Here is a 57,671-nt window from a genome sequence, read left to right on the forward strand (position 1 = left end):
GATCGAGAACATGTTCGGCAGGCTCAAGGACTGGAGGCGGGTCGCAACCCGCTATGACCGATGCCCCAAAGTATTCCTTTCCGCCATCGCGCTCGCAGCAACCGTCATCTACTGCCTGTAGAACTCAATGAGTCCTGAGTCTGAGGAACGCCGCGCAACGCCAGGAACCAGACGAATCCAAGTGTTGCGCGAAGCAAGGGTAGGACGTGTTACGGCTTGGCTTGCTTGTTGGTGCACAGACCCAGAAGCGCATAGATCGGGCAGAATTTCATGAAGGCCGTCACTACAAACACAGCCCCAAGCCAACCCCAGGGGCCGATGGTACCGGTCAGCGCCAGAAGGATCAGCACGCCACCGAGGACCAGGCGCAGAATCCGGTCGACAGAACCAACATTAGACGTGAATTGCATGGTCGAATCTCCTTGATTGTCTGGTCCAAGATTCACTTTTTATTAGCTCGTGTTATGTGACGAGGTCACACAACCCCCGTTCTGGCATGGTGGTGCAGGGCTGGGCGGTCCTGAAGATGAATCACACCTCGCTCAAGCCTGATCCACCCCCGATGTTCAAAATCCTTGAGGATACGGGACATGACTTCGCGCGCACTGCCCAGTTCGGCTGCAATGCGCTGGTGCGTGGTGCGAATATCGCCCGAATGCGCGCCCTGATCCAAAAGCCACTGCGCCAGTTTCAGGTCCATCCGGTTAAGTAGAAGATCATCGATAACCTCGGACAACTCAACAATGCGTTGTGAAAACGCCATGAAGACCGCACCCCGAAATTCGGCATCTGTGGCCAGCAACATGTTGAACTTGTCCCGACCGATGGCCAGCGCCGTCACCGGCCCCTCGGCATAACCGAACCCTGAATAGGGGATGTCCGACAACATGCACGAGGTTGTCATAACGCAACTGTCGTACGGGCCAACCCGATAAAGAACAACGGTGCGCCCCGACGGGCTGGTTTGTTCCACCCGAACGATGCCCGACCGTACGATCAAAAACACCTCACCGTAAGCGCCCGGTGCAAAAAGTTGGGATCCGTCTGGTACAGTCAGACTACTTCCTGCGGACTTGAGCCGGTCGAGAATTGCCTGGCTCCAGTTCTGTTGGGTCACTGCTTTACCTCCGTATCACGCTCTTGTCCGGATTTTTCGCCCTGGGACCCATGCGGGAAAACCCAATAAGTCTGTGACAAACCTTTCTGCACGAGATCAACGTCGAAAATTCTGTCAATTCAAGCCTTGAATGCCAACACCCATCGCCACCAAACACAGTACCGAGCACCGATTTTCAATGGTCGCGCGGTGTTGTCTCTTGAAACCCCGCGCTCGGCCTTGATTTCTTCCAGGTCTCGAAAGGAGATAATGCGCTGAATGCAAAAGAAAATAGCAATCAGAATCACGTCCTTCGGGTACTGTGCGCCTTTGAAAGAATATCATCAGCAAGCTATGAACGGGTTTCTACCATTAACCGGGCACGCCAAAGCCGCATGACCGTCAAAGACCAAAAGTCAGCACTTGAGCCCCTTATTTCTGCCCACCTACAGCTCAGACCTCAATCCCATCGAATTGGTCTTCTCCATGCTCCAGAACTTACTTGCAACGCATTGACGCCAGTGTACTTGAAGCATTGCGCGAGACGCTCGGCGTCATCTTTAACCCATTCAACTCGCACGAATGCAGGATCCTCCTCAAGGCTAACGAACAGGTCTCTGATTAAGCACAAAACGCTTTAGTCCGACCCTGCGACAACAACTTCGATATCATTTTTGTTGAGCATGTCCTGGATGTTTGCAGGAGGAAGGCGATCGGTAAAAAAAACATCAATTCCAGCCATGTTGTGCAGAGATATCGGAGCCCGCTTGTTGAATTTTCCGCTGTCGGCGACGACGATGCGCACCTGCGCATTTTCTGCCGCCGCACGTGCGATATTGGCTTCTTCAAGATCATGAAGCATGAAACCCAAGTCGCCATTCACGGCTCCAACCGAGAACACTGCCAGCTGTACGTTGAAACGCTTTACAAGATCCAATGCCTCTGCACCGAAAGCACCCCCATCATGGGCGCGCAGTTCTCCACCCGCCAGAAACACCCGGTTGTTGTTGTGCTTTGACAATGTGTAAGCGACGAAAACCGAATTTGTGACAACAAACAGGTCTTTGTGTTTCCGCAGTGCAAGCGCGACGTAAGCGGTTGTCGAACCAATATCCAGAAATAAGGAATCCCCGTCGCTTATAGTGTTTGCGACTGCCCGGGCTATTGCTTCTTTCGCATGCGCTTGCGTTCCCAAGCGGTTTTCAAAAGGTGGTTCTATTGCGTCTTCGCTAAGGTGTACGCCGCCATGAACCTTCCGCACGATCTTGCGCTCTTCCAGCGCCTTGACGTTGCGCCGGATCGTTTCATTGGAAACATTCAGTTTTTGAGCCAAGAGGCTGACTCTGCACGACCCGCCCGCATGTTGCAGTTCGCGAAGGATTTCTTCCTCGCGCTGATTTGTGGTTTTTCGTGGCTTTAGCATGCGACCTCCTGAAAGGGGGGATACGGCAGTCATCCCAATAAAACAATATTGCGCCCAATTCAGTTCTGATCGGGGCTTTTTGTGTGAATTATAACCATTATTCGTGGCGAAGTGTGGTTTTTATTGACGTACTCGTCAGATTGGCGCAGCATGGAAGTGTAATAAAAGAAAAACACTCAAAAAGCCACATTCAGGGAGCGCAACATGATCAGGAAATTCAATGCACTACACGCAATGGCATTAGTCGCTGGCGTAACTGCTTCGGCTTCTTGGGCCGCCGAATCGACGGACCCAATCAAACTGACGTTGCATGATTGGTCAGGACAGCTGATCAACACCAAGATAATGGGATCAATTCTGCAAGAGGCAGGGTACAACGTTGAATATGTTCAGGCGGACTATATCGCTCAGTTTGCGGGCCTGAAGACAGGTGATCTACATCTGGCAATGGAAATCTGGGAAACCACCGGGCGTGAAGCACTGGACGAAGCCACCGCCTCTGGCAATGTGGTGAACGTTGGTGAAACCGGTCTGATGGCGATCGAAGAATGGTGGTACCCGACTTATATGAAAGAGCGCTGCCCCGGCCTGCCAAACTGGGAAGCTCTGAAAGACTGTGCAGGGGAATTCGCCACCGCTGAAACCTCGCCAAATGGGCGCTATGTCGGCGGGCCCGTGACCTGGGGCGGTTTCGACGAAGAACGTGTCGAAGCGTTAGAATTGGAGTTTGAAGTTGTCCACGCAGGCACGGATGCTGCGCTTTTTGCTGAGCTGGAATCCGCATATCAGCGCGAAGATCCAATCATGCTGTGGGTCTATGTTCCGCACTGGGCCCCGGCCAAATATGACGGCGAATTCGTGGAGTTTCCGCCATTTTCGGCCGAATGCTACAGCGACCCGTCAGTCGGTGTGAACCCGGATTTGGCCTATGACTGCGGAAAACCGCGCGGTCCGATCTGGAAGGCTGCTTGGTCTGGCCTGCAAGAGAAGTGGCCGGGCGCGTATGACATCATCGAAGCCTACAACATCAATAACGACGAGATGAGCGCTATGGTCGGCAAAGCCGATCTGGACGGTGTTGAAATTGATGCAGTTGTCGCGGATTGGATGGAGACGAACAAAGACCGTTGGTCCGGTTGGATCTCTAAATAATCTGCTTGACCGAAGCGGTTACCCCGCTCTCCTCTGCCGCTTCGGTCTTTTTCCGTCTTAGTACCGGACACTACAGATGACCCCCACAACAAAACTGTCCTGCCGAAACGTTTGGAAGCTATACGGTCCAAACGCCGAGACCCTTCTGGCGCAAAACCCGAACCCATCGGCAGATGACATTCGAAATGCGGGTGTGATCGGAGCAGTACGCAACGCCAATATTGAGATCGTTGAAGGAGAAATCTTCATCATCATGGGCCTGTCCGGTTCAGGCAAATCAACCCTGGTTCGTTGTCTGTCCAAGTTGATCGAACCCACAAGCGGTGAGGTTCTGTTCGACGACGCCGATCTGCTGCGCGCCAGCGAGAAAGAAATGATTGAAATCCGTCGGCACAAGATGGGCATGGTGTTTCAGCATTTTGCCCTGCTGCCGCACCTGACCGTGTTGCAGAATGTGATGTTTCCCCTGACCATTCAGGCTACGCCCAAACACGAGGCCGAAGCAAAAGCGAGAGACGTGGTGGAACTGGTCGGCCTGAAGGGGCGCGAAGACTACTATCCACGAGAGCTCTCAGGTGGTCAGCAACAGCGTGTGGGCATTGCCCGATCATTGGTGACAGAGCCCGATCTGTGGTTTCTGGACGAACCTTTTTCGGCCCTCGATCCGCTGATCCGTCGCGAAATGCAGGACGAGTTTCTGCGACTACAGGAACGGTTGCATAAAACAATTGTCTTTATCACGCACGACTTTGAAGAAGCTGTTCGCTTGGCCGACCGCATCGCAATTATGAAGGACGGTGAAGTCATCCAGATTGCCACCCCGGAGGAACTGGTGATGAATCCTGCGACCGACTATGTAGCTGAATTCACGCGCCATATTCCGCGCTCCAAGGTTTTGACGGTTGGTGGTGTAATGACCGTCGGCGCTGCGGGTGAAGGTGAGCCCATTGTGCAATCCACCCGCGTCTCGGCCGTGGCGGAACGGATCATCACCGCAGATGCACCAATTCCCGTGACAGACGGCAAAGGTCTGGTTATTGGCGCCATTGATCGCAAGGCTGTGGCCCATGTGCTTTTCGGTGAAGGGGACGCGGTATGAGCCGCCTGTCCCGCAGCCAGCTTGTCATTCTGCTGCTTGTCGGACTCACAATCCTGCTGGGGTATTTCGGCAGTAACCTGGGAAAAGCGCTGGATGCGCGCTGGATCACCAAATTTCCGTCGGCCTGGGTCGTCCCATTCAAAACTTATATCTCATCTGCAATGTCCTGGCTGATCGAAGATGCTGCAATCGGCCCAGTTTCGTTCACCGACGTTACCCGCGCTGCTGCTTGGTTGATAGAACAGCCCTATGACCTTGTTTTGTCTCTGCTGGCCGAAGGTTTTGTCACCGGGCAAGGCAATGATGCGCAAGTCATTCTACCTGCGATCAGCTGGATTGTAGTGATCACCGCCGTAGTAGCTTTGGGACAGTATTGCCGGGACTGGGGGCTCGCGGCGTTGGTCGGCGGCTGCTTTACCTATCTGGCCGTCTTTGGCCAATGGGACAGCGCGATGGTTACGCTTGCCTCGGTCCTGATTGCGGTGCCCATTGGCGCGGGCGGTGGGCTGTTGTTGGGGATATTGGCCTATCGCCACCTGACTTTCGATCGCATCATCTCGCCCATTCTGGACTTGATGCAGACAATCCCGATCTTTGCCTATCTGGTACCAATTCTGTTCATGTTCGGCTTTGGACCGATTTCGGCGCTGGTCGCCACGATCATCTATGCGACGCCGCCTATGGTGCGGATCACCACGCTTGCCTTGAGAGCCGTCGACCCCGAGATTTTGGACTTCGGGCGCATGGCGGGCACGACGCAAAAGCAGTTGATGTGGCGCGTTTTGGTTCCTTCCGCCAGCCACAGTCTGATGGTGGGTGTCAATCAGGTGATCATGCTGACGCTGAACATGGTCATCATTGCCTCGATGATCGGGGCCGGAGGATTGGGGTTCGACGTCCTTGCCGCGCTGCGCAGACTGGATATCGGCGCTGGGTTCGAGGCCGGTATTGCCATTGTGGTTCTGGCCATTGCGGTTGATCGCCTAAGTCAGGCTTTCGCCGAGCGTATGGGGCAGGTCCATCACGAGCTCCCCGGCTCGTGGCTCACCCGCCATCGCCGGACAATTCTGGTATTGATCCTGCTGATTTTGACCTGGGTTCTGGGGCAGTTCTCACCCCTGTTGCTGGAATATCCTGAAAGTCAGACGATCACCACTGGCGAGTTCTGGGATGACACGGTCAAATACCTGAACATCAACTATTTCGACACGTTCGAGGCGATTAAGATCTTCTTCCTGACGTGGTTCATGATCCCGATCAAAACGGTCTTGCTGGGAATTCCATGGCCTTGGGCCATTGCCATGCTGACCTTGCTGGGTTGGCATGCAGGGGGCTGGCGGCTGGCACTGCTGTGCGGAGGACTGGCGTCTCTGATCCTCATTTCAGGACTGTGGGCCAAGGCAATGGTGACAGTTTATCTCTGCGGAGCCTCTGTGTTTCTTGCGACTCTGATCGGGGTTCCGCTGGGTGTTGTGGCCGCACTTAACAAACGCGCCGGGACAGTGATCAACCTGTTTATTGATACGCTGCAGACATTACCCAGCTTTGTCTATCTGATCCCGGTAGTGATGCTGTTCCGTGTCGGCGATTTCACTGCTCTGATTGCCATAGTCCTTTACGCACTGGCCCCGGCCGTGCGTTACGCGGCCCACGGCGTGCGATCGGTCAGTGAGGAATTGATCGAGGCTGGATTGGTTTCTGGCTGCACAGGCACGCAACTCCTGCGCCATATTCGCTTGCCCATGGCCCTGCCCGAAATCCTTTTGGGTATTAACCAGACCATCATGCTGGCGCTGTCCATGCTGGTTATCACGGCCCTCGTTGGCACCCGGGATCTGGGGCAAGAGGTCTACATTGCCCTGACAAAGGCTGACACTGGCCGGGGTCTGGTAGCAGGTCTGTCCATCGCATTCATTGCCATCATCGCTGATAGGCTGATCAACGCAAGCGCTCGTCAGGCACGCATCCGCTTTGGAATGGAGAGCTGATATGACCCAATCCGATCTGATGACCCGCATTCGCAAGCTACCGATCTGGCAGGGCGAGATCAAAGCCACCCCTTTGACGGGTGGGATCACAAATGTGAACTACAAGGTTACTGACAGCAGTGGATCCTACGTGGTGCGTGTCGGTGACGACATCCCTTTGCACCAGGTGATGCGCTTTAACGAACTGGCCGCCAGTAAGGCCGCCCATGCTGCAGGTCTGTCACCCGCTGTAGTATTTTCGTCCAACGAACTAACAGTGCTGGAATTCGTCGAAAGCCGCACTCTGACCGAAGAAGACGTACGCGACCCCAGTATGCTGCCTCGGGTGCTGGAACTCGTGAAAGCCTGCCACCTTGAGGTGCCCAAGCACCTGCGCGGCCCGTCGCTGGTATTCTGGGTCTTTCACGTCATCCGCGACTATGCCGCCACTCTCACCGAGCGTGGAAGTTCGCACACGGACCTGATCCCGGAACTTTTTCGAATTGGAAATGACCTGGAAGCCGAGGCCGGGCCGTTCGACATCGTGTTTGGCCATAACGACCTGCTTTGCGGCAACTTTCTGGACGATGGCACCCGCCTGTGGCTGATCGATTTCGACTACGCGGGACTCAACTCGCCATTATTTGACTTGGGGGGGCTGGCCTCGAACAACTCTCTTTCCAATGAACAAGAGGACTGGGTTCTGGAAACCTATTTCCAGGCACCCGTCACCAACCAATTACGTCATCGCTATACGGCGATGAAATGCGCCTCGCTGCTTCGTGAAACCATGTGGAGCATGGTGTCCGAGATCACCTCGGAAATCGACTTCGATTACGCAGCCTACACAAGCGAAAATCTCGCACGGTTTCGCACGGCCCTGACCGACTACAAAAACACCTGAGGACAGATATGACCGACCTTCCAAATACAGCCAAAGCCGTCATCATCGGCGGCGGCATCATCGGCTGCTCGACCGCCTATCACCTTGCTAAGCAGGGTTGGACCGACACGGTGCTGCTGGAACGCAAAAAGCTGACTTCAGGCACCACATTCCATGCTGCGGGCCTGGTGGGGCAGCTGCGTTCGAACGCCAATATCACTCAGCTGCTGGGATATTCAGTCGATCTGTACAACAAGATTGAAGAAGAAACCGGTCTGGGAACGGGTTGGAAAATGAATGGTGGTTTGCGTCTCGCCTGCAACGAGGAACGCTGGACCGAGGTCAAACGGCAGGCCACCACAGCCCATTCCTTTGGCCTGAATATGCAGCTGCTGACTCCGAAGGAAGCTCAGGATCTTTGGCCGCTGATGGATATCGGTGACGTCATCGGCGCGGCGTTCCTGCCCACCGATGGGCAAGCAAACCCCTCGGACATTACCCAGGCGCTGGCCAAGGGAGCGCGCATGGCAGGCGCGAAGATATTCGAGGATACCAAGGCCACCGATCTTGAAATCGAGAACGGCAAGATCCGCGCCGTAATCACTGAACATGGCCGTATCGAATGTGAAAAGGTGATCGTGTGTGCCGGTCAGTGGACGCGCGACTTTGCCGCCAAGTTCGGCGTTAATGTGCCGCTGGTGCCAATGGAACACCAATACATGGTCACAGAACCATTTGGTGTACCCGGCGATCTGCCCACCCTGCGGGATCCCGATCGGCTGACCTATTACAAGGAAGAAGTCGGTGGGCTCGTCATGGGCGGATATGAACCAAACCCGATCCCGTGGGCGGTGAATGGCATACCTAAAGATTTCCACTACACCTTGCTCGACAGTAACTTCGACCATTTCGAACAGATCATGGAGCTGTCGCTGGGCCGGGTGCCAGCGTTGGAGACCGCGGGGATCAAGACCCTGACCAATGGTCCCGAAAGCTTCACTCCGGATGGCAACTTCATTGTAGGTGAAGCACCAGAGCTGAAGAATTTCTTTGTTGGTGCTGGTTTCAACGCCTTTGGCATTGCCTCTGGCGGTGGCGCCGGAATGGTGCTGGCAGAATGGGCCGCCAAGGGCGAGCCGCCCTTTGACCTGTGGTCCGCCGACATTCGCCGTTTTGGCCGCCCGCATTTCGACACCGATTGGGTTCGCACCCGAACAGTCGAAGCATATGGCAAACACTACACTATGGCTTGGCCTCATGAAGAACACGAGTCCGGCCGCCCCTGCCGCAAGTCACCGCTGTACGATACGCTTATGGATCAGGGCGCTTGTTTTGGTGAAAAACTGGGTTGGGAGCGTCCAAACTGGTTTGCCGACGCATCGCTGAGTGAAACGCCCAAGGACGAATACAGCTTTGGTCGCCAGAACTGGTTCGCTGCCGTTGGTCGTGAACACAAAGCGGCCCGAGAAGCGGCAGTGCTGTTCGATCAAACATCATTTGCCAAATTCGCGCTGAAAGGCCCGGACGCCTTGGCGGCGATGAACTGGATTTGTGCCAATGATGTGGACAAACCGGTGGGAGCGCTGGTCTATACCCAGATGCTCAATGACAAGGGCGGAATTGAATGCGACCTGACCGTGGGCCGTGTAGCGCATGATGAATTCTACATTGTCACTGGTACGGGCTATGCCACCCACGATTTTGACTGGATCAGCCGAAATATTCCGGACGGGCTGAACTGCCAGCTGTTCGATATCACCTCCTCAAACGCAGTATTGTCGCTGATGGGGCCGAGGGCACGAGATATTCTGGCGGCAGTTACCCGCGACGATGTGTCGAATGACGGGTTCAGGTTTGGCACGATCCGGACAATCGGCATCGCCGGTTGCCCTGTCAGGGCACTGCGGGTGACATATGTGGGCGAGCTTGGCTGGGAACTGCACTTGCCTGTTGAATACGCGCAAACAGTCTATTCTGCGCTGATGCAAGCAGGGCAGCCACAAGGACTGGTAAATGCAGGCTACCGCGCAATTGAATCTCTTCGGTTAGAAAAGGGTTACCGGGCCTGGGGGTCTGATATCGGGCCTGATCACACGCCGTTTGAAAGCGGTCTGGGATGGGCTGTGAAGCTGCGCAAAAACATAAATTTCAAGGGCCGCGCGGCAAGCGAAAAGCAGAAGGCCGAGGGTGTCAAAAAGATGCTGGCCTGCTTCACTGTCGACTCCGATGTGGTGCTGTTGGGCCGCGAAACAATATACCGGGATGGAGAACGTGTGGGTTGGCTGACGTCGGGAGGCTATGGTTACACGACCGGCAAATCCATCGGTTACGGCTATGTCCGAAATCAGGGCGGCGTCGATGCGGAATTTGTTACGTCAGGCACGTATGAGTTGGAGGTTGCGACCCAACGTGTCCCCTGCCACGTGACACTTCAACCGCTTTACGATCCCAAAATGGACCGCATCAAATCGTAACACATACTCCTGTTATCTGGACGAGGTTGAGGCAAATCTGCCCAACCTCATTGCATCAGAAAACGTACTCATATTCCAGACAACCGAGAGTGTTCGCAGCCTCTCTCACTGCGGTGCAGTATTCTCCGAACCGGTTGGTGATCGAAATCGCAACTAAGAATCTTCCACGTTTTGACTGCCGTCAAAAGCGTAAGTCACTCGTTAAAAAGAGCTGAAAGTTCACTCGCCCCTTTTTGCAGGATGCCCAAGAATGACATCAGACTGTTGATGTCATGACGTTGTGTGGGCGCGTGAACCGAAAGCGTGCCCAACAATCGACCTTGCCCATCCTGAACGGGTACCGCTAAGGCAGTCATACCAGTCATGAATTCTTCGTCATCGGTGGAGTACCTTTTCTCAGAAATACGTTTGATCTCCGCTCGCAATGCCTTGGGGTCAGTTATCGAACGTTCGGTTTTTGGTTGCAGATGTCCTGCGGAAAGAAACCCATCCAGCTTTTTTTGCCGCAGTGTGGACAAGTACATCTTGCCGCTGGCCGTGCAATGGAAGGGCACCTGAGTCCCGACCGGAAGTTGAATTCGCAAGGGCCATTTGGTTTCCACCCGATCAAGGTAGATCATACCCTCGCGGTCTGGAATGGCGAGATTACATGTCTCGCCAACAGTTTCTGCCACACTGCGCAAGATTGCCAGTCGCGCAGTGCGCAAATGCTCAGACGACATCGTGTTGACCGAAAGCAGTCGCAGCCGGTGCCCCGGGCCATATGATCTGCCATCGAGGTCTCGCTGCAGAAACCCTTCGGCTTCTGCGGTTTGCAGCAGGCGGTGAATTGTTGGCTTGGCAAGACCCAACGCCTCTATCAGATCCGAAGGTTTGACGGAAACGCCACGCCGCGCCACCTCCTCGAGGATCAGAAGGAGGCGCAGGTTGGTCGGTATTTGAGTTTCTTTGTCTTGTGTTTCCGTCTCGGCCATCCTGCAACAGTCTAGCTATTTGGCAGCAGTATCAAGGCCAGATCGGGCACAAGCGACACTAATAACCAAACCGTTAGAAGCGCCACCAGATAGGGCACCGTGTACCGAAGCAACCGGAAATAGGGTACACCTGTTACTCCCGAGGCCACATAGAGGTTCAGCCCATAAGGTGGCGTGATGAACCCAATGGACGCCCCTACAAGGAAGATCACCGAGAAATGGATTGGATCAATTCCAACCGAAGCCGCGATTGGCGCAAGAATCGGGGCAAGAATTATAGTTACAGGCAGGCTTTCCAAAACCATTCCAGAGAAGAAAACGATCACCATCGATGTGAACAACACTGCGTAGTACCCGCCCATCGAGGTTACGAAATCTCCAATGGTTTGCTGCGCGCCAAGCAGTGACAGGATCTGCTGCATCACCACCGAAATTGCAATCAGCGGTGCAAGTATTCCGGTGATCTGGGCCGAGCGGATAACGATCGACGGGATCTCGGGGATGGTGAACCCTTCGACTACAAACATCTCGGCAAATGTTTTTTCTGTCGGCAAAACCTCATTCCGAGCCCCCATTAGGCGATTTATCGGATAGCTGAGCAAACCCGCGATCACGCAAAATCCTACAGTCACACCAGCTGCTTCGGTGGGGGAAAACTTGCCCGTGTAGATACCCCAAAGGACCAGACCGATGGCAAAGAAACCGAGCCACGCACCAAATGCTGTTTTAAGAACGCGATTCAGTTGCAGGGGTATCAGATGACCCCAGCCATTGATGCGGCAAATGATCCAACAGGCAAACTGCATTCCAATCACCATGAGCGCACCGGGTAGAATACCCGCCACAAACAACTCGGAAATAGGAAGGTTCATCAAGAAGCCATAGACGATGAAGATAATGGACGGCGGGATAATGATCCCTACAGTACCCCCTGCCGCAGCGGTCGCCGCACTGAAGCGCTCGTCATAACCACCTTTGACCATCTCGGGGTGAAGCATCGACCCGATGGTCGCTGTCGTTGCCGAGTTTGAACCAGAGATTGCGGCGAATAGCCCACAAGCGCCCAGAGACGCCATGGCCAATCCTCCGCGTATCCATCCCAAACAGGCATAGGCGAAATCGCTGAGCCTTCGAGCGATGCCGGACTTGTTGATCAGGTCTCCGGTCAGGATAAACAACGGCATTGCCAACAGTGCAAAACCCTTGTTGAAAACATTCAGCAATTCGGCGCCCATGTTGTCCAGCGTCAAACCAAGGACGAACGAACAACCGATTACCCAATATCCGATGACCAAGAATACCGGCACGCCCAGCATGAATAAAAAAGTGACCCCAAGAGAGATCAGTGTAACCAAAGTTCCATCTGCCATTAGTCCGCTCCGATCACGGCCTGCTTGATCAGCGGCTCACCCGTTTTCCAGTTGTGCAGATCATCGGCAAGGTTCTGAAACACGCGTCCAACCATCAGAATGAACGACAACGGCGCGGCCAGAAGGAACCACCACTGCATGATATTGTCAGTACCCAATACGATCTGGAAATTGGACGCCGAAAGCGAGACCAGTCGCGTCGTCGTCACGATGACAATCACCGCAAAAATGAACCAGAGCACGGCATCGAGGATCAGACAGGCTAGTTGCCCGCCTCGGGGCATGGCAGCACGGAATTCACTGAAACTCAGATGCGTGCGCAGGCGGACATTGTAGGTTGCGCCAAACCACGCCATCACCATGAACAGCAGAGGGGGGATTGTGGTGGACCACGGTTCTTGGTCGTTGAAAACGAACCGATCAATCACGCCCCAGAAAATGATCAAGGCAATCGCAAGATAGGAATACACCATCACTGAGCGTTCCAGATGGCGTTCAACAAAGGGCGCAGCCCGATAAGTCAGCATGATCAAGAACCCGCCAATTGCCGAGACTGCCGCGCCCAACCCCCAAGTGGCGTCGGATTCGAGTGCAGATTGAATCTCGAACGAATCCTGGCTGAGAAAGGCGCTGAATATCGCGCCGATGTCCGCCCAAAACGACATGTACCCCGTCCTCCCAGTTGGTGTGTAATAGAACCGGCCCTCGTGGGGTCGGTTCGTCTTTTTTTCAGGCTTCGCCTTTCCACCAACGGCGTGGTTCGACGTTTTCCGGCAGGGTGTCAGCCGGTATCTCGCGCGCGATGTCATAGATTTCCTGATAGGTATCGATGCCACCAGCCCATTTGTTCAGACGCTCGCGCCACTGCGCCCAAGGCTCGGGGTTGTAGTTTGGGGCGCACATCTCTTCGGCCAGTTTGATCTGATCATCTGGCAGGAAAGCCGGGCGTACTCCATTTTCGGCGAAGATAGTATTTGGCAGCTGCGGTTCCGAGAAACCGACAGTGTTCAGCAAAGCCGCTTCATTGGCACCTTGTATCAAAGCCTGGGTAAAATAGGAGGACTCCATCACAGCATCCTGTAGCTCACCGCCTAGACTGTCGAACACCTTGGCCGACATTGAGGTATGCTCAGTACCACAAAAGAATTTCAGGTTGACTGACTGCGACACTACGGGCGCCATGTTGGCATATGCGACGGCCGATGCCCACGTTTCAGCCCCGTCGATTAGACCGGTTTTCAACGCATCCAGAGTTTCTTCCCATGCAACCGGTACCGGGTTCAGGTTCAGCAGCTGCATCGCAATGCGTCCCAGCTGTGTACCCGTCACACGGTTTTTTGTACCGAACAGCTGTTCCAGTTTGGTAACGGTCGGCTTATCGGCAAATGTCGAACCCATTTGCAGGCCGCGCAATTCGCAGTGGGTAAACAGGAACTTCAGCCCATGACGTTTTTCAAGCGGGTCGCGCAGGATTCGCTGGCTCGCCGGGCTGTAGAAAAAGTGATACTGCGCTGCCCGGCTGGGGAACATGTAAGCATAGTCCAGAACGTTGAGATATGGCGCGCCACCTGCCGAGTTCTGAGTCGAGGCCGCGTAGATATCGACAATGCCCTGCTGGGTCTTTTCAACACAGCTCAGCTGCCCGCAGATCTGGTTGTCACCAATGAACTCAATCCGAATCTCACCGTCCGTGCGCTCTTCCAGATCCCGCGCAAACTCGATTGCGCCGGCGCGCTCGATCAGCAGATTACGTGTATTGAAGCCAGAAGCGCCAAACTTAAGCGTGTGCTTTGGCTCTTTTGAGAAGCGCTTTTCATAAGTTGATTCGGCCGCCTGCGCCAAACTAGCCAGGCTCATCGCGCCACCAAACCCACCTGCCGCCAGCAGTGTCGAACTCATGCCATAACGCCCGGCCACGCGAAAAAAATCGCGCCGGGAAATGCCACTTAGTTTCTTACCGATCTCCATTGCTTACCTCCCTGATCACAATTATTGAGACGTTTTGTATCAAAAAAGACTAGTATACTTCTCGCATCTTGCATAGAGTTTTTTTCAGTCGCGTCGGGAGGAGATAGTTATGGAAGTCGATTATGCGGTGGTCGGGGCAGGATCTTCGGGCTGTGTCATTGCCAACCGCTTGAGCGCTGATCCCAATACGACCGTCGCATTGCTGGAAGCTGGCGGTCGCGACACTAACCCGTGGATTCACATTCCGGTGGGCTATTTCAAAACAATGCATAACCCGTCGGTTGACTGGTGCTATCGCACTGAACCTGATCCGGGGCTCAATGGGCGATCCATTGACTGGCCACGAGGCAAGGTGCTAGGCGGCTCATCCTCGCTGAACGGACTGCTTTATGTCCGCGGCCAGAAAGAGGATTACGACCGCTGGCGGCAAATGGGCAATGAGGGTTGGGGGTGGGACGATGTCTTGCCCCTGTTCAAACGTTGCGAAAATCAAGAACGCGGTGAAGATGAATTTCACGGCATTGGCGGGCCTTTATCTGTATCGAACATGCGCATTCAACGCCCCATCTGCGACGCCTGGGTAGCCGCAGCACAGGCCGAAGGCTACCCGTTCAACCCCGACTATAATGGCGCAGAACAAGAAGGCGTGGGATATTTCCAATTGACCACCCAAAACGGCCGTCGCTGCAGCGCGGCTGTGGCTTATCTTAAACCCATTCGAAACCGTCAGAATCTGAACATCATTACCAACGCATTGGTGACACGCGTGGTTTTGGACGGGAAAAAGGCGACCGGGCTGGTTTACCGGGACAGGTCGGGGGTCGAGCAAATTCTGACGGTTCGGCGCGAAATTATTCTGTCTGGTGGCGCGATCAATTCACCCCAGATCCTGATGTTGTCAGGGATCGGAGACCCGGACCACCTCAAAGAAAACGGAATCGAACCGCTTCACGCCCTGTCCGGCGTCGGTAAGGGATTGCAGGATCACCTGCAGGCAAGATTGGTATTCAAATGCAATGAACCAACACTGAATGATGAAGTCCGCAGCCTTTTCAACCAAGCACGCATTGCATTGAAATATGCTCTGTTCCGTTCCGGGCCTATGACCATGGCAGCCAGCCTTGCCACCGGCTTTATGAGAACGCGCCCGGATGTTGAGACACCCGACATACAGTTTCATGTCCAACCCTGGTCCGCAGATAGCCCGGGCGAGGGCGTACATCCGTTCTCGGCCTTTACAATGTCGGTCTGCCAGTTGCGACCGGAAAGCAGGGGGGAATTACGCTTGAACGGCCCTGATCCCTCAAGACATATCAAGATCATCCCGAACTACCTGTCCACAGAAACAGACTGCAGGACTATCGTCGACGGCGTGAATATCGCGCGGCGCATTGCCAAGCGGAACCCTTTGGCCTCAAAAATATCGGAAGAGTTTCGACCGACGGCAGACCTGAAACCTGACGATTTTGAAGGAACACTTGATTGGGCCAGATCTAATTCCACATCAATCTATCACCCAACCGGCACTTGCGCGATGGGCAGCAATGACATGTCAGTTGTCGATGCAAAACTAAATGTACATGGAATTATGAATTTACGGGTAGCTGATTGTTCCATTATGCCGGAAATCGTCAGTGGCAACACAAATGCGCCCGCGATTATGATAGGTGAAAAGGCAAGTAACTTGATAATTACAGACACCTGACAGGCCTTCGATCTTGCGTGCATACCATGCAGAAAGCAACACTCATGTAACTGACGGGTCAATGCGTCAGTCGCGCAAGCAATACCTGTTCTTTGACTATTTAAGCACGCCCTAGATTGCGCCTGCTGTCAGCCTGATCAGCCCCACTTGTGTGGTCCAATTTGATTGTTAGTGCATGATTGGCCTTTGGTCCATTTGAACGATGGTTTCCGGGGCCGGTGGTTTATTTCCCAGAGCACTGTGCGGGCGTTTAGTATTGTAGTGTTTCCTCCATTCTTCGATCAATATCTGCGCTTCTTTTAGATTGTAGAAGACTTCTCCATTCAGAAACTCATCTCTGAACCGCGCATTGAAACTTTCACAGTAACCGTTCTCCCATGGGCTGCCTGGCTCAATGTATGCGGTCTTTGCTCCAACTGCATTGATCCAGTCTTGCACTGCCACGGCAATGAACTCAGGGCCATTGTCGGAGCGAATGTAGCTTGGCACACCGCGCATGATGAACAGGTCACTCAGCACGTCGATGACATCACCGGAGTTCAGCTTTCGGTCCACTCGGATCGCCAAGCACTCCCGGCTGTACTCATCGATGACGTTGAGCGTGCGGAACGCCTTTCCGTCATCCGTTCGACAATGCACGAAGTCTTAACTCCAAACGTGGTTTCGATGCTCCGGCCGCAGCCGAACACACGACCCATCATTTAACCAGAGCCGTCCCTTCTTTGGTTGTTTCATTGGCACTTTCAGCCCCTCCCGACGCCAAAGCCTTTCGACGCGCTTGTCATTCACCTGCCAGCCCGCATCTCTCAGCAAAGCCGCGATCCGGCGATAACCGTAGCGGCCATACTGGCGGGCCAATTCTATCATGTCCGCCACCAGGTGCTTCTCGTCAGCTCGACCTCTCGGCAGCTTTCGCTGTGTGGATCGGTGCTGTTTCAGGACACGACACGCCCGGCGTTCTGAGACACGCAGTTTGTGGCGCACATGGTTGATGCAGGCACGGCGACGGGCGGGCTCAGTAGTTTCCCTTGGCCGCCTCCGTCAGGATCAGTTTGTCCAGGCTCAGATCCGAGACGGCCCTTCGAAGACGCTCATTCTCTTTTTGAAGGCGCTTGAGTTCCTTCAACTGATCCGTACCCATTCCGCCGTACTTCTTCTTCCAGCGATAATAGGTCTGTTCAACAACACCAATCTGCCGGATTGCATCCAGACGGGACATGCCTTGCCCCATCAATATCTCAACCTGTCGCAACTTCGAGACAATCTCTTCCGGCTTCGGTCGCTTGTTCGCCATGTGGTTCCTCCGTTTTCTTAACCATAACGGCGGACCACTTCAGAGGGGGAGGATCACTCTCACTGAATGTTTGCCAATTGGGTGGAATTTTGGTTGCTCAGCTCGCTGTTTGTGGCTCACTGGGCGCACTTGCAAATCCACTATGTAATCTCAGATTTCCTCAAAACCAGAAAAGTCATCATCCCCAACGGTGGCAGAGTTCTTTGCTCTCCGACGGTCAGCACGCCCTCTTGCAACACTGTGTCGATTTCGAAATCCGAATGCCAGCCGATTGTGTTGGCCAGCGGTGCAAGAACCCGTTCCAGCGAGGAAAGCAGCCCCCGCTTTCGTTGGAAGTGGTTGGTAATTACCACTCTACCGCCTGGTTTGCAGACCCTCGCAATTTCCGACATGACCCTTTCCGGTTCCGGAACCACCGACAGCACATGCATCGCTGCAATCGTATCGAAATGGTTGTCTGGAAAGTCGAGCGTACGGGCATCCATTTGCCGCAGCTCGACGACATGGCTCAGCGAAAGATCTCTTACCTTGTTGCGCGCCTTTTGCAGCATGTCTTCGCTAAAATCGATCCCTGTCACCTGCATCTCGGGCTTGTAGTGTTCCAGTGACAGACCGGTGCCCACACCGACCTCCAGTACTTTGCCCGGAAATCTATTGATATAGTCAACCGCTTGCTGCCGCCCGCCACTGGTGACGGCCCCAAAAGTCTTGTCATAGACGGGCGCCCATCGAGCGTACGAAGTTTGAACGGCTTTGATGTCCATTTTGAGTCCTTAACGATTAGAATGTACTTCCTTGTCGAACCACGCCCAGGCAACCATTCCCACATACGCGAAACAAAGTAAGATCAGCGTGACCCACGGAAATGTCAGCATCGCCGCGCCAACAACAGCGACCCCAATTAGAAAGAACTTTGCGTTCTCGCGTGAGATCCGAGTCGTCTTGAAAGACCAGGTCTGTATCCGGCTGATAAGCAGAAGACCGATGACCACCATGTAAAGACAAATCAATATGCCGGGCAGCAAAGGGGCGTCTGCAAAGGCAAAGGACAGATACATTGGTAACATGACCAGCACCGCCCCCGCAGGGGCCGGGACACCCTCAAAAAATGCACTGTTCTGATCACAGGTTTCGGATTTGCTACCCACATTGAAACGGGCAAGACGCATGACGCAGCATGACGCAAAAAACAGGACAGCAAGCCAAGCCGCGCTTCGAATATCCTGCAGGGCCCAAAAATAGAGAACGAGCGGTGGGGCTACTCCAAAATTCAGAAAATCCGCGAGTGAATCAAGTTCTGCTCCGATTTTGCTGTCACTGCTGAGCAGGCGTGCGATACGGCCATCCAATCCATCCAGCACACAGGCGGCAATGATGAGCTGCACCGCAAGCACGTAGTTGCCCTGTACGCCAAATCTGATCGCGGACATGCCCGCACATATAGCTGTAATGGTTAGCGCGTTGGGCAACAAATTGATTAGCGCAAATCCGGTCTCGTCCTGTTCAGAAGGTTCTGCCACTGTTCCAGCTACCTACGTTTCTTCAGATGAATTTAGTTTGGCGAGAATGGTCTCTCCAGCAATCATCGTCTGCCCAACACGCACTTGTGGGTCCACGCCTTCAGGAAGATAAACATCCAGCCGAGACCCGAAGCGGATCAAACCAAATCGTTCTCCGGTTTGCATCGCATCACCAGATTTCGTAAAGCAAACGATCCGTCTGGCCACAAGGCCGGCAATCTGGACGACAGCCAGATCCTGACCGTTCGTCATGCGAATTCGCAGACTGTTGCGCTCGTTATCGGCACTGGCCTTGTCCAAGGATGCATTGAAGAACTTTCCGGGGCGGTAGGCAACTGTAGTAATCTCACCTTCAATGGGAATCCGGTTCACGTGACAGTTGAAGACACTCATGAACACGCTGACACGGGTGAGAGGTGCGTGCGGCATCCCAAGTTCAGGTGGCGGTACGGCCGCTTCGATCAGCGAAACCACACCGTCCGCCGGGCTGACGATCAGCCCGTCTTCTAACGGAGGCACGCGTTCCGGGTCGCGAAAGAAATAGTAGCACCAGATCGTGAGGCCAACGCCAATCCAACCAAGAATATCGGATAACAGAAACAGTCCGACTGTTATTGCAGCAAAGATTGCGACAAACCGAACACCTTCTGGATGCATCGGCTTGATGAACGTATCGCGCATGCGCATCGCAAATCTTCCCTTAGGTCAATTGACGACACTTAAATAGGCGGAATGGTGGGGAACGCAAGCGGGAACAATTCTGGCAGCGTCAATCTGTTACCCTGCCCCCCTTGGAAGCTGCGTTTTGCGCCAAGGTCTGCACTATTTGATAACAGGCCGCATGTTTGCGGCCTGTCTTTCAGTTATACCGATCTCCGAGGGTATTTTCAGATCGGTTCCGCTTCTCCGGCAGGTTGGAATGTTCAGCCGTTCTCACCGAATCCTTTTGGTACTGGCAGATCAGGCAAGGCAGCAGCACGTTTCTGCAAGGCCCGTCCGATAACCACGCGGCTGATTTCCGTCGTCCCGTCCACGATCCGCAGCATTTGTGCAAGACGGGACAAACGATCCAAACCATAAGGCTGCAACAGCCCCATGCCGCCCAACACTTGCGTGCAGGTGTTCGCAGCCTTCACTGCAGCATCCGGCACAAACCGTTTGGCATGAGCGGCCATCAGGGGGCCCTCAGACGTGCCAAGTGCCTCTGCTGCCTTTCGGTAGAGAAGCTTGGAGGCTTCAAGATCGGTCGCAACCTCGCCCAGCATCCACTGGATTCCGTCCAGATCGAGGTTCTTGCCACCAAACATCTTGCGGTTCTTGGAATAAGACAGCGCCGTATCCAAGGCAGCTTGCATCAATCCGCAGCATCCTGACGCAATCGAAACGCGGGCGATATCGATCGCCATGAGTGAACCTTGCAGACCTTGGCCAATGGGCAGAATGATGTTGTCTTCGCTAACCACGACTTTGTCCATGTACATCTCGGCCAGAGGCAGGAAGTTGTAGGACGGGGTGTCGTACAACGGACCAAAGCTGAGGCCCGGAGTGTCAGCGGGAATGGCGATCATCGCCATATCCTTGTGGCCGGGTGCGTCACTGGTTTTGACCACGGTGAAATAGATATCAGCCTCGGTCGCCAGGCTGACCCATGCCTTCGCGCCGCTGATCGTCCAAGTGCCGTCACCATTGATGGTGGCGCGGCTGTACATGTTCATCGGGTCAGAGCCGGATTGCGGTTCGGTCAGCGCAAAGTTCGCCAGTTTGCGGCCCGACGTCAGATCCCGCGCCCATTTTTCCTTGAAGGCATCGGTGCCATAGCCGCAGCCCGCGAAGGTACAGATGTTATGCATCGACAAGGCAAAGGCATAGGCACCATCGCCCAGTCCCAGTTGTTCGTAGACCTGAATGCCTTCTGAAAGTGGCAAGCCCTGGCCGCCAAATTCTTCAGGGGCGTATAGCCCCGTCAGGCCAGCGGCCCCGGCCTTGTCCGAAGCATCGCGCGGCCATGTCTTCGTGGCGTTCCAGGCGTCGACATTGGGCAGGATGACCTGCTCGGCGTGGTCGCGTGCGGCTTGCAGTATGGTGGCGAGTTTGTCTGACATTGGTCGGTCCTTTTGTGAACGGCTCTTCTCACATGACGCCACACTCCAGCTCCTGCTGAGCAGGTAGCGGGTCATGCTTCATGAGGGAAATCCGGTGCGGTCGCGTTGTATTGCGAAAGAATTAGCCGGAAAAAAATTTTGATCTATCTCGCGTGGTGACAGGGTATTGTCCAAAAGTGACAAAAAACGCGCCTCAGATGCTCGCCTTGCGGTACGAACTGGGGGTGCTGCCGGTCCAGCGTTGAAATGCCCGGTGAAAATTGGCAGCCGAAGAAAAACCGACATCATGTGCGATGGCCTCAACGCTTTTGCGCCCCGCCTGCAGATCACGAATCGCGATGTCCCGGCGCAGGGCATCCTTTATGGCCTGAAACGACGTCCCATCCGCATGCAACCTGCGGATCAGGGTGCGCGGGGTCATGTGCATGGCGGATGCTGTCTGGGTCAGGGTGGCAGCCTCCCATCCCGTTTGGCCCAGATATGTGCGTACCCGCAGCGATTGGGTGTGCTCCCGCGAAGAGGTGAAGATCCAGTCTCGCGGCGCGTTTTGCAAAAACCGATCAAGATCAGAGGCACTGCGCGCCTGCACGGGACCCAGTGCATTCGGATCGAACGAGATCGCGGTGGCGGGTTGTACGAACCGGATCGGTGCCGGAAAGATGATCGCGTAATCCTGATCAAAGTTCGGGCGGTCAAACGCGAAATCGACGCGCCTGACCGGAACCTCGTGCCCTGCCAGCCAGGACATGAGCCCGTGGGCAAGTTTGAGGATCAGCATATGCCCAAACCGCTGTACGTATGCCGTGCCTTGTGGTTTCAGGGTTAGCACCAATGCGCCTTCGACATCATCCAGACCGAACTGATAGTCATCCAGCAGCAGGTTCCAGAAGGTCGAAAACCGGTAGAGTGCTGATGCAAGAGACGTTGCCTCTCTGACAGTCGTCAAAAGATGTTGCAGGGCCCTTGGCCGGACGGGTCTGCTCCAAAGCCCCATCATCTCATCACCGGTCTCAACTGCGGCAAGTTGATAGAGACACACGATCTGATCCAGCGTCACGCGACCATTCGGCGAGCGCGTATCCGCGTTCAGACCGGACCGGCTAAGCAGCGACGCCATCTGCGCCTCTGGGCAAAGGACACGCAGCGCCGCCAGCCAATCATCGACAAACTGGCTGGAAACCGTGGAAAGGATCGTTGGAGTGACATCGGTCATAACAGTTTTGTCACGTTAACTCGCAATGCAACAGCAACCCATCAATTTCCCGCGAATTCGGATTGGAACGAATGTACAGCCATACCCCATGCGCAACGCCTGATACGTAAAGCTGGCTGGTGTCAAAGGACGCATTAGAGTTTCAGTGGGAAGCTAACACGACCTTTGCCTGACCAATGACATCTTTGAATTTTGAGGCAGGCGCCTGATCGGTTATCAATAAATCGCGTCCCAATAGTTCCGGTAGACGTAAGGCTGGATTGGCGCCCGACGCGTGAAACTTTGTTGAATCAACAGCCATGAAACAGCGTTCGCTAATCGTCTTCATCGCAACAGCCATATCCACTTCGCACTGTTCAAAAACCATAAATCCCCTCTTTGGATTGACGAGTGATGCCGACAGGATGGAAAAATCGACGGACATTTTGCCGATAACGTCAAATGCAGCGCGGTCAAATGCAGCCCCATCGTGATTTCGTAACTGGGTTCCTGCCATAAAAACTCGGTTTCCGTTTTCCATGGCCAACGTGGCTGCGATGAAGGCAGAGTTCGTCACAACCGTAAGGTTCTTCCGAGCCCGCAACACCTGAGCCACGAAACCCGATGTCGAACCGGTATCGATGGCGATAGAAGCATCGTCGGGAATCAGATCCAGGACTGCATTTGCGATCGCAACTTTCGCGGCACGGTTTGTTGCCATGCGCGCGAAGAACGGCGGGTCCAGAACCTTTTGGATACTCACCAAAGCGCCGTGTGCTTTTTCAATTTTGCCTTCGTCAACCAGTGGCTTCACGATTCGGCGAATGGTCTGATCTGACACGTTCAGACACTGCGCCAATTCCATGACCGAGATCCGCCCATGGAGATTGACCGCGTTGAGGATATCTTTTTCGTACTTGGACATACAGGTTCGGGAATGTTGGATTTTAGGACGATAATAGGCCGAGATCGCTTTCACAACCAACAAAAATCAATAACGTTAGAACATTTTTGTTGATATTTGTTGAATTTTACACTGATCTGGCTCCGACACCTTGCACAGGAGCAAACAATGACGACCCACTCGGCAAAGCATCTCATTATTGGTGCTGGCATCATCGGCTGTTCGATTGCTTATCATCTTGCTCAGTCTGGCGAAAAAGATGTTGTGCTGCTGGAAAAGGCGTCTTTGACAGAGGGGGCCACTTGGCACGCCGCCGGTCTGGTCGGGCAATTGCGGTCTTCGCGTAATACCACCCGCATGTTGAAGCGTTCGGTTGTGCTCTACGACCGGCTGGCCTCGGAAACCGGCATGGATTTCGATTGGAAGAAGGTTGGCAGTCTACGACTGGCTGCAACTAAAGAACGATTACTGGAAGCGAAACGCCTGGCCACAATGGCGCGCAGTTTCGATCTGGAAATGGAGATTATCTCTCCGGCAGAAGCAAAAGAGCTGTTTCCATACATTGACGCTGAAGGGCTGGAAGGGGCCGCCTTTATTCCTACAGATGGGCATGTTGATCCAGCCGGTCTGTGTCAGGCCATTGCCGCTGGAGCACGCCTTCACGGTGCGCAGATCCGTCAGGGCGTGAAGGTCGAGGATTTTGAAATAACCAATGGGCGCATCAGCCGAGTGATGACAACCGATGGCGATTACGAGGCGCAAACCGTGGTGCTGGCATCGGGCATGTGGAGCCGTGAGCTTGCAGCTAAACTGGGCGTTGTGGTGCCTGCCTGCGCGGTCGAGCACCAGTATGTCGTGACTGAACCATTGCCGGATCAGGACCTCGTCAAAACCTTGCCGACCCTGCGCGACCCCGAAAGACTGGTCTATTACAAGCCCGATGCCGGGGGGCGGTTGGTGATCGGCGGATATGAAGACGACACGTTGCCATTTGGTGAACGGGGCATTCCGGGTGAGTTTGTCCGCCAATTGCTGCCGGACAATCTCGATCGGTTTGCCCCGCTTGCGGAGCTTGCCGGGGCAGTAACACCGATTGTCAACGAGGTGGGTATCCGGCAGGTGATTAACGGCCCGATTCCTTATTCAGCTGACGGCGATTTTGTCATGGGCTGGGCCCCGGAACTGAAGAACCTGATGCTGTCAACCGGGTTCCTGTATGGGATTGCCGCTGGTGGCGGTGCTGGTGAAATGATTGCTGAATGGATCCTTGAAGGTCGGCCAAGCCTTGATCTCTGGCCGCTGGACGTGCGCAGATTCAGCCCGCATCACGCGACCCGGGCCTTTATGTATCCGCGCGCCGTCGAGCATTACGCGCATCACTACAAAATGCGATATCCTGGTCAGGAGGCCGAAACAGCCCGCAACTTGCGCCTATCGCCGCTGCACGCCCGGCTGAAAGAACACGGTGCTGTTTACGGGTCGAAAAACGGCTGGGAACGACCCTTATGGTTTGCCCCTGCGGACGTCGCACCCGTGGATCAGCTCGATTTCCTCAATCCCGGCTGGCACGAATATGCAGGCCGCGAGCACCGCGCCACTCGTGAAAACGTGGTGCTGATTGATCAATCTAGTTTCTCAAAGTTCGATTTGATCGGCCCCGGGGCTTTGGACGCAATCCAACGTCTGGCGGTCTCCAACATGGATAAACCGATTGGAAGCGTGATCTACACGCAGCTTTGCAACGAAAATGGTGGCATCGAAGCAGATATTACGGTGACCCGCCTAGGGCGGGACCGTTTCTATGTTGTGACAGGTTCCGGGTTTGGTGTGCACGACGCCGACTGGATCAAGCGCCATCTGCCTGACGACGGATCGGTGCATCTGATCGAGATGACCTCGGCGCGGGCAGTGATCAATATTTGTGGCCCGAAAGCGCGTGAGGTGCTAGCTGCCGTCAGCGAAGAGGATGTTTCGAACGCGACCTTCCCCTTTGCAACCGCACGGGAAATCACCATCGGGGCCGCAAGACTCCTTGCTGCCCGGATCGGATATGTGGGCGAACTAGGCTGGGAGCTTCATATCCCCACAGAGTTTGCCCTACATGTCTACGACTTGCTTTGGCAGGCCGGCCAGCCCCACGGTATCTGTGACATCGGTTACCGGGCAATCGAGTCTCTGCGCCTAGAGAAGGGTTATCTCTATTGGAGCGCCGATATCACGCCGGACTATTCCCCGATCGAGGCGGGATTAGGCCAGCGCGTTCATTTGAGATCCAAAGATGAGTTCATTGGCCGTGCGGTTTTGGAGGAGCAGAAAGCCAACGGCGCGTCTCAGAAATTGTGCACCTTTGTGACCGACGAAAAATTGCCCATGACCGGAGGCGAAACCATCCTCCACAATGGCGAAACCGTCTCACGGGCCAGCAGCGGCGGATATGGGCACTTCACCGGACAAACAATCATCTACGGGTATCTGCCCAAGAAGATGTGGGAGCAGACGGAGTTTGAACTAGAACTCTTCGGAGATCGCTGCCCGATCCGCCGCGTTGACGGGCCGGTTTATGATCCGGAAAATGAAAAATTGAAAGCCTGATCGGAGGGGGCGTGATGGACACTGACAATATCGAGCGCGTGTTGAAAGAACTCCGCAATTTGGACGGATTCGAGGCTATCTCGGCGCAGAGCAGCGACGTGCAGCGTCTGGGTGGCTTGACCAATCTGGTTTACCGCGTGAAATCTGGCGAGCGGGCTGTGATCGTGCGGATCCCCGGCGATGGCACCGAAGATTATATCGACCGCGCGGTTGAAATCCATAACGCCAGGGTCGCAGCCGATGCCGGCATTGGCCCCGCGGTACTGTGGGCAGATGCCGAAACCGGGGTAATGATCAGCGAATGCATTGAAAACACCGTCACCATGACACCCGAGCATTTTGCGACACGTGAGGGCGCCGCGGGGCGCGCTGGTCTTGCCCTGCGGCAATTGCATGATGCCCCGCGTCCGTTCAAGTTTCGTTTCGAATTGTTTTCGATGATCGATGAGTATCTGAAAATCCTTGCAACCAAAGATATCAATCTCCCCGATGGCTATACAGAAATTGTCGCCGAGGCCGCTCCGATCAAGCAACTTTTGCAGGACAGACCTGGCAATCTGGTGCCCAGCCATTGCGATCCGCTTTGCGAAAATTTTCTTGATGATGGCAACCGAATGTGGATCGTCGACTTTGAGTATTCCGGCATGAACGATGCCCTTTGGGACCTTGGCGACCTGTCGGTTGAAGCAGGGCTGACCGAGACGCAGGAGATCGAAATGCTGACTGTGTATTTCGGCGCAACTCCAACAGCGGCGCAGATCGGGCGGATGGTGATCTACAAAGCTATGTGTGATCTCTTGTGGACCCTCTGGGGTCTTATCCAACACGCCGACGGCAATCCGGCTGAGGACTTCTGGGCATATGCAACGGGTCGGTTCGACAGATGCAAAGCGCTGATGTTTTCACCGGAATTCCCCAAACATGCCCAAGCAATTGCAAACGAATAGCGGACAAAAAATCTCCAACCCACATTCTTGTTGAAAGCCGGTCAATCTAGTTTGACAACATAGTGAAATGACGCGCGCTCATAGCTGCAAAGCCCGCTTTGTAAAGCTCGCGTTCATTTGACTGGTGTGAAGCATATTTAGTTTTGGGCTCGCTGCCGACCTCGGAGCAGATAAAGTTTCTGTCTGAGCGCGACCATCACATGAATTCGGCGAGGGTGGCCTTTACCCGACATTGCGCAAGGTATCGAAATGCCCCCGCATTGTCCCGTATTGCTCTGCTACCCAATTGTGGAGTGCCCGGAGCTAGGTTTTTCAGCAGTTTCACGATGACGGCCTAGTGACGTCCTTGGGATAATGTTTGGCAATCGGGACGTTATTTCCGATCGTGCTGTCGGGGTTGTCCTCGTTATGGTGTCCACGTCAATCTTCCCGCTTTTCACGGGCATCCGCAAGGCTCACGAACCGGTACGTGTTCAGACGATCCCCTGCCCGTCCTTCAGTTGCTTCCGCACGATCACGTCGATTCTTGTGTCTTGAAAAGAAAAAATCCCAGTCTGCTTCAGCGCCTCGCGTATCGAAGTTCTCTCGGGCAGTCTTTTCCAGATTGTGGCCGATGCATAGGGCGCCATGCGCGGTCTTGTGGCGACGCCCATCGTCATGCCGTTCAGGTACCTGACTTGTTGCCGGTGCGCAGGAAAGAGGATCGTTTCAGACAAAAACCCATCCTCGCTGTTTGCGCTTTCCAGAAGGTAAATCCGATTGCCTCGATAGGCCGCAAGTCCGGAATAGCGTGTCTTCTGAACGATGCTTTCGTCGTCACTTAACGCACGTTCGAATGTGTGAGAGACGATGTAGCCATCTACCTCGCGTAACCAGATCAGTGTGCGCATGATCTTGTCTTCCCAGGTAGGCGTCACGAAATGCCCATGGTAGAAGCCGAGATAACGACGGAGTGGCCCAGCCTGTTTCTCAAAGATGCCGGATAGGAGCTGCGCAGGGCCTTTTCTGATTGGGTTCTGCATGCGGCTGCGTATTGCCCCAAAGGCAGCCGGGTCGGCCTCCAAGTCTTCTTCGCTGATTTTGAAATGCTGTGCGATGCGTCTCAGGTTGTGGGCGGAAGGCATACCGCCGCCGTTCAAATAACGATTGAATTGCTGCCTGTTCAGACCGATGTCCCGGCAGACCTGGGCGATGCTGCCGTAGTCCGCGCACAGAGACCGCAAGTTTAGTGAGAAATTTTCCGACATTCTGCAGGAACCTTCGCAACTGTTCGCCAATATGCTTACACTCGCGTACAAAAGTGTAAAGTCGCTTACTTGGCAGAATGCCAAAACGTCGCCACGCTGAGCCTGCAATTTACAGGTGGTAGGGAACGTGCTGGACGGTATCAACATAATCGAGAACGAGTGGATCGCTCTGCCGGACGGACGAAGACTGGCCGCCCGGATCTGGCTTCCAGATGTCAGAGAACCCGCGCCGGCAATTCTTGAATACCTCCCCTATCGCAAACGTGACGGCACGGCGCCGCGCGACGAAACAACACATCGGGTGTTTGCGGCAGGCGGCTACGCCTGCGTGCGCGTCGACATCGCCGGTACCGGCGACAGCGAAGGCTGCTTTGACGATGAATACTCCGAGCAGGAATTGTCTGATGGCGAAGCTGTTCTGGCTTGGATCGCCAAGCAAGAGTGGTGCGATGGAAACGTCGGCATGATCGGGATCAGTTGGGGTGGTTTCAACGGGTTGCAGCTGGCCTATCGCCGTCCGCCGGAACTGAAGGCCGTGGTAAGCATTGCCTCAACCACCGACCGATATGCGGATGACATCCATTTCATGGACGGCTGTTTACTAAGCGACAACGCCAACTGGGCGGCACAGATGTTCGCCTACCTTTCCCGCCCTGCGGACCCTGAATTGCGTCAAGACTGGCGCGAGGATTGGATCAAAAGGCTGGAAAACTTGCCAGACCTGGCGGCGGACTGGTTGGCACATCCGACCCGTGATGCGTTCTGGAAACACGGGTCGGTCTGCGAAGACTGGTCGCGAATTGACGTGCCGGTCCTGGCGATCACCGGCTGGGCGGATGCCTACGTCAATACACCGCTGACTTTGGTGGAAAACCTGCAAGCACCCACCAAGGCGTTGATCGGCCCTTGGGAGCACCGCTACCCGCATATCTCGAAAATAGAAGCCGCGGATGCACATTCGGAGATCATCGGTTGGTTCGACCGTTGGCTGAAGGGCGAGTTGAATGGGGCTGAAACACTGCCCGATTTCAGGACCTTCGTGCAGGAACACGACGATCCCTCCCACAAGATCAAGCCCCGCAAAGGACGGTGGATTGCCGAAGACAATTGGCCGTCACGAAACGTTCAGGATCGCTCCTATAGTCTGGGCGACGGCGTGCTTGTCACCGATCCCGGTTCCGGAACAATTGTCTTCTCAAGCGCAGCAGATGTCGGGGCCGCCAGCGGGTATTTCTGCCCGGGCATGCGCATAGACAACGAGTTGCCCGGGGACCAGCAAGAGGACGACGCGCGATCCATTTGTTTCGACCTTCAGCTTCAGGCCCCACTCGAAATCGTCGGGCGCCCGCGTTTGAAACTGGCGGTCCGCGTTGATCAGCCGGTCGCGCAGGTTGTAGCACGGCTGTGCGATGTCGCGCCGAATGGCGCGTCGCAACGCATCACTTATCGCCCTTTCAATCTGACGCATCACGATAGCCACGAAACCCCGAAAGCTTTGGTGCCGGGAGAGCTTTACGACGTGGAATTCGAATTGAATGCCTGTGCGCATCGGCTGGCACCGGGACATCGTCTGCGACTGGCGCTTTCGACCTCATATTGGCCAATCGTCTGGCCCGCGCCCAAACCGTTCGAGATCACGCTTGAAATCGAAGGCTGCCAATTGGTTATCCCCGAGCGCTGTGTCGAGTTTGAACCCGAGCCCGCCAATCCCGGGTCTCCTGACAGCTTTCCCATGCTCAATGCGGATGTGCTGCGTGAACCGTCAAGTACAGTGCAGCGAGGCACAAACAATAAGGGCCACACAACACTCGACACGTTTGATGACTTCGGCATGATGCGCGATCCCTATCACGGTCTTGTCAGCGGCAGTGATGTCACAATGCACTATGCCATTCATCCTGAAGATCCTGCTTCCGCAACGTTCAGCTCGAAATGGAACTTTCGCTTCCAACGCGATGACTGGGAAGTATGGATAGAAACCCGTTCGCGCATGTCCTGCGACGAAAGCAATTTCTACCTTCACCGCGAACTACGGGCCACCGAAGGGCCCGATGACACCGAAGTCCTGACGAAGGAGTGGTCGCGCACCGTTCCTCGTGGGCTTCTTTGACCACCCAAAGGGAGACTACGCATGAGAATTGAATGGATGAAGGCACCCACAGGGCGCCGCAATTTTCTGAAAGGGGCGACCGCGCTCGGCGCTACGGCTGCACTGCCGATGGGTTGGGCTGGTCGTGCCTTTGCCCAGGATAACGGCGTCTTGCGCGTTCGGTCCTATGGCGACGCACCGAACATGGACCCGGCGCACAGTGTCGGCGTGGTGGAGGAAGAAATCCATGCCTCGATCTACAACAAGCTGATCCAGTACAAGCCAGGCTCTGAATGGGGGTGGCAACTGGATGCGGCCTCGATGATCGAACAGGCCGACCCGACCCACGTCAAGTTTGCCCTGCGCGACGACATCGGGTTCACGAATGGTCATGGTGCGATGACTGCAGAGGACGTGAAGTTCAGCTTTGAGCGGATTGTGGCAGATGCAACCGAAAGCCCGAACAAGCCGGATATGGGACCGCTCAGCCATGTCGAAGTGACTGGCGAACGTGAAGGCACAATCGTTCTGAAGGAGCCTTTTGCTCCGCTTTGGTCGATCGCTTTGCCATATATCACAGGCAACATCGTCTCTAAGGCCGCTGTAGAGGCCACAGGCGGTCGCATCGGGTCCGATCCGGTGGCGGAAAGTGGTCCTTATTTGCGCGCAAGCTGGAGTCCGAAGGAAAAGACGGTTCTGCAACGCAACCCCGACTGGAAAGGAGATGCCCCGGCCTGGGATACGATCGAGATCTATCCGATCGACGATGAGAATACGGCCGAGATCGCTTTTGAGGCTGGTGAACTGGATCTCACCCGCGTGTCTCTGGGGTCGGTTGCAAGGTATCGCGAAGGCGTTCCAAATGGCGGCACCCTCGTCGAGAATCCGTCTCTGTACTACGTCTGGCTAGGGATGAACCTCGATCATCCCAAATTACAAAATCCAAAGCTGCGTCAAGCGATCCAGCACGCCATCGACGTGCCTACCATTCTGGAGGCCTCCTACTTCGGGGCGGCAGAACCTTCGACCGGCATCATCGCGCCAGGCCTTGCGGGGAACCGCGCCAACGGCATGGTCGCGCCACAGGCCAACATCGAAAAGGCCATGGCATTGTTGGCAGAATCCGGTGAGACAAATGTCACCCTGTCGCTCGATATTCTGAACAAGACGACCTACACCACCATGGCACAGGTCATTCAGGCAATGTTGGCTCAGATAGGCATCACGCTGGAAATCAACGTGCTCGAATCCGGTGCCTTCTGGGCCAGCGGTGACAACGAGGACCTACAACTTGTGCTCAACCGCTTCTCGATGGCACCAGATCCTTCCTATGCAACGGCATGGTTCACCACCGAACAGGCAGGCATCTGGAACTGGGAACGCTTCCGCAGCGAGGAGTTTGACCAGCTTCATGCAGCGGCTTCGGCCGAAACCGATTCAACCAAACGCGCTGAAATGTACCAGCGCGCGCAGGACTTGATGGAAGAAAGTGGCGCCTATCGCTTCATCACGCACGAAGCGACGCCAATTGTGCATTCCTCGCGCGTTGTGCCGGCACTGCGCCCCGATGGTCTGTCTCTCCTGAGGTACTTCGGCAAGGCGTGATCTCCCTGCGCCTGTTTGCGCGGCCGCCTTCGGGTGGTCGCGCGCAACCCCCATCATGGGAAAGGATAGCACCATGCTGAGCTTTGCCTTGAGGCGGTTCGCACTTGCTGCGCTGATTCTGCTCGTTGCGGTGACGCTGATGTTCCTGATGATCCGGGCCGTTCCCGGTGATCCGGTACAGATCATGCTTGGTCCGCGAGCGACCCCGGAACTGCAGGCGCGGCTCACTGCCGAACTGGCGTTGGATCAGCCGATCTGGCGACAACTCGTTATCTTCTATGGCAATATGCTGCAGGGTGACCTCGGTACAGACGTATTCTCGGGCCGATCGGTCACGCAGATTGTTTTCCAGCAGTTGCCGTTCACGCTGGAGCTGATCTTCGCCTCGATCATCTGGTCCGCCGCCCTGGGCATTGGCCTGGGTGCCTACGCGGCAGCCCACCCCAACACACTGATCGACCGTTGCGTCGCGGTGTTGTCAGTCAGTTTCGTGGCGGCTCCTGCCTTTGTTGTGGCGCTTCTGTCTCTGCTATTCTTCGCTGTGCAATTGCAATGGTTCCCGTCCATCGGTGTTGGAGACGGGTTCTGGGACAGGCTGGATCACCTGGTGCTGCCTGCGTTTGCCATCGGGCTAAGTTGGGTCGGGTATATCGCCCGGCTTGTGCGCGCGTCGATGCTTGAGGTTCTGGGTGAAAACCACATCCGAACCGCGCGCGCCTTTGGTCTAGCCGAACGCCGGATCATCATGGTCTATGCCCTTCGCATCGCCATTCTTCCTGTCGTCACAGTGATCGGTGTTGGCATGGGGTTCTTGCTCAGCGCCGCCGTCTTTGCCGAGATCGTCTTTGCAAGGCCGGGCCTCGGCAAGCTGGTGATCGACAGTATCACAACCCGAAACTACCCGATCGTCATGGGCTCGGTTCTTGTTTCTACTGGCCTCTTCGTTGTTTCGACCGCTCTCGCAGATCTGATCAACGCCTGGCTAGACCCACGCGCGAGGAACTCAACATGACCGACGCCGCCATCGAAAAACCCCGGTCGGAACTCGGAATTATCCTGACAGGTGTGGCCAAGAACCCGCTTGGGCTGATGGGACTGATCATTGTCGGCGCAATTGTATTCAGCGCGATCTTCGCCGCCTGGATCGTGCCGTACGACCCGATTGCGATGAACATTCAAGAACGCATGCAAGGCCCATCGGCCAGCCATTGGCTGGGTACAGATCAGTTGGGCCGCGATACTTTCAGCCGCGTGATCATGGGCGGGCAAGTGGCCCTCAAAGTCGCCCTGCCAGCTGTCTTCGGCGCCATGGTGATCGGCCTTACCCTGGGCATGATCGCAGGTTACGGGCCCAAATGGCTCGACAATCTGCTTATGCTGCTTTTTGACACCATCCGGTCCTTCCCGACCGTAATGTTCGCGCTCGCTGTTGTCGCACTGGTCGGCCCCAGCCTGCAAACGGTGGTCTTTGTGGTAATGGCAACCTCGATCCCGACCTATGGCCGGGTCGCACGGACCCAGACGCTGACCCTGCGCAACTCCGAGTTCATCCTGGCCGAACGCTCAATGGGGGCCAGTATATCGCGCATTCTGGGTGTGCACATGCTGCCGAACATCATTGGTGTACTGGCGGTTCTGGCCGCGATGGACATCCCCACGGTGATCGCGCTTGAGGCCGGATTGTCGTTTCTCGGCCTTGGCGTTAAGCCACCGACTCCCAGTTGGGGGGCGCTGTTGAAAGACGGCTACGCACTGATCCGTCAAACGCCCTGGCTGGTCGTCGGAGGCGGCCTGCCGATCATCATCGCAACCCTTGGCTTCACTTTCCTAGGCGAGTCCCTACGTGACGTGGTCGACCCCAAACTGAGGAAGAACCGATGATCGAGACACTGTTGGAAATCGACCACCTCAGCGTGGATTACGAAACTGAGCGTGGCGACCTCAAGGCCCTGCGAGATATCACTTTCGATGTCCGCAAGGGCGAAATCGTGGGCATCGTCGGCGAGTCGGGTTGCGGGAAATCCACGCTGATATCCTCGATCCTGCGGCTGACCGCTCCCAATACGCGGTTCCGTCAGGGCGCGGTGCGATTCAAGGGGCAGGACCTCTTGCAAGCCAACGAGCGCCAGATGCGCGACCTGCGTGGCGACGATATATCCATCGTGTTCCAAGACCCGATGCAGACGCACAATCCGGTTCTGTCGGTGGGTCAGCAAATGGTGGATATTCAACATCGGTCGTCCATGGGCAAGGCCGAGAAGCGCGCGAAGGCCGCGCAAATGCTGGGTGCTGTTGGAATTCCCGACCCGGAGGCACGGCTTAACCAGTTCCCGCACGAATTTTCCGGAGGTATGCGCCAACGGATCGCCATTGCCATGGCACTGATGTCGGAACCCGACCTGCTGATTGCGGATGAGCCGACGACGGCGCTAGATGCCACGCTTGAAGTGCAGATCATCGAACGCTTGCAGGAACTTCAGCGTGAGATGCATTGTGCTATCCTTTTCATCTCGCACCATCTGGGCGTGATCGCAGAACTTTGCGATCGCGTGGTGGTGATGTACGCAGGCGCGGTTGTCGAAAGCGGCGATGTACGCGAGATATTCCACAACCCGAAGCACCCCTACACCCGTCGTCTGATTGAATGCGACCCGGGCCACATCAAAACCCGTGCTCGTGTGTTGCCTACTATTCCGGGTGAAGTCCCCGATCTTGCCAATCTACCTGGCGGCTGCATTTTCCGCGATCGTTGCGATCAGGCAATGCCACAGTGCGCTACTGACGTGCCCGCGCTGGAACGACTGGGTGAAGGTCATCTTGCTGCCTGCTGGCTAAACCAAGAGGAGGTCACGGCATGAGCCTACTGTCTGTCGATAACCTGCAGACCAGCTACGGCCCGGTTAATGTTCTTGCCGGCGTCAGCTTTGACGTGGCCCCGGGTGAGACCTATGCGCTGGTCGGTGAAAGCGGCTCGGGCAAAACCACGGTCATCCGCGCGATCGCCGGGCTGGCCCCGGCGCAGGAAGGTTCGGTCAAATTCAACGGCCGGGAAATTCGCGGCCTGCCGGAGCGGTCCCTACGGCCCTTGCGCAAGGATATCGCCATGATGTTTCAGGACCCAGTCGGCAGCCTGTCCCCGCGCTTGACGATCGGAAACCTGATCACCGAACCCTACCGGATTCAGGGCATGAAAGACCGCGACCAGCAGGCCGAGGCCAAACGCCTGCTTGAAATGGTCAACCTGCCTGCACACTTCGCGAACCGGTATCCGTATCAACTATCCGGTGGTCAGGCGCGCCGGGTTGGCGTCGCACGGGCCCTTGCCTTGGAACCGAAGCTGATCCTAGCCGACGAGCCGACGGCTGGATTGGATGTGTCCGTGCAGGGCGAACTTCTGAACCTGCTTAATGATCTGCGCGAGCGGCTGGGTCTGGCAATGGTGATCATCACCCACAACCTCAGCGTCGTGCGTCATGTCGCCGACCGTATGGGGATCATGTATCTGGGACGGCTGGTCGAGGAAGGCACGACCGAGGCGATCTTCGACAATCCGCGCCACCCCTACACCCGCTGCCTTCTCAGCGCGAACCCCGAACCCGATCCTGACGCACGGCTCGAGCGGATCGCGCTGAAGGGCGAGCCGCCCAGCCTGCTCAATCGTCCATCCGGCTGTGAGTTCCGCGAACGTTGTCCTTTTGCCCAAGATTTCTGCACCCAGTCACCAAATTGGGAAGTTTCAGGAGGGCACGGCCTTCGCTGCCTTGCACCTCTAACCTGACATGATTCCGATGGAGGCGACGCTTTACTTCAATGGCACAATCCTAACGATGGATGCGACCAACACGCAGCCAGAGGCGGTGCTGACCTTGGGCGAAACGATCAATGCCGTCGGCACCGAAGCCGTCCTGCGGGCGCAGATGCCCCTAGGAACACGGCTACACGACCTGCAAGGTCAGACCCTTGTCCCAGCGTTCATAGACCCACACGGGCACTTTCCCGATCCGGGGTTTATCGCATTGTTTCGGGTCGATCTTGCGGCACCCCCGCGCGGTGATTGCGCCGATATGGCCATGGCGCTGGGGCGTTTGCACGCCAAGGCCGCCGCAATACCCAAGGGTGAATGGGTCATGGGGGTCCTTTTTGACAACACGGCAATAGCCGAAGGTAGGATGCCCACACTGGCAGAACTGGACGGCGTGTCGACAGATCACCCGGTCTGGGTGCTGCACGCTTCTGGCCACAACGGCGTGGCAAACACTGTAGCCCTTGCCCGGAGGGGCATTTGCCGCGATACGCCTGACCCTTTGGGTGGGCGCTTTGGGCGTACCGAGGATGGTGAACTCACAGGCCTCATCGAGGGGCTTTCCGCCATGGGCGAGATGGGCGACACAGATTTCCTGATCGATCGCAAAAGGTTCTGGGAAGGGTTTGCAGCCTGCCGCAACGAATACCTGAGCCATGGTGTGACTTACGCGCAGAACGCATGGGCATCACGCGAGTTGTTAGAACATTTCGCGTCGCTCGGGCCCGATACGGATCCCGGTATCGACTTGATGCTGTTGCCCATCGGAGAATTGGAGCCGGGACTGATGGAGACGCTCGATTGGCCGGGCAACCCGCATTTAACCCTTGGACCGCGCAAGCTCTTCACCGATGGCGCCTTCCAGCTTCAAACAGCCTATCTTTCGCGGCCTTATCATCAGCCCATCAACCGGCAATATCCCCGCGGCATGCCCTATGTTGCAGAAAAGGATCACCGCCGCGAAGTTAGAAAACTGCACGATCTCGGCCACCAGATACATTGCCACTGCAACGGCGATGCTGGGGCGGACATGTTTTTAGATGCCGTGGCCGCCGCTTTGGAACACAACCCGCGCCCTGATCACCGTCACACAATCATTCACGGTCAGACCTTGCGCGACGATCAATTGGAACGCATGGCGGAACTTGGCGTGACGGTCAGCTTCTTTTCCGCCCACATTCATTTCTGGGGCGACCGGCACCGCAGCACATTCCTGGGACCAGAACGCGCCAGTCGACTATCTCCGGCCGCATCGGCAGAGCGTTTCGGTGTCCGATACACCCTCCACAACGACGCCTCTGTCACGCCCACAAGACCGCTGCATCTGGCGCATTGCGCCGTAAACCGAACCACCTCGAGTGGCCAGGTTTTGGGCGAAGATCAGAGAATTAGCGTCCTCTCCGCCTTGAGGGCACAAACAATCGACGCCGCCTGGCAGGTTTTTCAAGAGGACCGTCGCGGATCGATCGAACCGGGCAAGGTCGCTGATCTTGCAGTGCTGTCGGACAATCCTATTGCAGATTCAGAGAACCTGCTGGACCTAAGCGTGACGATGACGGTTCGCCAAGGCGAAGTGGTGTACAGCCAGTGATCTCTCGCCGGTATTTTGGCAGCATTGCCAATGCACTTGCGAGAGCCGCATTCAGTCATGAAAAAGCCCCCTGTCAATGTCGGGTTGTCGTTGTGGGAGGGCGTGGCGGATCGGAGGATCAGTCATGGAAACATCAAACCTGCCTGCTATCCGCGCTTTTCGCCTGCATGGAACAAGGGCTGTATCGTCAGTCGCAAGTGACCGCCAAAGCCGAAACATGTTTGGGCAAAACGCGTGTCCAATGGCTGTTTCGCAAAGTATGCGACCCAATTGTCGAACATGCGTGATCTGACGGTTGTTCCCATCGATTAGATCTCGAACAGTTTTCAATATGATCTCATTGAAAGGCTACCACATCCCCAAGGATGCGGTTCTATACGCTGTGTACTTCTATCTGCGTTACACGGTTTCTTATCGTGACTTGGAAGAGATCATGACTGAACACGGTGTGAAGGCTGACCACGCTATTCTCAACAGATGAGTTGTTAGATTTTCACCCTTGGTAGCCGCGCAAGCGCAATCGAAGAAACGTCCAACACAAAAATCCTGGAGAATGGTTGAGACCTTCATACGGGTTCGCGGCAAATGGGAGTATCTTTATCATGCAGTCGAAATGGCAGGAAACACCTTTGATTTTTTCCTGTCTGAGCGAATGAACCGCCCGGCAGTAGCTAGGTTTGTTACCAAAGCGCTGTCGACAGATGCAATTCCGAGTAAGATCGTCATCGATAAAAGCGGCGCTAATGCGGCAGGTACTCGAAAATTGAACTGAATTCTGAGGTGGTTTGGATGCCCCGCCAAAGTACAGACAATCAGGTCCAAGTATCGGAACAACATGATCATCAGGTCATAAAACGGCGTGTTCGGCATATGTGTGGATGTAAGCCTTCGAATCCGCCTCAGCCACATTGGATAGCATTGAGGTGGCCAACATGATCCAAAAACATCAACTCCCCAGCGCTACGACCTCGGGCTTTCGGATGTTTGCCGAGATCGCAGGATAGGTGTGTCCAGTAGTTGACTGCCTATGGTCGTTCCAAAAGTTTGAGACACATCCAATAGAGGTTCCGACACACTTGTTATCTAAGATGCGTAGGCAATCGGGTGGTGGCACGCTACCCCCACACCATCCGACCGTTTCTCAAGACGTGGCGCCTCACTCCCACATTGATCACTGGCGTATGCGCAGCGCGCGCGGAATGCACATCCCTGCGGCGGGTTTAGCGGATCGGGCAATTCGGTTTCACGTCCCTCTGGTGCAGTCAACGGACGCCCAACCACCGGCGCACTGTCAGTCAGAAGTTTAGTGTACGGATGTTTGGGATAGGCAAAAACCTCATCGGCTGGACCCACCTCAACCACTGAGCCAAAATACAGCACCGCGACCCGATCACTGACAGCTTCGACGACAGCAAGATCATGGCTGATGAACAGATAGGTCAACCCAAACTGCTCCTTCAAGTCGGCAAGCAGGTTCAGAACCTGCGCCTGCACTGACACATCCAGTGCCGAAACGGGTTCATCGAGAACGAGGATACGCGCTTCTGCCGCCAAGGCTCGCGCGATCCCGATCCGCTGTGCTTGCCCGCCTGAAAACTCATGCGGATAGCGATCCAGAAACTCTTCGCGCAGGTTCACCGCGGCAAAAATCTCCCGTATGCGGTCCGCGCGGGCAGCCGCGGGCATATCGTGCAAATGCTTAAGCGGCGCTTCCATGATCTGCCGGATGGTTTTACGCGGGTTGAGGCTGCTGATCGGGTCCTGAAACACATACTGGATCTTGCGGCCAAACAAGGCCGGGTCGGCATTGTCGAGCGGCTCCCCATTGATTTCAATTGTTCCGGTGCTGGGGGGCAGGAGACCAACAAGCATTCGCGCGAGGGTGGATTTTCCACAGCCGGATTCACCAACGATCCCAAGTGTTTCGCCCTCTTCAACGGTCAGCGACAGCGGTTGAACAGCACGCACCAGCGCCCGTGGTGGGCCAAACATGCGCTTGCCGACGGGGAAGACCTTGCTGAGTTCGGTCAGTTTGAGAGCGGTGATCATCAGCATGCCTCCTGCGGTGGCGTTTCCGGAGCAACGCAACGGACCAAGCTCTCGGCACCATGCCGGACCAGTTCTATGTTCCCCTGCCGACAAGTATCGCCCGCCTTATGGCATCGATCCGCAAAGGCGCAACCCTCGGGCAGTCTGTCTACCACTGGCGGGAGGCCGGGTATGGCAGCCAACTCGCGTCGGCCCTGCCCAAGTTCAGGTACGCAGGCCATAAGGCGCGCGGTATAGGGGTGGGCCGGGGCATCAAGGATGGTCTTTGTCGGGCCCTCTTCGACAATTCGGCCCGCATACATCACCGCGACCCGGTCACATAGCTGTGCGACCACACCAAAGTCATGCGTGATGAAAATGATGGCCAATCCCCGTTCGCGCCGCAGGTCATCGAGCAAGGACAGGATCTGCGCCTGCACGGTCACATCCAAGGCCGTGGTCGGTTCATCCGCGATGATAACCTCCGGATCGTTGGCCAGCGCCAAAGCGATCCCCACGCGCTGTCGCATTCCACCCGACATTTCGTGCGGGTAGCTGTCAACGCGCTGTTCGGCATTGGGAATGCGGACCGATGTCAGCAGCTCAATAGCATGGGCACGGGCCTTTTTCCTGTCAAAAAGGTGATGCGCTCGTACGGCCTCGATCAGCTGGTCACTGACCGTGTAAAGGGGGTGCAACGTGGCCAGCGGATCTTGGAAGATATAGGCGATCCGGTCTCCCCTAAGTGATCGCAGTTTTTCATAGGGTGCACCGATCAGATCCTCACCCTTGTAGTGAACTGCGCCACCCGTGATAACGCCCGGAGGTGAAGCCACCAAACCCATGATGCTGAGCGCCGTCACCGATTTTCCGGAACCGCTTTCACCAATCACCCCAAGGCATTTACCTGGGTTGACCTGTAGGTCGACACCGCCAACGGCCTTGTAAACACGGTCCTCGACGTGGAACTGGGTCTTCAGTCCGCGTAGCGCCAGCAATGTGTCGCCTTCTGAGGAAGGAACCGGACCGGCGCGCTGGACCATGGTGGCCGGCATCGGGCGTGAGAGCGCACCGGATTTCAGCCGAGGGTCCAGTGCATCGCGCACCCCGTCGCCCAAAAGGTTGATCGCCATGACGATGATCAGGATCATTGCGCCCGGTACGATCGAGGTATGCGGATTGGTGATCAAGGCCGAGCGAGCTTCGCCCAGCATCGAACCCAGATCGGCCTGCGGCGGCTGCGATCCCAGCCCGAGAAAGCTGAGCCCGGCGGTCTCCAGGATCATCCATCCGATGGTTGTCGACATGGCGATCACGATCACTGGGATCACGTTCGGAAGCACTTCGGTCAGGATGATGCGGGCATCCGTCATGCCCGATAACCGTGCCGCGTCGACGAATTCCTTATGGGCAATGCCAACTGTGATGCCCCGGATGTTACGGGCAAAGAAGGGGATGTTGACGGCAGCCACTGCGATCAGCGCGTTCATAAGACCTGGCCCGAGAGCCGCGACAATCGCAAGTGCCAAAAGAATGTAGGGAAAAGCCATCAGCATATCGACGCCGCGCATGATGATGTTGTCCGTGCGCCCACCGTAGTAGCCAGCGATGATGCCGATGGCCGCGCCCAGGGTCGCCGCGATGATTGCCGCCGCAAATCCCACGGCCAGCGACAGGCGTGTGCCCCAGAGCAGACGACTGAGAAGATCGCGCCCAAGGTGATCGGTTCCCAGCAGGGCACCCTCTGAAAATGGCCGCTTGAACCGGTTTGCTGTATCGGTCACATCCGGATCCGCTAACGGCAGAAGCGGCGTCACCAAGGCCAGAAGAACCACCAGGCCCATCACGACCAACCCGCCAAGCGCCAGCCGGTTGCGCGCCAGAAGCATAAGGAAGTTCTTCATGTCTTGATCCTTGGGTCGAGCAGGCTTTGCGCGACGTCGACCGCGATATTGAACATGACGTAGCAGGCCGCGACAAAGACGACGCCGCCCTGCACCAGCAGGATGTCCCGTTTCAGGATGGCATCGACCAGCATGCGCCCGACGCCAGGCCACTGGAACACCATCTCGATATAGACCGCACCTGACAGAACAAACCCGGCCTGCACCCCCAAGACCGGAATGATGCTGACCATGGCCGCGCGCAGGGCATGGCGCCAGACAACCGAACGCTCATGAACGCCCTTGGCGCGGGCGGTACGGATAAAATCCTGACGCAGCACCTCGAGCATGGCAGAGCGCGACAGGCGTGCAATGACCCCGGTTGCCACCACCGCCAGCGCCAGCGCGGGTAAGGTCAGGTGGCTGATCAGCGCCGACAGGTCCCGCGCGCCATAGATGGGCCACATGCCGGACACCGGAAACCAGCGCAGTTTCACCGCAAAGATGAGGATCATCATCATGCCAAGGAAAAAGGATGGAATGGAAATTCCCAGAAGAACCGCAAAGGTGATGGCCTTGTCAGCCAGACCGTATTGCCGGGCGGCGGATACGACCCCGGCCGCGACACCAAGGAGCGAGCACAGGACAAATGCCGTACCCGCAAGGACCAAAGTCGCCCCGAAACGGTCAAGCACCTCGTCCAGAACGGCACGGTTGAGAGAGAAACTGCGCCCAAAATCACCCTGAAGCATGTTCCCGAGCCAGATGAAATATCGCTGCACCATCGGCTTGTCCAAGCCAAGGTCGCGGTTGAGCTTTTCTACGTTTTCGGGGGTTGCATAGGACCCCAGAATCGCAGTGGCCGGATCGCCGGGGATCATCGCCATGATGACAAAGACAATAATCGATATCCCGAACAGAACCGGAATCGCGGAAACCAGTCTTTTGAGTATGTACCCTGTCATTGCCCCCACCCGGAATTGTGCAGCCGCACCATGCACACGGCTGCACGTGTCGTTCTAGTTCTTGACCACGTCATCCAGCAGCAGGAAGAACGACGGCTGGAGCGAGAAGTTTTCGACACGGTCGGAGGTAACCGCATTCTGCTTCCAGTTGGCAACGAAGACCCAAGGCGCGTCTTCCTGCACGATGACCTGCATCTCCTGATAGAGACGCGCGCGTTCTGCCTGATCGGTTGCAGCGCGGGCGGCTTCCAACAGTTCGTCAACCTTCGGGTTGGAGTAGTAGCCCGAGTTGAACCCGCCCTGATCCGGCCATGCAGCTGTGCGCAGCGCGAGGAAAGGGAGCGTGTCCGGGTCGTTGGTCATCCAGGCCATTTCGGCCATGTCTGCCTTGCCTTCAAGGCCCGGGTTCACTTCGCCAAGGAAGGTGTTCCATTCATAGGTCTCGATGTTGACGGTCAGGCCAACGGACTGGAGATCGGCTTGGATCGCGGTACCCATCGCCACGGGATCAAGCATCCCGGAACCGCCCTCGGTGACGTAAAAAGTCAGCTCAGCGCCTTCGGCACCTGCTTCGGCAAGCAGTTCGCGCGCCTTGTCGGGGTCGTAGGGGTAAGGCTCCAGGCTTTCGTTATAGGCCCAGGCGAATGCCGGCGGTGTCGGACCGGCAGCGACAGCTGCCGTACCTTCCAGAACGTCGTTGACGATGGCTTCCTTGTTGATGGCATAGTTTGCCGCTTGGCGGACACGCACGTCAGCAAACGGACCTTCTTTGGCGTTCAAGATGAGGAACCAGACGTGTGGACCAGCCTGTTCATGAATGGTGTAGGTATCGCCTTGAAATTCGCTCAGCGCGACCGGGGGAACCTCGACCATCAGGTCGATACCGCCTGCCAGCATCTCGGCGGTGCGGGTGTTTGCGTCCGTGATTGGGCGAAACACAACGGCCTGCAACTCCGGTGCACCGTCCCAGTAATCGGCGTTGGCTTCGATGACCACGGCCTCGTTGGACCGCCATTCAGCGAATTTGAATGCCCCGGTGCCGGACGGGTTGCGCCCAAACTCAGCCCCGTGCTGCTCCACCGCAGCGGGCGAAACGATCAGCCCGGTGGGATAAGCCAGGTTGGACAGGAATGGTGCATAGGGCGCGTTCAGCGTGAAGCGCACAGTTAGGTCATCCACAACCTCAACGTTCTCTACAGCCGAGAAGAAGAAGGACAGCGGGAAGGGGCCAGTGTTGTGATAGGGATGGTTTTCATCCAGCATCCGGTCAAAGCTGAACTTGACCGCATCAGCGTTGAAGGCGCTTCCGTCGTGGAACGTCACGTCGTCCCGCAGGGAGAAGGTGTAGACTGTTCCGTCCTCACTGATGTCCCAGGAATTTGCCAGCGAAGGCTCAACTTCAAGCGTCCCGTCCTTGTAGCGGACCAGTCCGTCATAGACGTTCATCAAAATTCGGAAGTCGTTAACAGCGGTTACGGCCGCAGGGTCAAGCGCCTTGGGTTCAGCAATCTGCCCAACGATCAGAACATCTTCGGGCGTCTGTGCCTGGGCCAAAAGTGGAGAGAGAGCAAGTGCCGTGGCTGCACCTGCAGCCAGCATTGCCCTGCGGGACAGTTTCAGCAGTTTCATGAGGTGTCTCCCTGTTATTTATTATGATGAATTGCATTCATGCAAATTATCATGATAAATTCAAGAAAAATGTGTTAGGGCAGTAGAATGACCTTCTCGATTCTGTCTTTCGACAATAAAACAGGCGTTTTTGCCGCTGCCGCCGCAACGGGAAGTCTCTGCGTGGGTGGCTGGGTCCTGCGGGGTGATATCGAATCGGGCCTTGTGGCATCACAGGGCACCGCCCCCAGCACCTTTTGGCGAGACGATGCAGTGCGCGCGATGTACCGCGGCCAGACCGCCCGTAATGCTGTCGAGGCGGTGACGTCAGATGATCCCGGGAAGGGGCATAGGCAACTGATTGCCCTGGATCGCAGCGGCGCAACTCACGGGTTCACTGGAGCGAACAGCGTGCCGTATGCCGGTCACTTAACGAAACAAAGGTTAGCGGTTGCAGGAAACATGCTCGAGGGACCTGAGGTTCTTGCGGCGATGGTGACAGCAGCGCAAACCTGCACGGATGGGCCGGATCGGAAAATGCTCCAAGTTTTGAATACTGCCCGGCTGGCGGGCGGCGACAGCCGCGGGCTGTTATCTGCGGCCATGTTGGTCCTTGCGCCCGATCGCCCACCATTAGACCTGCGCATCGATTACAGTGACGATCCGATAGCGGACCTTGAAAAGCTCTATCTCAGGACCCGAACATCACCATACTTTGATTGGCTTGCCGAAGTCCCGGTGCTCGAGAACAAAGTCTGCGCCCCGCAGTAACATTTGGCCTTAGAAGACCGACCAACCCGTTGTCTGGGCCAGCATCGCTGCGGCGCGGGTGCCAGCATGTGAGTTTCCATAGTGGTTTAGCCCCGGTGACCAGATTGCAATCGAAGCGACCCTCGGTGCAATCACCAGTATGCCACCACCGACCCCGCTCTTGCCAGGCAGCCCGACCTGATAGGCAAACTCGCCTGACCCATCATAGTGACCACATGTCATCATGAGCGCATTGATGCGTCGGGCATGTCGCGGAGAAATCACGTTTGGGCCGGCCCGAAGGCGGGCAAGCGATCTTCCGGCAAGAGCAAGCTGCCGCGTGGTCATCTCGATTGCACATTGATGAAAATAGGTGCCAAGGGTCAGGTCTGGTTCATTTTGCAGATTGCCATGTGATTGCAAGTAATGTGCCAACGCCTTGTTCCGCGCACCCGTCAATCTTTCCGATGCTGCGACCTTGTCGTTGATGTGGATATCGTCGGTTTCCGCCATCGCACGGATCAGTCCAAGGACCTCGGCGAGGGCCTGTTTGGGCTGCCGCCCAGCAAGAAGGACATCAGTAGTGACAATGGCCCCCGCGTTCACGAAGGGATTACGCGGGCGACCATTCTCTCGTTCCAACAGGACCACGGAGTCAAATGACGTGCCCGATGGCTCGCGCCCGACACGGCTCCAGAGTTGGTCACCAAACCGCCCCAGCGTCGCCGCGAGGGAAAAAACCTTGGACACACTTTGTATTGAGAAGGGGCGATCCGAGGCCCCCGCATTCAGGCAGTCGCCATTTGCCAAGCAAACACTTATCGCCAATTGGCGAGGTGGAATACAGGCTAGTTCCGGGATGTATTGGGCAGGTGTTCCCCAATCGTCCAGACGAAAAATCTCATCATGGATATCTTGCAGAATGCGCTCTGTCAGGACCACTTTATTCTCCGAGAAAGCGACGCAACAGATGGGCTTCCTGAACGCTCATCAACTCTTCGGCGATCTGCATGTGCGAATACATGATGCTGCGGGCTCGTTCCGGCTCGCCTTGCCGCAACGCCTCAACCAGTTGCAATTGATGCGCTCGCCCTTTACGCCAAAGTTCCACGTTCGGCGGATCATAGAGCCTGCGATAGACTGTCAAGTCGGTCAGCGCCTGCGCCATAAACCCAATGACAAAGCCAAGCAGCCGATTGCCCGCGAAATCCGACAGCCGGGCATGAAAGTCTAGAGAGGTGATGTGCTGCACTTTCTCTTCTTCGGCCGATGTTGCCGGTTCGGGGTGGCGCAGCGCTAGGTCGTGCAACTCCTCCAACTGGTTCTCGCTTAGATGGCCTGCCAGGCTGGCCGCCAGCTCAGGTTCCAGGACCTTTCGCATCTGATAGATGTCGGCGACAGACAGGTCTTGAAAGTAGAAAAAATTGGCCAACAGGGACCGGGCGCGTTCGGTCGAGACCTGACCTACGATGCTGCCGCCACCGGGACCGGTCTTGGTCACGATCAGGCCCTGAGCCTCAAGAATGCGCAGCGCTTCGCGAACTGTCCCTTTCGACACGCCGAACTGCTCGATCATCTCACCTTCATTTGGCAGCTTGTCACCCGCCTTCAGATCGCGCTCCACCACCCATTGTTTGATTTCATCGGCAACCAGAACTGGTCGCGATCGTCTTGGCTTGGTCGATGGGGTCCCGCTGCCGTCCATTCTGCACCTCAAATTTTATCATGATAAAATCATATACACCTAGGCGCCCTATGTGTAGAGGATAATTTATCATGATAAATGAGGAAAGTGATGAACTGGGGACAGTGCGCTCAGGACCGTCTGTCGGAAATAGCAAAATGCAGTGTCGATGAAACCGGAGTCACACGGTTTCCGTTTACGCCCGAGCACAAGGCTGCATTAGGTGTTATTCAGTCATGGATGACACAGGCCGGTCTGAAGGTCCACATGGACGCCGCTGGCACACTCATCGGTCGCAGGGAAGGGCCATTGGGGGCTCCAACGTTCCTGATCGGTTCACACCAGGATTCTGTGAAGAATGGTGGGCGATACGACGGGATCATGGGGGTTGTGCTGGGATGTCTCGCACTTGAGAAACTTGTGGCAAACGGAGTCGAACTGCCCTTTTCTGTCGAAGTCCTCGCCTTTGCCGACGAGGAAGGCGTCCGCTTCCCGACCGCTCTGATGGGGCCGCGCGCTTTGGCCGGCACGTTTGACCCGGCTGTTCTGGCCATGAAGGATAACGATGGAGTGTCTCTGCGCCGCGCACTTGCCGACTTTGGTGGCGATCCGGACGGAGTTGAGGCTCTCGCGCGCGATCCTGCCACCACACTGGGATATCTGGAAATCCACATCGAGCAGGGCCCGGTTCTGCAGGCGGCGGATGCCGCACTCGGGGTCGTCACAGGAATTTGCGGGATTGAACGAAACACAGTCACATTTACCGGTGACACGGGCCATGCTGGGACAGTGCCCATGGACAGCCGCCGCGATGCGCTGGTGGCGGCCTCTGACTTCATCTCTGCAATCCATATCGCGGCGTTGAAGATAACCAATCTGCGTGCAACCGTTGGCGCGTTGTCCCTGCATCCCAACGTGGTAAACGCCATCCCGAGGGACGTGGAACTGACCCTTGAAATCCGGGCTCTGGACGACACCGTTCGAGACAATTTCGCAAGATTGGCGCGGTCGGCAGGTGACAGGATTTCGGGGCTGCGCCACGTGGAGTTTTCAATGGAGCGAACCTACGAACAGCCCGCCGTGCCGTGCGATAGCAAAATGGTTGACGATTTGGAGGCTGCCATTGCCACGATCGGCCAGACCGCGACACGCCTTCCGTCTGGCGCCACCCATGACACATCGGCTAAGGCCTATCTCTGCCAGACTGCCATGCTGTTCGTCCGATGCAAAGATGGGCTCAGCCATAAGCCCGAGGAATTCGCGACTGACAATGATATGGGCGCTGCAATTCAAGCTATTTCCAGTTTTCTAGCAACTGTATTTCTCAGGACTCAAAGCCAGTAGATGATCAAGCGACGAGAGCGATTGCTGAGGCGATTGAAATCTAACCGTACCGGGCCGTCTTCACGGACGGCCCAATCCGGGCTTTCGTCGTTACAAGCGATGCCGCAGCGCAGCTGCCCGAAAGCGGGTTGCTGTCGCTGTGATTCCGTAAGTCCTTACGCCTTCATCAGCTGTTTGATCCCTCCGATGAATGTCGCATCGTCCTGTGCCTTGCGATTGTCCAACAATTTCACTGCATCCGAACCTGCCCGGTAACGGAGGCGGTGACCGGTTTCATTGGCCGCGTCCCAGATAACCTCTGCAACGGTTTCGGGCTCTGACGAGTTGGACGCCAATGTTCCAAAGACCCGCCCCATGGCTTCTGCCATCGGCGCGTAGTCCGCAAGGTCTTCGTCCATGGCGAAGTCAAACGAGCTTCCACCAAAGTTGGTCTTGATCATTCCAGGTTCGACAATACGGACATGGATACCAAGCGGTTCAAGCTCGTAATGGAGCGCTTCCGACAGACCTTCGACCGCAAACTTCGTACCGTGATAGAGCGTGCCAAGCGGGAAGGTGATCTGACCGCCAATGGACGAGATGTTGATGATCGTGCCCGTGCGGTTCGCTCGCATATGCGGTAGCACGGCCTTTGTGACCTCCATCAAGCCAATTACATTGGTGTCGAACTGCCGCCGGATGCGTTCCATCGAAAAGGCCTCCAGCGCGCCATAGGCACCATAGCCCGCATTGTTGAGCAACACGTCGATCCTCCCGAACCGGTCGATACCAGCGGCAACAGCTTCGGCGATCGAACTCGGGTCAGTCACATCAAGCTGCGCCACATGGACGTTTTCCAAACCAGCCAGATCACCCGCGTTGTCGGGGTTGCGCATGGTTGCGACAACGCTCCACCCATTGGCTTGGAAATGTCTCGCGGTGGCCTCTCCTATGCCCGAGGAGGCGCCGGTGATCAGAATAGTTTTCATGGAAAGTCTCCGTCAGGCGTTGAGTTTCAACATATCTTCGATTCCGAAGCTGGTCATGACGTTGCGCGTCACATCGTGCAGCACATTGTTGTAACGTTCGATCTGCGGGCCAACGCCAACGTAATCGACAACAGTGCGGAATGGTTTCTGCCCGAAGGGCTTGTCCAGTAGAGCGACGACCGCCTCCGCAATCCGCTCCGGGCGTTGATCGGGTGTTGCTTCAAGCATCTGGGCCAATCCGGCGGCAGACATTGCCGGGACAGCTGCAAACTCTCCATATTGCGCCTCGCGGTCCGAGTCGTTGGGCGCAACCATGCCATCGAAAAAGGCCGTGGGCATGGCGCCGGGTTCGATGATGCAGGACTCAATCCCGAAGCCTGACAACTCTGTCCGATAGCATTCGACAATAGCTTCCAGCGCCCATTTCGAGGCGGAATAGGTCCCGTAGAAAGGCGTCGCGATCCGGCCGATCAGACTGGAGGTGTAGAGAACCGTCCCCTGCCCCCGCGCCCGCATATGTGGCAGCGCCGCGCGCATGACGCGCTGGACACCCAAGACGTTCACGTCGAAAACGTGTGCCATGTCGTCGGGCGACATTAATTCCTGAATGCCGTAGGAGCCAATCCCGGCATTGTTGAACAAGACGTCGAGGCCACCTAGATGTGTGATCGCATCTGCGATCGCCCGCTCAGAACTGGTCGCGTCTGTTGCATCCATTTCGACAATGGATGCCCCAGCCGCCTCAAGTGCGGCAACTGTACCGGCGTTCTTTCCCTCGCGGGTTCGGACACTTCCTGCAACCTGATAGCCCCTTTCGAGAAGTGCGAGGGCCGTCGGCTTTCCAAACCCGCCGGCGATGCCGGTGATCATGACCTTTTACATGTCGGTCTCCTTTGTTATGCCTTGATCACGTTAGTCGCATCAACCGCTTCAATCTTTTCCGATTGGCCAAAATTCTTGCCTGATCCTCCAGATATGCGTGTATTTGTTATGCCATATTGTGTGATGATGCTATTGATAGGCGACCTTTGGGAGGCCAACGACGTGAAGAACGAAAAACTGTTATCACGCATTTCAGCGCTGCTTGATCAAGCAGGCGTCGCTGAAGGCGCATTTCATCATACGCAGAGCGGCACCCACCTCCTGCGGCATCACGCAACGACCGACCTGAATGCGACCGTTTATCGACCTCTTCTTTGTCTGATCCTGCAAGGCGCAAAGCAGGTGGGGTCCAGCACCCGAAAACTAACGGTGGGCTCCGGACAATCCCTCATCGTGAGCCATACACTCCCAGTTATTTCGCGGATTACAGAGGCGTCGCGCGAGACCCCCTACACGGCTTTGGTCTTTCCACTTGATCTCGACCTTCTCAGGTCATTGTCCCCCGCTGTGCGACCCGTGTTGAACGCGCCGTCTTCCGATCCATTCTCGATCTGCTTGTGTGACACCGATCCAGATCTGACAGACGCGCTTCACCGCTATTTCCTTCAGTGCGAGGACGAGGAGGCGAGGCAACTGTTGGCACCGATCACATCCCGCGAAATCCATGCACGGCTTCTGATCGGGCGACACGCGCAGATCCTGCAAAGACTTCTCTGGCATGAAAGCGCGGCCAGCCGTATTTTTCTTGCGACGCGGGAAATACAGGCAAACCTGTCGGAATCCATCACCGTCGGGGATCTAGCCGCGAGGATCGGGATGAGCAATTCCGCGTTTTTCGAGCAGTTCAAAGCCGTGACCGGCACTTCACCGCTCCAATACCAAAAGGACCTGCGCTTGTTGAAGGCCAGAGACGACCTGCGGACGAGCCGTGCCAAGATCTCCGAAGTAGCATTCGCTGTAGGCTATGAAAGCTCCGCGCAGTTCTCACGGGAATACTCGCGTAAGTTCGGAAGAGCACCCAGGCAAGACCGTGCGCTAGAGGCGGCCGACTGACGCACGTTAACAGGCGTTGGCGGTCGACACGGAGCAAACTTGTTTGGTCAGGATGTGAGTTTTCAGTTGAAGTATTTCACCGAGTTCGAAGCAAAACGCAGGTTTGAATCTGACACGCTGTGGTTGAACCTCGCCGTCACTTTCTAAATGGTGCTTACCTTCTAGTGACAGAGTACGAAAAGTGTTTGTCGCTGCGCTTTAATAAATGCGCATTCGCAACTAGAAGGCTCATCCGTAAAGTAGGAAAAGGTTTGGCAGAACTTTTTGTTATCTGCTTACGATACAAGTGCAGTAAACTTGAGTGTCTCTGCAATCAACTGCAAGTGTCCCGAGAGCATCGATTAAATTGCTCGATGCGCTGGAGTTCAAATAGTACTACGCGATCTCAGCCACGGACACGGCCAGCTTTACACTGAAACTAATGGTTCTCAAGGGCGGTTGAATTCATGAAAGGGAGGACGATGACGACACAGGGGAAAGCCACAAACTCTCCGCCTTTGAAAGCGCCTTTGCCGGTTGGGCGGAGCCTTATAGGCAAGATTGTCAGGGAGCCTTTTGTACACTTTGCTGTTCTCAGTGTTGCGATCTTTGGTTGGTTCAAGCTGGCGCAGCCTGCGGAGTGGAGTGCTGAGCCTGATGCGCGGGTGATCCTTGTTGATCAGCGGCAGATTGATCTTCTGGCCAGTCAGTTTAGTAACACCTGGCGGCGTCCTCCAACCGAAGATGAGATATTTAATCTCAAGGAAGATTGGCTGAATCGCGAGGTTCTGGTGCGGGAGGCCCTCGCACTGGGTCTGGATGGCAATGATGAGATCATCCGGAATCGGCTTGTGCAGAAGATGAACTTCCTTCTCGCGTCCGAAGCGAGCGCGGCGCGACCAGAAGATGAGGTGCTGCAAACTTACCTGTCGGACAATGCTGAGGTGTTTACGAATCCCGCGCGGGTTGCGGCCAGCGTTGTTTTCCTTGGACAGAACCCCAGCGACACGTTTGTCGAACAAACAAGGTCGCGTTTGGATGCGGGGGAAGATCACCGCCAACTGGGTCAGGCATCATTGCTTCCTACAGAGTTTGATCTGAGTGTGCGCTCATCTGTCGATGGCGATTTCGGAACTGGCTTCTTTGACCAGCTGCAACCATTGCCGCTGAGTGAATGGAGTGGACCTGTTCAATCGTCCTTCGGGCGGCACATGGTTCGGATCGACAACAGGCGGGACGCGGTTTTGCCTCCTTTTGGCGTAGTCCGCGATCGCGTTTTGGCGCATTGGCGCGAGAAACAAGCCGAACGCGCGACAGAGATATTCCTGGAAAATCTGCGATCCACCTATGTGATTCAGGAAATCGGAGAGACGGACAGGCCCGCAGGTGAGTCATGAAGCACCGTCTGCCTTTGATCGCGCTGCTGGTAGTGCTTCTATCCCCTGCCATGGCGATCGCCCATGCGCTGGAACCGGGATATCTTGAGATCTCGCAGGAAACGGACAGCGACTGGCATGTCTTCTGGCGTAAGCCTGATGTTCGGGGCACTCCGATGGATATCGACGTTGCGCTTCCGGATACCTGTACCGCACCCACCTTTGACGCGCCGATCTTTGACGGTCGCGCCTGGACGCAGGTCTGGCGTATGTCCTGTGCCGGAGATCTGCGTGGAAACACGATTAGGATCGACAAGCTGGGTGCCCAACGCACGGATGTGTTGTTGCGTGTAGGCTACCTCGACATGGAGCACATGGCGACCTTCCGCCTTACCCCGGACGCGCCTTCGGTGACATTGCCGGCGCAGCAGGGTTTGCTCCAAACTCTGTGGCAATACGGTGTTCTGGGGTTCGAGCACATTCTGGAGGGCTGGGACCACTTGCTTTTTGTATTCGCCCTGCTGGTATTGATCCGCAACCTGCGTCAACTGATTTGGGCGGTTACCGCCTTTACCGTCGCGCATTCGATCACGCTTGGTCTGGCGACATTTGGCGTACTGAACGTTCCGGGCCCACCGGTCGAAGCGGTCATCGCCCTGTCGATTGTCTTTCTTGCGACCGAAGTTTTGCGATCGGGTGAAAAGCCAGAGACACTGGCCAGCCGTTTCCCATGGGTGATTTCCTTTGGATTTGGCCTGCTGCATGGACTGGGATTTGCCGGGGCACTTGCCGATATCGGCTTACCCGAACAGGATATTCCAGCGGCCTTGCTGGCGTTCAACCTTGGGGTCGAGTCGGGGCAATTGGCCTTCATCTTCGCCGTCCTGAGTGTGTTCCTGGTACTGCGGAAAATTGCTCAGGTGATTTGGGGATGGTCCTTGGCGACTGGCCCCTCACGCCAGATCCTTGGATACCCAATCGGCTGCATAGCTGTTTTTTGGCTGGCCGAACGGCTGGCTGGATTTTGAGCAAAAGAAGGAAGGATAAGGGACAGTGATGAAAACATTTGGAGGCGTGATGATGGTCGCTGTAGTCGCTCTCGCCGGCTGCGACGTGGCAGATCCGGATTGCACACCGGAAAAAGCCGCGAAGCGTCAGGTCCAGCAAGCGACTATCGGGATTAGTACCAACAGATGCACACCGGCCGAAACAGCACGCGATACCGCAGGTATCGAAGGTTGAGGAATTCGGGTGCTCCAAAACACTGAGCGCATTTTGAGTGGTGGCGAAGTGACACCCGATACCGTTCTGATGTAACGGTTGTCACTGCCTCAGGCTTTGGAAGTCCGGATCGGTTCCCCGTTCAAACCTCGTAGACCGGGGAACCGTCAGAAATTGGTTTTGAAACGCCCGGATAAGACGGAGACCACATGCACTGGAAAGGACGTCGCACAAGCAACCCGTGGGGTGTCTCGTGCCGGAATGGGCGGTGCCGGATTGATAGTCGTCCTCGTGATCGGCCTGCTTTTTGGCGTTGATATCACACCGTTTCTGAGTGGCGGAGGTCAGGTAGCACCTCCGCAGGCAAATGCGCCTGTTCAGATTGACGACGAAACCGAGGATTTTGTCGCCGTCATCCTCGCAGACACCAAAGTGGTCTGGGGCGAGGGTATCGCTACCACTCGTCAATGTCTGCTTCCGGGAAGCTGCGATGCAGCATTGAAACGCACACTCAGCGTCCGGAGAGGACCATCCTCAATGTTGGCTCGTCAACTCTGGCGTGGATCAATGCGGCGCCACCACATGACAGTTTCGAGCCCAACTCAGTCTTACTCGCTTGCAGCGGACGTCGGAAGGTTCAAGCGAAGCCACCACGTTGACTATTTGTATTCCTCGATTGTCTCTCTTGCCGCGTCGTCAATTGCCCCCGCGAGCAATTTGCCACCATCGTTGTCGCAAGTTTCTTCGAGTTCCTCGACAAACTCGTCTTTGAGGTCATCGAGACAGTCTTCCCGAACGACCGCAATGACATCATTCTGCGGAGTTGTCCCGCTGCTATTATCGCCATGTCACATCATGTCACCGCGTGGGAGTGTACCAAATGGGCGAAGTATAGGCGCGGTCCTGTTGCACCATTACCGCGTCTTCAGGTAGATTGAGCGGGCCGTAGAATGCTTCGTCATAGGCGAGCCATGACGGCGTCGGAATCTCCAGAACACGAACGTAGTAGTATGCGCGCTGCATAGGATCAAAGTCCGCATCTTCCCAATAACTGCCCAGTGCCGCTGCGCCGATGGTGTTCGTGTAGTCGGCGCCGTCAACCGTTCTGCCGACCTGTCCGAGTTTGCCGTCTGCGTCCAGAGTACGCACGCCTGACCAGGCGACATTAAACACCTTTGTTTGCGGCTCACCCTCCGCGTTCACCCAACCTTTTACGATCTGAATGCGGTCGAGGTTGGCACCATCCGGGTCACGCAAGGCGCGGATCATGAAGGTTGGCACAGCGCCCTCAGGACCGGCAAACAGGTCGGCACCCATGGGCACGCCGCGCGCATAGCCGGTCTTGGCGAAATCCGGGCGATGTACTTCATCGGCGGTGAAATCCCAGCCGGCGAAGACACGTACAGTCATGCGCGGCCCGGTCGTGGCGTAGACTTCCTTGCGTTTGAAGGCGTCCCAGATCGCCTCGCGCGTGTTCTCCCGCGTCCAGGCAGCAGTGAGGCCGGAGGCCAGTGTTTCATAGTGCTTTACGGTGACCGCCTCACCCAAAAAATCGGGTTGCACGACATTCTCATCATAGCGCTCGTGACCTGATCCGGGTTCGCCCAGGGTTGCCTTTCCGAAGTAGTTGTCCTCGCGCGTGGTGGCAAGCGATGTGTGGCTGTCTGTCGATCCGATCATGCCAAACTTGAACGGATTGGCTCCGATTTCCTCTTCGAATTTGAGGCCGCGCGCCAAGGCTTGCCGCGCATACTCACGTGGCAGCATCTCGGGTGTCTTGAGCTCATTGCCAAAATTGCCCCGGTCCCAGTTGTAGTAGTCCGCGAACTCGTCATTCGGGCTCAGCATCGGGTGCGTCTCTCCATCGCCCTTGATTTGGGTCACTTCATAGAGCGGTTCCCAGCGCATGCGGCGCTCGGCATAGTCGAGGTCGATCGGCGCGCCGTTCATCCGCATGTCGTCAAACATCAAGCCGTTCGATAGATTGCCGTTGTGTGCAAAGGCCATGACGCGGCCACCGGTATCCGCCTCGTATAGCTCCATCCAGTCCCAGAGATCTTCAGGATCGACGCTGTCGTAGTTCGAGAATGGGACCAGGTCTTCGACCTTGTCGGCATCGTCGCGGAACATCACGATGCGATGCAGGTTGTTCATGTCCGGGCTGGATGTCCACTCAAACCCGTGCAGTGCAGTGAAAATGCCGGGCTGGTTATAGCGTTCGGCAGTAACCACGATCTGGTTCCAGATGGAGCGGGTCAGGTCGTCATCGTCCAACGGGTCATTGCCAGCCCCCATCTCGGTTCCCCACATCACGTAGGCGCCGAACGGGTCGCCCCCCTTGACGCGATCATGGATTTTGCGACCCCACGGGATAGCGAGCAAACCCGGGTTCGACTCCTCGATCATTGGTGCGAGGCCGAGGTTCTCTGCATGGTCTGCCACGACAAGAAAATCTAGGGGGCGAACAAGCTGCGCGTAATCCCCAAGCGATGCCCGGACTTTCTCGCCTCGGGCAAAGCGAAAGGCCTCATCCGGTCCGAGAGAGTTGCCGAGCATACCGGCATCGGTCGAATAGGACGTGTGCAGGTGCGTATCGCCGAAGAAGACGCGGTTTGGATAGGACTGGTCGAGAAAAGGCGAATAGTGCTGCGCGCCCAGTGTCACATTTTCCGCGTCAACGGCAACATCACCTACATATCCTTGTGCGCATGCAGTGCTTGCCCAGAGGATTGCGACTCCCGCCGCCGTGATTGCTCTTTTCTTCATCTCAAACCCCTTCTTGGTTCAGTCTGCAGGTCGGATCGCTCGAAAAGTCCAGTCCCCTTCAAGAATTTCGGTGCGCGGTTGGTAGAGACGGATTGCATGGTTCCACCCTTGAGTGATTGGAATGCAATTTATCCGGCCATCCTCGCAGTGTCCGAAACTGATCGTCTATGGCAACCGCGCACTAAGCACGATTGTGCCTTCCTTCGTTCGGTTGTGTCACCGGACATTTTCCGACAAAATGACGCGACGCAACATGGTGACAACTCGCGAGGTTTCGCATGTCGTCGAGCTGCTAGACCATTATGCCGGGGCCAAAATTGTGAACGCCGCTATGGCCTCGACAGGGTTGGTTCGATCTGTTCTATCCCTGAAAACCGGCTTCGCCACTTATGCGACTGAAGGCATTCTGATCGAGACCGTCGCCCGGACAATCAGGGACCGGCATCTTGGCGCTTTGCTTGGTTCCGGGTTTCTTTCTCATCTCCGCTCCTTGGCGGTTATGATGAGCCAACCCCCCCCCCTTATCAATTCGACTTAAACTGTCCCATTTGCGCTGACGTCAGACAATGACGTGCATAACACCGTTGATTTTGCAGGACAATTTCAGACAAGATTCTGATTAATTAGGGTACATAAAAATGTACCTTACTTGAACAGCCCGCCCTGTGCGATCCGCCAAGTTTCAGGCCTGATCCCGTGGGTAAATGACCTGCAGACTGTCCGTTTGAAATTGACCAAAGCTCTTTTTCCATCTCCGCCCCGGCCATAGCAGTTCGGCTGTCAGATCGTGGGGGTGGTAGGCTGCCGTGTAAAGGGTTCCGAAACCCTGATCGAAAGCCAGCGAGTACAGCGGCGGTTTCAGGAAAGATCCGACAAAAATCTCTTTCGTCTCTGGGTGCAAAGTCAGGCGATGCAGAAGGAAACGCTCACGCTCGACCGTGGCGGTGAGGCGTGCATGGCTTTTCCATTCCACGCGCTCCTGATGGTTGGTGGAAACAGCAGCATGGGTAAAAAGCGTCGGCCGGTCCGGTGCAAGAAACGCTGTAAAGAACTGCCGGTCCCGGTTCAGGACCGTAACGTTGTAGCTCATGTGGCACGGAACCCGTAGCAGAACCTCCTTCGCCTCTTCCAGCGTCGAACAGGTCTGCAAAAGGTATCGCAGGATCAGGGGAACCCCAAAGCCTTCGCCGACTGCGCGGCGGCCACCGAATGTTAGGGAAACGGTTAACCCAGCATCATTCATGCCATCTAGCAATCCAAACAAGCCATCCGAAGTGCCCATAACCTGACGCCCGTTCCAATCGGTCTTCAGGAAAATTCCATCAAAGGCCGAAGGGTTGTAGTCGTAGTTCCGCACCATCAACGGTTCTGGCCCCTGCCAAATCGCCTGGCTGCACCCGGCCAGATAGCGCGGCGGGCAAAAGAAGCTCAGGAACCGCGCCTCCAGATCGCCGGCGCCAAAGGCGGCACACAGCATGTCATAGGGCTCGAGCATTTCCGGCATATATGTTTTCAGGGCATGACGGCACTCGGAATATGTCGGGCGTGATGACAACCCTTCGCTTGCCCACCATTTAAGATAGGCATTTCGATATTCGGAGAAAATCCCGGACAGTTTCTGTCCGGGTTTCTTTTCTTCTACGGCGCGAAAGGTTAGCTTCATGCACTCTACATAATCTTAAAGGCCGGATCCTCAAATGCCTGAGCCGATGGCAGCGGACGTGCCGAGAATGCGTTCTTGATGCCATTGATCCAATGCTTCGACTTTGCCGTAAGCTGAAAACCCTTGGTCATCGACCGGCCCCGTGTGACGAGAATGCCCAGATCGGCCCCTTCGTACCGGTAGTCGCCAACATTCGATATCCTCAAAAAGAACGCTTCGTCTTCGCTTTCAACTGCACGCCGGTGATAATCGAACCGGTCGAATACCACCTGCCCGTCTGGCAACATCTTGTAGATCCCGGATTCTGGGGCATTGGTGATGATATCGACTGTGTCCTCGGTGTGCTTGATCACCATTTGCGACCAGGAATCGATCATGTCGGGATCGGCCCAGCGTGCGTTCAGCTCTTCGACACCTAGGTTGAACGGTTTTTTCGAGAATTCCAACAGGTGAAACAGGAACAACGGCGCATCAGCATGCGCGAAAGCCGCGTGGTTGGTCATTG

Annotated in this window: 49 protein-coding genes and 3 pseudogenes (1 of these 52 running past the window's edge); 25 read left to right on the forward strand and 27 right to left on the reverse strand. The window is 55.9% G+C overall.

The window, feature by feature from the left end:
- Positions 1-121 (forward strand): transposase (locus ACR0AP_RS16700; RefSeq protein WP_480508086.1); only part of this gene is annotated, 121 nt, incomplete at its 5' end.
- 88 nt (positions 122-209) lie between these two features.
- Here the strand turns inward: ACR0AP_RS16700 and ACR0AP_RS16705 are convergent.
- The 3 genes and pseudogenes from ACR0AP_RS16705 to ACR0AP_RS16715 all read right to left on the reverse strand — a co-directional run.
- A complete protein-coding gene (locus ACR0AP_RS16705) occupies positions 210-410 on the reverse strand; it encodes a YgaP family membrane protein (RefSeq protein WP_480507975.1) in 201 nt (66 codons plus the stop codon).
- 65 nt (positions 411-475) lie between these two features.
- Positions 476-1,117, reverse strand: coding sequence for a Crp/Fnr family transcriptional regulator (locus ACR0AP_RS16710; protein ID WP_480507977.1), 642 nt, complete (start codon positions 1,115-1,117; stop codon positions 476-478).
- A gap of 191 nt (positions 1,118-1,308) precedes the next feature.
- Positions 1,309-1,404: pseudogene (locus ACR0AP_RS16715) on the reverse strand (IS6 family transposase); the annotation flags it as partial.
- A gap of 115 nt (positions 1,405-1,519) precedes the next feature.
- Here ACR0AP_RS16715 and ACR0AP_RS16720 point away from each other — a divergent pair.
- Entirely contained in the window at positions 1,520-1,612 is a 93-nt protein-coding gene (locus ACR0AP_RS16720) for a transposase (RefSeq protein WP_480507979.1), read from the forward strand.
- A gap of 121 nt (positions 1,613-1,733) precedes the next feature.
- On the opposite strand, the gene ACR0AP_RS16725 is transcribed toward ACR0AP_RS16720, so the two are convergent.
- Complete coding sequence (locus ACR0AP_RS16725; protein WP_209506748.1) at positions 1,734-2,519, reverse strand: DeoR/GlpR family DNA-binding transcription regulator; 786 nt, start codon at positions 2,517-2,519, stop codon at positions 1,734-1,736.
- 204 nt (positions 2,520-2,723) lie between these two features.
- Between ACR0AP_RS16725 and ACR0AP_RS16730 the strand changes: the two genes are divergently transcribed.
- From ACR0AP_RS16730 to ACR0AP_RS16750, 5 genes are all read left to right on the forward strand, one after another.
- Entirely contained in the window at positions 2,724-3,671 is a 948-nt protein-coding gene (locus ACR0AP_RS16730) for an ABC transporter substrate-binding protein (RefSeq protein WP_209506747.1), read from the forward strand.
- Positions 3,672-3,747: 76 nt separating this feature from the next.
- Positions 3,748-4,770: a quaternary amine ABC transporter ATP-binding protein gene (locus ACR0AP_RS16735; protein ID WP_480507981.1), complete on the forward strand. Its 1,023-nt coding sequence runs from the start codon at positions 3,748-3,750 to the stop codon at positions 4,768-4,770.
- Positions 4,767-6,758, forward strand: coding sequence for an ABC transporter permease (locus tag ACR0AP_RS16740; protein ID WP_480507983.1), 1,992 nt, complete (start codon positions 4,767-4,769; stop codon positions 6,756-6,758). Before ACR0AP_RS16735 ends, ACR0AP_RS16740 begins: the two co-directional genes overlap by 4 nt.
- Position 6,759: 1 nt before the next feature.
- Positions 6,760-7,641 carry a phosphotransferase gene (locus ACR0AP_RS16745; protein ID WP_480507984.1) on the forward strand — a complete coding sequence of 294 codons (882 nt, stop codon included), beginning with the start codon at positions 6,760-6,762 and terminating at the stop codon, positions 7,639-7,641.
- Between the two features lie 8 nt (positions 7,642-7,649).
- Positions 7,650-10,094 (forward strand): GcvT family protein, encoded by a 2,445-nt coding sequence (locus tag ACR0AP_RS16750; protein ID WP_480507986.1) that lies wholly within the window; start codon positions 7,650-7,652, stop codon positions 10,092-10,094.
- A gap of 194 nt (positions 10,095-10,288) precedes the next feature.
- On the opposite strand, the gene ACR0AP_RS16755 is transcribed toward ACR0AP_RS16750, so the two are convergent.
- From ACR0AP_RS16755 to ACR0AP_RS16770, 4 genes are all read right to left on the reverse strand, one after another.
- On the reverse strand, positions 10,289-11,068 hold the full coding sequence (locus tag ACR0AP_RS16755) for an IclR family transcriptional regulator (RefSeq protein WP_480507988.1): 780 nt from the start codon (positions 11,066-11,068) through the stop codon (positions 10,289-10,291).
- An 11-nt stretch (positions 11,069-11,079) separates the two neighbouring features.
- Complete coding sequence (locus tag ACR0AP_RS16760) at positions 11,080-12,438, reverse strand: TRAP transporter large permease (RefSeq protein ID WP_480507990.1); 1,359 nt, start codon at positions 12,436-12,438, stop codon at positions 11,080-11,082.
- Positions 12,438-13,103, reverse strand: coding sequence for a TRAP transporter small permease (locus ACR0AP_RS16765; protein ID WP_480507992.1), 666 nt, complete (start codon positions 13,101-13,103; stop codon positions 12,438-12,440). Before ACR0AP_RS16765 ends, ACR0AP_RS16760 begins: the two co-directional genes overlap by 1 nt.
- 64 nt (positions 13,104-13,167) lie before the next feature.
- The gene (locus ACR0AP_RS16770) at positions 13,168-14,406 is read right to left on the reverse strand and encodes a TRAP transporter substrate-binding protein (RefSeq protein ID WP_480507994.1); all 1,239 of its coding nucleotides are present in this window, start codon (positions 14,404-14,406) and stop codon (positions 13,168-13,170) included.
- A gap of 109 nt (positions 14,407-14,515) precedes the next feature.
- Here ACR0AP_RS16770 and ACR0AP_RS16775 point away from each other — a divergent pair, with 109 nt between their 5' ends.
- Positions 14,516-16,111: a GMC family oxidoreductase gene (locus tag ACR0AP_RS16775; protein WP_480507996.1), complete on the forward strand. Its 1,596-nt coding sequence runs from the start codon at positions 14,516-14,518 to the stop codon at positions 16,109-16,111.
- A gap of 168 nt (positions 16,112-16,279) precedes the next feature.
- Here the strand turns inward: ACR0AP_RS16775 and ACR0AP_RS16780 are convergent.
- The 7 genes and pseudogenes from ACR0AP_RS16780 to ACR0AP_RS16810 all read right to left on the reverse strand — a co-directional run bounded on the left by ACR0AP_RS16780 (position 16,280) and on the right by ACR0AP_RS16810 (position 23,144).
- Positions 16,280-17,405: pseudogene (locus tag ACR0AP_RS16780) on the reverse strand (IS3 family transposase).
- A 140-nt stretch (positions 17,406-17,545) separates the two neighbouring features.
- The gene (locus ACR0AP_RS16785; protein ID WP_480507998.1) at positions 17,546-18,169 is read right to left on the reverse strand and encodes a class I SAM-dependent methyltransferase; all 624 of its coding nucleotides are present in this window, start codon (positions 18,167-18,169) and stop codon (positions 17,546-17,548) included.
- 9 nt (positions 18,170-18,178) lie between these two features.
- A complete protein-coding gene (gene pssA, locus ACR0AP_RS16790) occupies positions 18,179-18,925 on the reverse strand; it encodes a CDP-diacylglycerol--serine O-phosphatidyltransferase (protein WP_209599470.1) in 747 nt (248 codons plus the stop codon).
- A gap of 12 nt (positions 18,926-18,937) precedes the next feature.
- Positions 18,938-19,612 (reverse strand): phosphatidylserine decarboxylase, encoded by a 675-nt coding sequence (locus ACR0AP_RS16795; protein ID WP_480508000.1) that lies wholly within the window; start codon positions 19,610-19,612, stop codon positions 18,938-18,940.
- 236 nt (positions 19,613-19,848) lie between these two features.
- Entirely contained in the window at positions 19,849-21,027 is a 1,179-nt protein-coding gene (locus tag ACR0AP_RS16800; RefSeq protein WP_480508002.1) for an acyl-CoA dehydrogenase family protein, read from the reverse strand.
- 193 nt (positions 21,028-21,220) lie between these two features.
- Positions 21,221-22,240, reverse strand: a complete 1,020-nt coding sequence (locus ACR0AP_RS16805) for an AraC family transcriptional regulator (protein WP_480508004.1) — start codon at positions 22,238-22,240, stop codon at positions 21,221-21,223.
- 142 nt (positions 22,241-22,382) lie between these two features.
- Positions 22,383-23,144 carry a DeoR/GlpR family DNA-binding transcription regulator gene (locus ACR0AP_RS16810; protein ID WP_209598546.1) on the reverse strand — a complete coding sequence of 254 codons (762 nt, stop codon included), beginning with the start codon at positions 23,142-23,144 and terminating at the stop codon, positions 22,383-22,385.
- A 147-nt stretch (positions 23,145-23,291) separates the two neighbouring features.
- On the opposite strand from ACR0AP_RS16810, the gene ACR0AP_RS16815 reads away from it, so the two are divergent.
- Both ACR0AP_RS16815 and ACR0AP_RS16820 read left to right on the forward strand, forming a co-directional pair.
- A complete protein-coding gene (locus ACR0AP_RS16815) occupies positions 23,292-25,715 on the forward strand; it encodes a GcvT family protein (protein ID WP_480508006.1) in 2,424 nt (807 codons plus the stop codon).
- A 14-nt stretch (positions 25,716-25,729) separates the two neighbouring features.
- Complete coding sequence (locus ACR0AP_RS16820) at positions 25,730-26,662, forward strand: choline/ethanolamine kinase family protein (RefSeq protein ID WP_480508008.1); 933 nt, start codon at positions 25,730-25,732, stop codon at positions 26,660-26,662.
- Between the two features lie 473 nt (positions 26,663-27,135).
- Here ACR0AP_RS16820 and ACR0AP_RS16825 read toward each other — a convergent pair whose 3' ends face one another.
- Complete coding sequence (locus tag ACR0AP_RS16825; protein ID WP_480508010.1) at positions 27,136-27,909, reverse strand: helix-turn-helix transcriptional regulator; 774 nt, start codon at positions 27,907-27,909, stop codon at positions 27,136-27,138.
- Positions 27,910-28,039: 130 nt separating this feature from the next.
- Here ACR0AP_RS16825 and ACR0AP_RS16830 point away from each other — a divergent pair, with 130 nt between their 5' ends.
- The 8 genes and pseudogenes from ACR0AP_RS16830 to ACR0AP_RS16865 all read left to right on the forward strand — a co-directional run bounded on the left by ACR0AP_RS16830 (position 28,040) and on the right by ACR0AP_RS16865 (position 38,000).
- Positions 28,040-30,019 carry a CocE/NonD family hydrolase gene (locus tag ACR0AP_RS16830; protein ID WP_480508088.1) on the forward strand — a complete coding sequence of 660 codons (1,980 nt, stop codon included), beginning with the start codon at positions 28,040-28,042 and terminating at the stop codon, positions 30,017-30,019.
- A gap of 21 nt (positions 30,020-30,040) precedes the next feature.
- Positions 30,041-31,603: an ABC transporter substrate-binding protein gene (locus tag ACR0AP_RS16835; protein ID WP_480508012.1), complete on the forward strand. Its 1,563-nt coding sequence runs from the start codon at positions 30,041-30,043 to the stop codon at positions 31,601-31,603.
- Positions 31,604-31,676: 73 nt separating this feature from the next.
- Positions 31,677-32,615: an ABC transporter permease gene (locus ACR0AP_RS16840; RefSeq protein WP_480508014.1), complete on the forward strand. Its 939-nt coding sequence runs from the start codon at positions 31,677-31,679 to the stop codon at positions 32,613-32,615.
- An 11-nt stretch (positions 32,616-32,626) separates the two neighbouring features.
- On the forward strand, positions 32,627-33,484 hold the full coding sequence (locus tag ACR0AP_RS16845; protein ID WP_480508090.1) for an ABC transporter permease: 858 nt from the start codon (positions 32,627-32,629) through the stop codon (positions 33,482-33,484).
- Entirely contained in the window at positions 33,481-34,461 is a 981-nt protein-coding gene (locus ACR0AP_RS16850; RefSeq protein WP_480508016.1) for an ABC transporter ATP-binding protein, read from the forward strand. The genes ACR0AP_RS16845 and ACR0AP_RS16850 overlap by 4 nt, the downstream gene beginning before the upstream one ends.
- The gene (locus tag ACR0AP_RS16855) at positions 34,458-35,381 is read left to right on the forward strand and encodes an oligopeptide/dipeptide ABC transporter ATP-binding protein (protein ID WP_480508018.1); all 924 of its coding nucleotides are present in this window, start codon (positions 34,458-34,460) and stop codon (positions 35,379-35,381) included. The genes ACR0AP_RS16850 and ACR0AP_RS16855 overlap by 4 nt, the downstream gene beginning before the upstream one ends.
- A 10-nt stretch (positions 35,382-35,391) precedes the next feature.
- A complete protein-coding gene (locus tag ACR0AP_RS16860) occupies positions 35,392-36,996 on the forward strand; it encodes an amidohydrolase (RefSeq protein WP_480508020.1) in 1,605 nt (534 codons plus the stop codon).
- Between the two features lie 331 nt (positions 36,997-37,327).
- Positions 37,328-38,000: pseudogene (locus ACR0AP_RS16865) on the forward strand (IS6 family transposase).
- Positions 38,001-38,079: 79 nt separating this feature from the next.
- Here ACR0AP_RS16865 and ACR0AP_RS16870 read toward each other — a convergent pair.
- From ACR0AP_RS16870 to ACR0AP_RS16885, 4 genes are read right to left on the reverse strand one after another with little or no spacing between them, the layout of a single operon-like run.
- Positions 38,080-39,045 carry an ABC transporter ATP-binding protein gene (locus tag ACR0AP_RS16870; protein ID WP_480508022.1) on the reverse strand — a complete coding sequence of 322 codons (966 nt, stop codon included), beginning with the start codon at positions 39,043-39,045 and terminating at the stop codon, positions 38,080-38,082.
- On the reverse strand, positions 39,045-40,928 hold the full coding sequence (locus ACR0AP_RS16875) for a dipeptide/oligopeptide/nickel ABC transporter permease/ATP-binding protein (protein WP_480508024.1): 1,884 nt from the start codon (positions 40,926-40,928) through the stop codon (positions 39,045-39,047). The genes ACR0AP_RS16870 and ACR0AP_RS16875 overlap by 1 nt, the downstream gene beginning before the upstream one ends.
- Positions 40,925-41,872, reverse strand: coding sequence for an ABC transporter permease (locus ACR0AP_RS16880; protein ID WP_480508026.1), 948 nt, complete (start codon positions 41,870-41,872; stop codon positions 40,925-40,927). The genes ACR0AP_RS16875 and ACR0AP_RS16880 overlap by 4 nt, the downstream gene beginning before the upstream one ends.
- 54 nt (positions 41,873-41,926) lie before the next feature.
- Entirely contained in the window at positions 41,927-43,501 is a 1,575-nt protein-coding gene (locus ACR0AP_RS16885; protein WP_480508028.1) for an ABC transporter substrate-binding protein, read from the reverse strand.
- A gap of 87 nt (positions 43,502-43,588) precedes the next feature.
- Here ACR0AP_RS16885 and ACR0AP_RS16890 point away from each other — a divergent pair, with 87 nt between their 5' ends.
- On the forward strand, positions 43,589-44,251 hold the full coding sequence (locus ACR0AP_RS16890) for a DUF1028 domain-containing protein (protein WP_480508030.1): 663 nt from the start codon (positions 43,589-43,591) through the stop codon (positions 44,249-44,251).
- Between the two features lie 9 nt (positions 44,252-44,260).
- Here the strand turns inward: ACR0AP_RS16890 and ACR0AP_RS16895 are convergent, their stop codons facing one another.
- Together ACR0AP_RS16895 and ACR0AP_RS16900 are read right to left on the reverse strand one after the other, a co-directional pair.
- The gene (locus ACR0AP_RS16895) at positions 44,261-45,172 is read right to left on the reverse strand and encodes a glutaminase (protein ID WP_480508032.1); all 912 of its coding nucleotides are present in this window, start codon (positions 45,170-45,172) and stop codon (positions 44,261-44,263) included.
- 1 nt (position 45,173) lies between these two features.
- Positions 45,174-45,935, reverse strand: a complete 762-nt coding sequence (locus ACR0AP_RS16900; protein ID WP_209506735.1) for a FadR/GntR family transcriptional regulator — start codon at positions 45,933-45,935, stop codon at positions 45,174-45,176.
- A 90-nt stretch (positions 45,936-46,025) separates the two neighbouring features.
- Between ACR0AP_RS16900 and ACR0AP_RS16905 the strand changes: the two genes are divergently transcribed.
- Positions 46,026-47,258, forward strand: coding sequence for a M20 family metallo-hydrolase (locus ACR0AP_RS16905; protein ID WP_480508034.1), 1,233 nt, complete (start codon positions 46,026-46,028; stop codon positions 47,256-47,258).
- Between the two features lie 155 nt (positions 47,259-47,413).
- Here ACR0AP_RS16905 and ACR0AP_RS16910 read toward each other — a convergent pair whose 3' ends face one another.
- Both ACR0AP_RS16910 and ACR0AP_RS16915 read right to left on the reverse strand, forming a co-directional pair.
- The gene (locus ACR0AP_RS16910) at positions 47,414-48,226 is read right to left on the reverse strand and encodes an SDR family oxidoreductase (RefSeq protein ID WP_480508036.1); all 813 of its coding nucleotides are present in this window, start codon (positions 48,224-48,226) and stop codon (positions 47,414-47,416) included.
- A 12-nt stretch (positions 48,227-48,238) separates the two neighbouring features.
- The gene (locus ACR0AP_RS16915) at positions 48,239-49,096 is read right to left on the reverse strand and encodes an SDR family NAD(P)-dependent oxidoreductase (RefSeq protein ID WP_480508038.1); all 858 of its coding nucleotides are present in this window, start codon (positions 49,094-49,096) and stop codon (positions 48,239-48,241) included.
- Between the two features lie 174 nt (positions 49,097-49,270).
- On the opposite strand from ACR0AP_RS16915, the gene ACR0AP_RS16920 reads away from it, so the two are divergent.
- From ACR0AP_RS16920 to ACR0AP_RS16940, 5 genes are all read left to right on the forward strand, one after another.
- Positions 49,271-50,161 (forward strand): AraC family transcriptional regulator, encoded by an 891-nt coding sequence (locus ACR0AP_RS16920; RefSeq protein WP_480508040.1) that lies wholly within the window; start codon positions 49,271-49,273, stop codon positions 50,159-50,161.
- A gap of 461 nt (positions 50,162-50,622) precedes the next feature.
- The gene (locus tag ACR0AP_RS16925) at positions 50,623-51,537 is read left to right on the forward strand and encodes a peptidyl-prolyl cis-trans isomerase (protein ID WP_480508042.1); all 915 of its coding nucleotides are present in this window, start codon (positions 50,623-50,625) and stop codon (positions 51,535-51,537) included.
- The gene (locus ACR0AP_RS16930) at positions 51,534-52,544 is read left to right on the forward strand and encodes a HupE/UreJ family protein (RefSeq protein WP_480508044.1); all 1,011 of its coding nucleotides are present in this window, start codon (positions 51,534-51,536) and stop codon (positions 52,542-52,544) included. Before ACR0AP_RS16925 ends, ACR0AP_RS16930 begins: the two co-directional genes overlap by 4 nt.
- Before the next feature lie 28 nt (positions 52,545-52,572).
- On the forward strand, positions 52,573-52,758 hold the full coding sequence (locus ACR0AP_RS16935; protein ID WP_480508046.1) for a hypothetical protein: 186 nt from the start codon (positions 52,573-52,575) through the stop codon (positions 52,756-52,758).
- A 225-nt stretch (positions 52,759-52,983) separates the two neighbouring features.
- The gene (locus ACR0AP_RS16940; RefSeq protein WP_480508048.1) at positions 52,984-53,670 is read left to right on the forward strand and encodes a neutral zinc metallopeptidase; all 687 of its coding nucleotides are present in this window, start codon (positions 52,984-52,986) and stop codon (positions 53,668-53,670) included.
- Here the strand turns inward: ACR0AP_RS16940 and ACR0AP_RS16945 are convergent.
- From ACR0AP_RS16945 to ACR0AP_RS16955, 3 genes are all read right to left on the reverse strand, one after another.
- Entirely contained in the window at positions 53,596-55,503 is a 1,908-nt protein-coding gene (locus ACR0AP_RS16945) for a DUF3604 domain-containing protein (protein WP_480508050.1), read from the reverse strand. The genes ACR0AP_RS16940 and ACR0AP_RS16945 overlap by 75 nt on opposite strands.
- 682 nt (positions 55,504-56,185) lie before the next feature.
- Positions 56,186-57,166: a C45 family autoproteolytic acyltransferase/hydolase gene (locus tag ACR0AP_RS16950; RefSeq protein ID WP_480508052.1), complete on the reverse strand. Its 981-nt coding sequence runs from the start codon at positions 57,164-57,166 to the stop codon at positions 56,186-56,188.
- Between the two features lie 5 nt (positions 57,167-57,171).
- Positions 57,172-57,671, reverse strand: partial view of a biotin carboxylase gene (locus tag ACR0AP_RS16955; protein ID WP_209599125.1) — the 3' end only. The gene runs 952 nt beyond the window's last position; 500 of the gene's 1,452 nt are visible here — the last part of the coding sequence; its start codon lies beyond the right edge, outside the window; it ends in the stop codon at positions 57,172-57,174.

The sequence above is a fragment of the Ruegeria sp. AF7 genome (assembly GCF_056541885.1).

Coding starts and splice junctions, on each gene's coding strand:
- ACR0AP_RS16705 (WP_480507975.1), bottom strand. CDS start 410: ATGCAATTCACGTCTAATGTTGGTTCTGTCGACCGGATTCTGCGCCTG.
- ACR0AP_RS16725 (WP_209506748.1), bottom strand. CDS start 2,519: ATGCTAAAGCCACGAAAAACCACAAATCAGCGCGAGGAAGAAATCCTT.
- ACR0AP_RS16730 (WP_209506747.1), top strand. CDS start 2,724: ATGATCAGGAAATTCAATGCACTACACGCAATGGCATTAGTCGCTGGC.
- ACR0AP_RS16735 (WP_480507981.1), top strand. CDS start 3,748: ATGACCCCCACAACAAAACTGTCCTGCCGAAACGTTTGGAAGCTATAC.
- ACR0AP_RS16740 (WP_480507983.1), top strand. CDS start 4,767: ATGAGCCGCCTGTCCCGCAGCCAGCTTGTCATTCTGCTGCTTGTCGGA.
- ACR0AP_RS16745 (WP_480507984.1), top strand. CDS start 6,760: ATGACCCAATCCGATCTGATGACCCGCATTCGCAAGCTACCGATCTGG.
- ACR0AP_RS16750 (WP_480507986.1), top strand. CDS start 7,650: ATGACCGACCTTCCAAATACAGCCAAAGCCGTCATCATCGGCGGCGGC.
- ACR0AP_RS16755 (WP_480507988.1), bottom strand. CDS start 11,068: ATGGCCGAGACGGAAACACAAGACAAAGAAACTCAAATACCGACCAAC.
- ACR0AP_RS16760 (WP_480507990.1), bottom strand. CDS start 12,438: ATGGCAGATGGAACTTTGGTTACACTGATCTCTCTTGGGGTCACTTTT.
- ACR0AP_RS16765 (WP_480507992.1), bottom strand. CDS start 13,103: ATGTCGTTTTGGGCGGACATCGGCGCGATATTCAGCGCCTTTCTCAGC.
- ACR0AP_RS16770 (WP_480507994.1), bottom strand. CDS start 14,406: ATGGAGATCGGTAAGAAACTAAGTGGCATTTCCCGGCGCGATTTTTTT.
- ACR0AP_RS16775 (WP_480507996.1), top strand. CDS start 14,516: ATGGAAGTCGATTATGCGGTGGTCGGGGCAGGATCTTCGGGCTGTGTC.
- ACR0AP_RS16785 (WP_480507998.1), bottom strand. CDS start 18,169: ATGGACATCAAAGCCGTTCAAACTTCGTACGCTCGATGGGCGCCCGTC.
- ACR0AP_RS16795 (WP_480508000.1), bottom strand. CDS start 19,612: ATGCGCATGCGCGATACGTTCATCAAGCCGATGCATCCAGAAGGTGTT.
- ACR0AP_RS16800 (WP_480508002.1), bottom strand. CDS start 21,027: ATGTCAGACAAACTCGCCACCATACTGCAAGCCGCACGCGACCACGCC.
- ACR0AP_RS16805 (WP_480508004.1), bottom strand. CDS start 22,240: ATGACCGATGTCACTCCAACGATCCTTTCCACGGTTTCCAGCCAGTTT.
- ACR0AP_RS16810 (WP_209598546.1), bottom strand. CDS start 23,144: ATGTCCAAGTACGAAAAAGATATCCTCAACGCGGTCAATCTCCATGGG.
- ACR0AP_RS16815 (WP_480508006.1), top strand. CDS start 23,292: ATGACGACCCACTCGGCAAAGCATCTCATTATTGGTGCTGGCATCATC.
- ACR0AP_RS16820 (WP_480508008.1), top strand. CDS start 25,730: ATGGACACTGACAATATCGAGCGCGTGTTGAAAGAACTCCGCAATTTG.
- ACR0AP_RS16825 (WP_480508010.1), bottom strand. CDS start 27,909: ATGTCGGAAAATTTCTCACTAAACTTGCGGTCTCTGTGCGCGGACTAC.
- ACR0AP_RS16835 (WP_480508012.1), top strand. CDS start 30,041: ATGAGAATTGAATGGATGAAGGCACCCACAGGGCGCCGCAATTTTCTG.
- ACR0AP_RS16840 (WP_480508014.1), top strand. CDS start 31,677: ATGCTGAGCTTTGCCTTGAGGCGGTTCGCACTTGCTGCGCTGATTCTG.
- ACR0AP_RS16850 (WP_480508016.1), top strand. CDS start 33,481: ATGATCGAGACACTGTTGGAAATCGACCACCTCAGCGTGGATTACGAA.
- ACR0AP_RS16855 (WP_480508018.1), top strand. CDS start 34,458: ATGAGCCTACTGTCTGTCGATAACCTGCAGACCAGCTACGGCCCGGTT.
- ACR0AP_RS16860 (WP_480508020.1), top strand. CDS start 35,392: ATGGAGGCGACGCTTTACTTCAATGGCACAATCCTAACGATGGATGCG.
- ACR0AP_RS16870 (WP_480508022.1), bottom strand. CDS start 39,045: ATGATCACCGCTCTCAAACTGACCGAACTCAGCAAGGTCTTCCCCGTC.
- ACR0AP_RS16875 (WP_480508024.1), bottom strand. CDS start 40,928: ATGAAGAACTTCCTTATGCTTCTGGCGCGCAACCGGCTGGCGCTTGGC.
- ACR0AP_RS16880 (WP_480508026.1), bottom strand. CDS start 41,872: ATGACAGGGTACATACTCAAAAGACTGGTTTCCGCGATTCCGGTTCTG.
- ACR0AP_RS16885 (WP_480508028.1), bottom strand. CDS start 43,501: ATGAAACTGCTGAAACTGTCCCGCAGGGCAATGCTGGCTGCAGGTGCA.
- ACR0AP_RS16890 (WP_480508030.1), top strand. CDS start 43,589: ATGACCTTCTCGATTCTGTCTTTCGACAATAAAACAGGCGTTTTTGCC.
- ACR0AP_RS16900 (WP_209506735.1), bottom strand. CDS start 45,935: ATGGACGGCAGCGGGACCCCATCGACCAAGCCAAGACGATCGCGACCA.
- ACR0AP_RS16905 (WP_480508034.1), top strand. CDS start 46,026: ATGAACTGGGGACAGTGCGCTCAGGACCGTCTGTCGGAAATAGCAAAA.
- ACR0AP_RS16910 (WP_480508036.1), bottom strand. CDS start 48,226: ATGAAAACTATTCTGATCACCGGCGCCTCCTCGGGCATAGGAGAGGCC.
- ACR0AP_RS16915 (WP_480508038.1), bottom strand. CDS start 49,096: ATGATCACCGGCATCGCCGGCGGGTTTGGAAAGCCGACGGCCCTCGCA.
- ACR0AP_RS16925 (WP_480508042.1), top strand. CDS start 50,623: ATGACGACACAGGGGAAAGCCACAAACTCTCCGCCTTTGAAAGCGCCT.
- ACR0AP_RS16930 (WP_480508044.1), top strand. CDS start 51,534: ATGAAGCACCGTCTGCCTTTGATCGCGCTGCTGGTAGTGCTTCTATCC.
- ACR0AP_RS16935 (WP_480508046.1), top strand. CDS start 52,573: ATGAAAACATTTGGAGGCGTGATGATGGTCGCTGTAGTCGCTCTCGCC.
- ACR0AP_RS16945 (WP_480508050.1), bottom strand. CDS start 55,503: ATGAAGAAAAGAGCAATCACGGCGGCGGGAGTCGCAATCCTCTGGGCA.
- ACR0AP_RS16950 (WP_480508052.1), bottom strand. CDS start 57,166: ATGAAGCTAACCTTTCGCGCCGTAGAAGAAAAGAAACCCGGACAGAAA.